Source organism: Kineothrix sp. MSJ-39 (assembly GCF_018917935.1).
GTDB lineage: Bacteria > Bacillota > Clostridia > Lachnospirales > Lachnospiraceae > CAG-194.
Genome location: NZ_JAHLPN010000018.1, coordinates 1 through 57,671, shown reverse-complemented (window position 1 = coordinate 57,671; position 57,671 = coordinate 1). Strand labels below are relative to the sequence as shown.

49 protein-coding genes, 2 tRNA genes, 1 other RNA gene and 1 other annotated feature are annotated in these 57,671 nt (G+C 44.8%); of the genes, 10 read left to right on the top strand and 42 right to left on the bottom strand.

All coding sequences use genetic code 11. The features are described from left to right. Positions 1-422: 422 nt before the first annotated feature. From KQI22_RS11120 to KQI22_RS11100, 5 genes are all read right to left on the bottom strand, one after another. Complete coding sequence (locus KQI22_RS11120) at positions 423-821, bottom strand: helix-turn-helix domain-containing protein (RefSeq protein ID WP_216552326.1); 399 nt, start codon at positions 819-821, stop codon at positions 423-425. A gap of 520 nt (positions 822-1,341) precedes the next feature. Then, positions 1,342-2,964 (bottom strand): chaperonin GroEL, encoded by a 1,623-nt coding sequence (gene groL, locus KQI22_RS11115; RefSeq protein WP_216552324.1) that lies wholly within the window; start codon positions 2,962-2,964, stop codon positions 1,342-1,344. A 48-nt stretch (positions 2,965-3,012) separates the two neighbouring features. After that, positions 3,013-3,300: a co-chaperone GroES gene (locus KQI22_RS11110; RefSeq protein ID WP_022005591.1), complete on the bottom strand. Its 288-nt coding sequence runs from the start codon at positions 3,298-3,300 to the stop codon at positions 3,013-3,015. Between the two features lie 230 nt (positions 3,301-3,530). Further along, the gene (locus tag KQI22_RS11105) at positions 3,531-4,340 is read right to left on the bottom strand and encodes a Cof-type HAD-IIB family hydrolase (protein WP_216552322.1); all 810 of its coding nucleotides are present in this window, start codon (positions 4,338-4,340) and stop codon (positions 3,531-3,533) included. 42 nt (positions 4,341-4,382) lie between these two features. Beyond that, positions 4,383-5,294, bottom strand: coding sequence for a GGDEF domain-containing protein (locus tag KQI22_RS11100; RefSeq protein WP_216552320.1), 912 nt, complete (start codon positions 5,292-5,294; stop codon positions 4,383-4,385). A gap of 206 nt (positions 5,295-5,500) precedes the next feature. Here KQI22_RS11100 and KQI22_RS11095 point away from each other — a divergent pair, with 206 nt between their 5' ends. Both KQI22_RS11095 and KQI22_RS11090 read left to right on the top strand, forming a co-directional pair. Beyond that, positions 5,501-5,692, top strand: coding sequence for a YjfB family protein (locus KQI22_RS11095; protein WP_216552318.1), 192 nt, complete (start codon positions 5,501-5,503; stop codon positions 5,690-5,692). Between the two features lie 95 nt (positions 5,693-5,787). After that, positions 5,788-6,888: a GGDEF domain-containing protein gene (locus KQI22_RS11090; RefSeq protein WP_216552316.1), complete on the top strand. Its 1,101-nt coding sequence runs from the start codon at positions 5,788-5,790 to the stop codon at positions 6,886-6,888. A 13-nt stretch (positions 6,889-6,901) separates the two neighbouring features. On the opposite strand, the gene KQI22_RS11085 is transcribed toward KQI22_RS11090, so the two are convergent. Continuing rightward, positions 6,902-7,666 carry an amidohydrolase family protein gene (locus KQI22_RS11085; protein ID WP_216552314.1) on the bottom strand — a complete coding sequence of 255 codons (765 nt, stop codon included), beginning with the start codon at positions 7,664-7,666 and terminating at the stop codon, positions 6,902-6,904. A 204-nt stretch (positions 7,667-7,870) separates the two neighbouring features. Between KQI22_RS11085 and KQI22_RS11080 the strand changes: the two genes are divergently transcribed. Then, positions 7,871-9,508, top strand: coding sequence for an ABC-F family ATP-binding cassette domain-containing protein (locus tag KQI22_RS11080; RefSeq protein ID WP_216552312.1), 1,638 nt, complete (start codon positions 7,871-7,873; stop codon positions 9,506-9,508). A 1-nt stretch (position 9,509) separates the two neighbouring features. Next, positions 9,510-10,388, top strand: coding sequence for a PHP domain-containing protein (locus tag KQI22_RS11075; RefSeq protein WP_216552310.1), 879 nt, complete (start codon positions 9,510-9,512; stop codon positions 10,386-10,388). A 76-nt stretch (positions 10,389-10,464) separates the two neighbouring features. On the opposite strand, the gene KQI22_RS11070 is transcribed toward KQI22_RS11075, so the two are convergent. From KQI22_RS11070 to pheA, 7 genes are all read right to left on the bottom strand, one after another. Beyond that, on the bottom strand, positions 10,465-12,363 hold the full coding sequence (locus KQI22_RS11070; RefSeq protein ID WP_216552308.1) for a fibronectin type III domain-containing protein: 1,899 nt from the start codon (positions 12,361-12,363) through the stop codon (positions 10,465-10,467). 130 nt (positions 12,364-12,493) lie between these two features. Then, positions 12,494-12,757 carry a glyoxalase gene (locus KQI22_RS11065; protein ID WP_216552306.1) on the bottom strand — a complete coding sequence of 88 codons (264 nt, stop codon included), beginning with the start codon at positions 12,755-12,757 and terminating at the stop codon, positions 12,494-12,496. Positions 12,758-12,868: 111 nt separating this feature from the next. Continuing rightward, entirely contained in the window at positions 12,869-13,687 is an 819-nt protein-coding gene (locus tag KQI22_RS11060) for a Cof-type HAD-IIB family hydrolase (protein WP_216552304.1), read from the bottom strand. Between the two features lie 551 nt (positions 13,688-14,238). Continuing rightward, complete coding sequence (locus tag KQI22_RS11055; RefSeq protein ID WP_216552303.1) at positions 14,239-14,895, bottom strand: HAD family hydrolase; 657 nt, start codon at positions 14,893-14,895, stop codon at positions 14,239-14,241. After that, complete coding sequence (locus tag KQI22_RS11050) at positions 14,892-17,063, bottom strand: RNA degradosome polyphosphate kinase (RefSeq protein WP_216552301.1); 2,172 nt, start codon at positions 17,061-17,063, stop codon at positions 14,892-14,894. The genes KQI22_RS11055 and KQI22_RS11050 overlap by 4 nt, the downstream gene beginning before the upstream one ends. 12 nt (positions 17,064-17,075) lie before the next feature. Continuing rightward, positions 17,076-18,632, bottom strand: a complete 1,557-nt coding sequence (locus KQI22_RS11045) for a Ppx/GppA phosphatase family protein (protein WP_216552294.1) — start codon at positions 18,630-18,632, stop codon at positions 17,076-17,078. A gap of 49 nt (positions 18,633-18,681) precedes the next feature. After that, entirely contained in the window at positions 18,682-19,806 is a 1,125-nt protein-coding gene (gene pheA / locus KQI22_RS11040; RefSeq protein ID WP_216552292.1) for a prephenate dehydratase, read from the bottom strand. 194 nt (positions 19,807-20,000) lie between these two features. Between pheA and KQI22_RS11035 the strand changes: the two genes are divergently transcribed. Then, a complete protein-coding gene (locus tag KQI22_RS11035) occupies positions 20,001-21,038 on the top strand; it encodes a DUF5050 domain-containing protein (protein ID WP_216552290.1) in 1,038 nt (345 codons plus the stop codon). On the opposite strand, the gene folK is transcribed toward KQI22_RS11035, so the two are convergent. The 5 genes from folK to KQI22_RS11010 form a co-directional block, all read right to left on the bottom strand. Then, positions 21,007-21,822: a 2-amino-4-hydroxy-6-hydroxymethyldihydropteridine diphosphokinase gene (folK, locus tag KQI22_RS11030; protein ID WP_216552288.1), complete on the bottom strand. Its 816-nt coding sequence runs from the start codon at positions 21,820-21,822 to the stop codon at positions 21,007-21,009. The genes KQI22_RS11035 and folK overlap by 32 nt on opposite strands. A gap of 12 nt (positions 21,823-21,834) precedes the next feature. After that, positions 21,835-22,644 carry a dihydropteroate synthase gene (gene folP, locus KQI22_RS11025; protein ID WP_216552286.1) on the bottom strand — a complete coding sequence of 270 codons (810 nt, stop codon included), beginning with the start codon at positions 22,642-22,644 and terminating at the stop codon, positions 21,835-21,837. An 88-nt stretch (positions 22,645-22,732) separates the two neighbouring features. Next, positions 22,733-23,230 carry an HD domain-containing protein gene (locus KQI22_RS11020; protein ID WP_216552284.1) on the bottom strand — a complete coding sequence of 166 codons (498 nt, stop codon included), beginning with the start codon at positions 23,228-23,230 and terminating at the stop codon, positions 22,733-22,735. Between the two features lie 36 nt (positions 23,231-23,266). Then, positions 23,267-23,824, bottom strand: a complete 558-nt coding sequence (gene folE / locus KQI22_RS11015; RefSeq protein ID WP_216552282.1) for a GTP cyclohydrolase I FolE — start codon at positions 23,822-23,824, stop codon at positions 23,267-23,269. Between the two features lie 5 nt (positions 23,825-23,829). Beyond that, positions 23,830-25,134, bottom strand: a complete 1,305-nt coding sequence (locus KQI22_RS11010; protein WP_216552280.1) for a bifunctional folylpolyglutamate synthase/dihydrofolate synthase — start codon at positions 25,132-25,134, stop codon at positions 23,830-23,832. Positions 25,135-25,248: 114 nt separating this feature from the next. Here KQI22_RS11010 and KQI22_RS11005 point away from each other — a divergent pair, with 114 nt between their 5' ends. Then, positions 25,249-25,635 (top strand): putative ABC transporter permease, encoded by a 387-nt coding sequence (locus KQI22_RS11005; protein WP_216552278.1) that lies wholly within the window; start codon positions 25,249-25,251, stop codon positions 25,633-25,635. On the opposite strand, the gene KQI22_RS11000 is transcribed toward KQI22_RS11005, so the two are convergent. Further along, a complete protein-coding gene (locus KQI22_RS11000; protein ID WP_216552276.1) occupies positions 25,618-26,982 on the bottom strand; it encodes an MATE family efflux transporter in 1,365 nt (454 codons plus the stop codon). The genes KQI22_RS11005 and KQI22_RS11000 overlap by 18 nt on opposite strands. Before the next feature lie 238 nt (positions 26,983-27,220). Between KQI22_RS11000 and KQI22_RS10995 the strand changes: the two genes are divergently transcribed. The 3 genes from KQI22_RS10995 to KQI22_RS10985 all read left to right on the top strand — a co-directional run bounded on the left by KQI22_RS10995 (position 27,221) and on the right by KQI22_RS10985 (position 29,383). Then, positions 27,221-27,760 carry a nitroreductase family protein gene (locus KQI22_RS10995; RefSeq protein WP_216552274.1) on the top strand — a complete coding sequence of 180 codons (540 nt, stop codon included), beginning with the start codon at positions 27,221-27,223 and terminating at the stop codon, positions 27,758-27,760. 174 nt (positions 27,761-27,934) lie between these two features. Then, on the top strand, positions 27,935-28,846 hold the full coding sequence (pyrB, locus tag KQI22_RS10990) for an aspartate carbamoyltransferase (protein ID WP_216552272.1): 912 nt from the start codon (positions 27,935-27,937) through the stop codon (positions 28,844-28,846). A 93-nt stretch (positions 28,847-28,939) separates the two neighbouring features. Beyond that, on the top strand, positions 28,940-29,383 hold the full coding sequence (locus KQI22_RS10985) for an aspartate carbamoyltransferase regulatory subunit (RefSeq protein ID WP_022005566.1): 444 nt from the start codon (positions 28,940-28,942) through the stop codon (positions 29,381-29,383). A 54-nt stretch (positions 29,384-29,437) separates the two neighbouring features. On the opposite strand, the gene lepB is transcribed toward KQI22_RS10985, so the two are convergent. The 23 genes from lepB to KQI22_RS10870 form a co-directional block, all read right to left on the bottom strand. Continuing rightward, positions 29,438-30,055, bottom strand: coding sequence for a signal peptidase I (gene lepB / locus KQI22_RS10980; RefSeq protein ID WP_216552270.1), 618 nt, complete (start codon positions 30,053-30,055; stop codon positions 29,438-29,440). Between the two features lies 1 nt (position 30,056). Beyond that, entirely contained in the window at positions 30,057-30,830 is a 774-nt protein-coding gene (locus KQI22_RS10975) for an ABC transporter ATP-binding protein (RefSeq protein WP_216552268.1), read from the bottom strand. Then, positions 30,824-31,708 (bottom strand): ABC transporter permease, encoded by an 885-nt coding sequence (locus tag KQI22_RS10970; protein WP_216552266.1) that lies wholly within the window; start codon positions 31,706-31,708, stop codon positions 30,824-30,826. The genes KQI22_RS10975 and KQI22_RS10970 overlap by 7 nt, the downstream gene beginning before the upstream one ends. 10 nt (positions 31,709-31,718) lie before the next feature. After that, positions 31,719-32,804, bottom strand: a complete 1,086-nt coding sequence (locus tag KQI22_RS10965; protein ID WP_216552264.1) for an ABC transporter substrate-binding protein — start codon at positions 32,802-32,804, stop codon at positions 31,719-31,721. A 59-nt stretch (positions 32,805-32,863) separates the two neighbouring features. After that, positions 32,864-33,101: a binding site (T-box leader), on the bottom strand. 69 nt (positions 33,102-33,170) lie between these two features. After that, on the bottom strand, positions 33,171-34,298 hold the full coding sequence (locus tag KQI22_RS10960) for a DUF6709 family protein (protein WP_216552262.1): 1,128 nt from the start codon (positions 34,296-34,298) through the stop codon (positions 33,171-33,173). 22 nt (positions 34,299-34,320) lie between these two features. Beyond that, positions 34,321-37,833 (bottom strand): glycoside hydrolase family 9 protein, encoded by a 3,513-nt coding sequence (locus KQI22_RS10955; RefSeq protein WP_216552260.1) that lies wholly within the window; start codon positions 37,831-37,833, stop codon positions 34,321-34,323. A gap of 132 nt (positions 37,834-37,965) precedes the next feature. Then, the gene (locus tag KQI22_RS10950) at positions 37,966-38,898 is read right to left on the bottom strand and encodes a TIGR03943 family putative permease subunit (protein ID WP_442905257.1); all 933 of its coding nucleotides are present in this window, start codon (positions 38,896-38,898) and stop codon (positions 37,966-37,968) included. Positions 38,899-38,934: 36 nt separating this feature from the next. Beyond that, a complete protein-coding gene (locus KQI22_RS10945; RefSeq protein ID WP_216552256.1) occupies positions 38,935-40,122 on the bottom strand; it encodes a CobW family GTP-binding protein in 1,188 nt (395 codons plus the stop codon). Between the two features lie 99 nt (positions 40,123-40,221). Next, positions 40,222-41,472 (bottom strand): GTPase HflX, encoded by a 1,251-nt coding sequence (gene hflX, locus KQI22_RS10940; RefSeq protein WP_216552254.1) that lies wholly within the window; start codon positions 41,470-41,472, stop codon positions 40,222-40,224. 177 nt (positions 41,473-41,649) lie between these two features. Continuing rightward, positions 41,650-42,624: an aldolase catalytic domain-containing protein gene (locus tag KQI22_RS10935; RefSeq protein ID WP_216552252.1), complete on the bottom strand. Its 975-nt coding sequence runs from the start codon at positions 42,622-42,624 to the stop codon at positions 41,650-41,652. Positions 42,625-42,742: 118 nt separating this feature from the next. Beyond that, the gene (locus KQI22_RS10930; RefSeq protein ID WP_216552250.1) at positions 42,743-43,729 is read right to left on the bottom strand and encodes a hypothetical protein; all 987 of its coding nucleotides are present in this window, start codon (positions 43,727-43,729) and stop codon (positions 42,743-42,745) included. Positions 43,730-43,742: 13 nt separating this feature from the next. After that, positions 43,743-45,194 carry an MBOAT family O-acyltransferase gene (locus KQI22_RS10925; protein WP_216552248.1) on the bottom strand — a complete coding sequence of 484 codons (1,452 nt, stop codon included), beginning with the start codon at positions 45,192-45,194 and terminating at the stop codon, positions 43,743-43,745. 30 nt (positions 45,195-45,224) lie between these two features. Beyond that, an RNA gene (rnpB, locus tag KQI22_RS10920) (RNase P RNA component class A) lies at positions 45,225-45,574 on the bottom strand. A gap of 89 nt (positions 45,575-45,663) precedes the next feature. After that, positions 45,664-47,316: a nucleoside kinase gene (locus tag KQI22_RS10915; RefSeq protein ID WP_216552246.1), complete on the bottom strand. Its 1,653-nt coding sequence runs from the start codon at positions 47,314-47,316 to the stop codon at positions 45,664-45,666. A 19-nt stretch (positions 47,317-47,335) separates the two neighbouring features. Then, positions 47,336-48,118: a Nif3-like dinuclear metal center hexameric protein gene (locus KQI22_RS10910; protein WP_216552245.1), complete on the bottom strand. Its 783-nt coding sequence runs from the start codon at positions 48,116-48,118 to the stop codon at positions 47,336-47,338. A 17-nt stretch (positions 48,119-48,135) separates the two neighbouring features. Further along, positions 48,136-48,870 carry a tRNA (adenine(22)-N(1))-methyltransferase gene (locus KQI22_RS10905; protein WP_216552243.1) on the bottom strand — a complete coding sequence of 245 codons (735 nt, stop codon included), beginning with the start codon at positions 48,868-48,870 and terminating at the stop codon, positions 48,136-48,138. A 2-nt stretch (positions 48,871-48,872) separates the two neighbouring features. Continuing rightward, positions 48,873-49,982, bottom strand: a complete 1,110-nt coding sequence (gene rpoD, locus KQI22_RS10900; protein ID WP_022005546.1) for an RNA polymerase sigma factor RpoD — start codon at positions 49,980-49,982, stop codon at positions 48,873-48,875. 38 nt (positions 49,983-50,020) lie between these two features. Beyond that, positions 50,021-51,814, bottom strand: a complete 1,794-nt coding sequence (gene dnaG, locus KQI22_RS10895) for a DNA primase (RefSeq protein ID WP_216552241.1) — start codon at positions 51,812-51,814, stop codon at positions 50,021-50,023. A gap of 12 nt (positions 51,815-51,826) precedes the next feature. Next, positions 51,827-52,834: a deoxyguanosinetriphosphate triphosphohydrolase gene (locus tag KQI22_RS10890; RefSeq protein ID WP_216552239.1), complete on the bottom strand. Its 1,008-nt coding sequence runs from the start codon at positions 52,832-52,834 to the stop codon at positions 51,827-51,829. A 211-nt stretch (positions 52,835-53,045) separates the two neighbouring features. Further along, positions 53,046-53,129: transfer RNA gene (locus KQI22_RS10885), tRNA-Leu, on the bottom strand. A 78-nt stretch (positions 53,130-53,207) separates the two neighbouring features. Continuing rightward, on the bottom strand, positions 53,208-53,990 hold the full coding sequence (locus KQI22_RS10880; RefSeq protein ID WP_216552237.1) for a hypothetical protein: 783 nt from the start codon (positions 53,988-53,990) through the stop codon (positions 53,208-53,210). A gap of 76 nt (positions 53,991-54,066) precedes the next feature. Continuing rightward, the gene (locus KQI22_RS10875; protein ID WP_253293609.1) at positions 54,067-56,178 is read right to left on the bottom strand and encodes a hybrid sensor histidine kinase/response regulator; all 2,112 of its coding nucleotides are present in this window, start codon (positions 56,176-56,178) and stop codon (positions 54,067-54,069) included. A gap of 165 nt (positions 56,179-56,343) precedes the next feature. Next, positions 56,344-56,428: transfer RNA gene (locus KQI22_RS10870), tRNA-Leu, on the bottom strand. Between the two features lie 198 nt (positions 56,429-56,626). Here KQI22_RS10870 and KQI22_RS10865 point away from each other — a divergent pair. Then, complete coding sequence (locus KQI22_RS10865) at positions 56,627-57,547, top strand: tyrosine-type recombinase/integrase (RefSeq protein ID WP_216552235.1); 921 nt, start codon at positions 56,627-56,629, stop codon at positions 57,545-57,547. The last annotated feature ends 124 nt before the right edge of the window (positions 57,548-57,671 follow it).

The window sequence follows — 57,671 nt, the reverse complement described above, 5'->3', positions numbered from 1 at the left end:
GAGACGATAACTTTTCGGTTGCTGCTTCTCGCCTTGACTGTTATAATCAAAATATGGGTGCTACCATAACGGTAGGCGGTTAGTCCTTCAGCAGAGGGACTGTAACCCTCTGATTACATAGAAACTCGAAAGAGAATCCATTGCAAAGGAGGGCTAAGCCAATGAGTATTGTGGATTTTATTGCAGTCGTGAGCTTCGGCATCACCTGCTTTTGTGCCGGATACACATTCGGCAAGGATAATTACAAGACACAAAAATAACCGCCCCAGCCTCGCAAACTGAACGGTTATTTTTAATCAACTAAGTATGTGGGCTAACCGTCTATCGGCAGCACTCTTTTTTCTATAATCATATTAGCACGCATTTGTAAAAATGTCAAAATTTCTTAAATTCCATGAAACTTCGAAAACCATTTAAGTTAATTATCTTCTGTCTCCGAAATATTGCAGTTTTGAAATGAAAAGTGCTACTTCATCATAGATCAGATTAAATTCTCTGTCATTCCTGCTGCCGATCATTTCTTCCAATTCTGCCATCTTACGCTTTCTCTCTGCATTTGAGATAGCCACTTTGCCGGTACCTGTTGGCTTTTCTGCCACTCCGTATCTGCTTTCCGGTTCATGTGTCAGTAGTTCATTTACCGGTATCTTCAATGCTTCTGCGATCCTGTTGGTATAATCCAGACTGATCGACTGTTTTCCGCGTTCTATCGCACTCAGATAAGAGGATGATATATCAGCCAGCTCTGCTAACTGTTCCTGTGTCAGATTCTGTTTTGTTCTTTCCAGCTTAATCCTCAGACCAATCCGCTCTTTATCCATTGCATCCGCTTACCTTTCCTATTACTACTACTATTTTAATAGAAGAGTTCCTGAATATACAATGAACAATAATGTTAATTTCATTCATTATTATAGAGTTTATCCACTATAATGCAAATTATGCAGATGATAGTCAATTATCTGATCTGACAGGCTGTCCGGCAGAGTGCACACGATAGTACCGTCAGCACTGTCACAAGACGTTTTATACTAAAACTTTCCATGTATTTTCCTTCCCGGATAAATCTGTATCTGATTATAGCATACAGAAATAAATGTTTATAAATATTTCATAGTTTTACCAGTTGCTTTTTTATACTATTTGAGTATAATACATAGCAACAGGAGCCCCCACACCTCTCGCAGAAGTGTCCAATGGGGGCACATTTTTACAGATTTTCTGCCATTTCAGGTAAACGAACACGGTTCATTATTCCCCGATATAAAATTTGTATATGATTTCTACTATTAAAATAAGCGTCTGCCATAAAGGCAGGCGCTTGTTTTTATCTTTGCGGTTTTACATCATTCCCATGCCTGGGTTACCGGCTGGCATAGCCGGTGCATCTTCTTTGATGTTTGCTACAACAGATTCTGTTGTAAGCAGTGTAGATGCAACGCTTGTTGCGTTCTGCAGAGCACTTCTTGTAACCTTTGCAGGATCCAGAATACCTGCATCTACCATATTTACATATGCATCCTTCAGTGCATCGTAACCGATACCAACTTCGGATTCTTTTACTTTATTGATGATAACACTGCCTTCCAGACCTGCGTTTGCTGCAATGTGGAACAGTGGAGCTTCCAGTGCTTTCAGTACGATCTGTGCACCTGTCTTCTCATCACCTTCCAGTGTATCAGCCAGTTTAGCAACTTCTTTGGAAGCGTGGATATAAGCAGATCCACCACCTGAGATAATACCTTCTTCTACAGCTGCCTTTGTAGCTGCAAGTGCATCTTCCAGACGAAGTTTTGCTTCTTTCATTTCTGTTTCTGTTGCTGCACCAACACGGATCACTGCAACACCGCCTGCCAGTTTGGCAAGTCTTTCCTGTAATTTCTCACGGTCGAAATCGGATGTTGTTTCTTCTACCTGTTTCTTAATAGAAGCAATACGTGCTGCAATGGCATCCTTGCTGCCTTCGCCGTCTACGATCACTGTGTTCTCTTTCTGAACCTTAACGGATTTTGCACGTCCGAGCTGTTCCATTGTTGTGTCCTTCAGTTCCAGACCAAGTTCAGAACTGATCACCTGACCACCTGTCAGGATTGCGATATCTTCAAGCATTGCTTTTCTTCTGTCGCCATAACCGGGAGCCTTAACAGCTACTACGTTGAATGTACCACGCAGTTTGTTGACGATCAGTGTTGTAAGTGCTTCGCCTTCTACATCCTCAGCGATGATCAGAAGTTTTGCACCACTCTGTACGATCTGCTCCAGAAGAGGAAGGATCTCCTGAATGTTGGAAATCTTCTTATCTGTGATCAGGATATATGGATTATCCAGAACTGCTTCCATCTTATCCATATCTGTTGCCATATATGCTGAAATATAACCACGGTCGAACTGCATACCTTCTACAAGGTCAAGTTCTGTCATCATGGTCTTGCTTTCTTCGATTGTGATAACACCGTCGCCGGAAACCTTTTCCATAGCATCTGCTACCAGGTTACCAACTTCTTCATCACCTGCGGAAATAGCTGCAACCTTTGCAATATGCTCTTTGCCGTTTACTTTAGAGCTCATCTTCTTGATTGCTTCTACTGCACAGTCAGTTGCTTTCTTCATACCTTTACGAAGGATGATCGGGTTAGCACCTGCTGCCAGGTTCTTCATACCTGCATTGATCATAGCCTGTGCCAGTACAGTTGCTGTTGTAGTACCATCACCTGCTACATCATTTGTCTTTGTAGCAACTTCTTTGACAAGCTGTGCACCCATATTTTCAAAAGCATCTTCCAGCTCGATCTCTTTTGCGATCGTTACACCATCGTTTGTGATCAGTGGTGCGCCATATGATTTATCGAGAACTACGTTTCTTCCTTTCGGTCCAAGCGTTACTCTGACTGTATCTGCTAACTGATTTACACCGGCTTCTAAAGCTGCTCTTGCTTCTGCTCCGTATTTAATTTCCTTTGCCATATAGAATGACCTCCTTACAATCTGTTTTCCTTTTATGTTTCTGTCTGCTTACTGTTCGATCACAGCTACGATATCGTTCTGGCGAACTACGATATATTCTTCTTCCTCAAGTTTTACTTCTGTTCCTGCATATTTAGAATAGATAACCTGATCACCAGGCTTTACTTCCATCTTGACTTCTTTTCCGTCTACAACGCCGCCCGGACCAACTGCAATTACTTCTGCCTGCTGTGGCTTTTCTTTGTTCTGACCAGGTAATACGATACCTGACTTTGTTGTTTCCTCTGCTACAAGTTGTTTCAATACAACTCTGTCTCCAAGTGGTACTAATTTCATAAAAATTGCCTCCTTCTATTCTTCATTGCTTTAACATTCTTTTCATTTGTTAGCACTCAATTAGTTTGAGTGCTAATCACTGTGCTTATATTAGTTTTTTCAGAGTCAATATGCAACTTTATCCAACTCTTTTTTTCTATCCATTTCCTACCTTTTTTATGATATTTACTCTCGTTTTCTCATCTTTCCATTATTTTATAAAATAAATATAAAATCATGCACTGCCTGCATTATAAGAGTCCCATATGTGCCATGGCATTCCAGATGCCGTCTTCAAAAATATCGGTTGTCACATAGTCCGCAATCTCTTTTGCCGGCTCTGTTGCATTTCCCATTGCAATACCGCAGCCTGCAAACTGCAGCATATCCACATCATTGATGCTGTCACCCACAGCAATGGTATCTGCCTGATCGATTCCCAGAAGTTCACAGACACGCTGGATTCCGGATGCTTTTGTAAAGCCCTTGGGCACGATTTCTCCGATGTTATCGTAGTGCAGCAAAATCTGGAAATTCTTTTTTGCCGCTTCAATCACTTCATGTGCACGCTGCGGCGGTACCTGAATGCTGACCTTACAGGCTCTGATCTCCCGGCTGTCCTTTGGTACCGGGATAAAGTGACCGGGGATCATCGTGCGGATCGCATCGATATACCAGTCATCGATCGCATTACCGATCGTATTTTCATCATAATAAATATACTCGGTTCCTTCTAAAATATACATCGTTTCCGTCCGCTGCAGCACCGGCAGGATATCGTCAAGCACTTCCTGCTGCATTTCTTCCGCAAAAAGTGTCTTTCCCTGATAATCCGCATACATACCGCACGCTGCCACAACACCGTCAAATCCGATATCCAGAATCGGTGTTTTGGGCACCATGACACGGCTGCGTCCTGTGCATACAAATGCCAGATGTCCGTTCTCCCGGATTTTTGCGATTGCCCGGATCGTACTCTCCGGAACTTCTTTTCCCTGCTTAAATAATGTGCCGTCCACATCAAAAAATACTGCTTTTCTTTTGCTCATTTTCTTACCCATGAAAACGCCGGAGCTTTGATAAGTTCCGGCGTTTCTTCCTTTTTATTTTTCTAATCTTGCTCTGTATCCGGGTGCATTTTTCAGTTCAAACTTGTTATTGAACATTTCGTATTCCGCATCCGGCAGAAGTTTTCTGATCGACTGTTCGACATTTGTTTTATAAACAATACCGCAGGCAACGGATGGTGCGATCTTCGGATCCTCAAAGCTTTCGCATTTCTCCTGCATCCTCTTGCAGTAATCTTCCGCTTCTCCGTCTTCTGCCATTGGGATCAGGATATTAAACAGATCACCGCCGCATCTGGCGATCACATATTCATCTTTTGCCTCGTCCTTTATAATAGAAGCAACGGTCCGGATCAGACGGTCGCTTTCTTCATCCCCGAATTTATCATTGACATATTTCCAGTCATTGATATTGGCACAGATGATCGCAACAGGTACGATTTCCGCACGTTCAAGCACTGTAATCCGGCTGTCGAAATACGTGCTGTTTAACAGACCGGTAAGAGCATCTTTCTTTTCTCCGTGCTTAACCTGATACTGTTCTTTTTCCAGACGTCTTTCCAGTTCATCCGCATACATGGATGTCTCGATGCTCTCATATGTATTTTCTGCCTGTCTGGTGAGCTGTGTCACGATCGCATGAACAAAGTCCTCTGCTTCTTTCGTACAGATCTCTTCATCCTTCACATATAAATGACCGACCGTTCTGCCATATACTTTGATCTTATGCCCCGGCTCATTTACCACATCCGGCTTAAATCCGATAAAGTTTCCGACGCTGACAGCCTTTTCCCCATGCCTGTGTACGAGCAGAAAACTCAGACCGCTGATCTTTGATGCAGCCTCCATGTAATCGGAAAGTTCATCAATCTGGAATAACTGATCCAGACTATAGTTTTTTATGTTATTTGCTAATCTTTTCTCAAGTGAAACCATTCCAAATGCCATATGATCTTATCCTCCCTGTTCAAATTCCAAAAGCCATATATTGTTTAATATTATAACTTTTTTTCATTTTTTTGTCTATCATATTTCAGCGGAAAAATGATGGGAAAGTACCGTCCGCAGGTTGCAAAACAAAGGGGCATATGCTAAAATATTGTTAATCAAATTTTGAAATCGGCATATAATACAAAGGATAGGGGGAGCTCATAATGGATATTCCTGCATTATCAATGACAATGGCACAATACAATATTAATTCTCAGGTTAGCGTAGCCATGCTGAGCAAATCACTTGACATGTCAGCAACAATGGGGGATGCGCTGACTTCCATGATCGATCGCTCCGCTATGGAACACTCCGTTACCCCGCAGCTGGGTGCTAATATCGATCTTTCCATTTGATCCATTTTGTAATAACGACTTTTAACAGATGCGGTATCTATACTGCATCTGCTTTCTTTTTCTGATTTTTTGAAGTTTTAAAAGTGAGGGGCACTATGCACAATCTAACGCAGAAAGTAAAACATTATCTGGATGGCAGCCGGCAGCTTGAAAATGCATTTAAATATTCGATTGTCCTTTATGCTGTCGCATTCGTACACCTGATCATTACGATCGTCTTTTTTTACTACAATATTCTTCCCATGTATTTATATAATGCGCTGATCTTCGGCATTTATCTTTATATGGCGGGCGTTTTTATTAAAAAGAAAGCTTATCGTGCCATATATCTGTTCAGCCTGTTTGAAATCCTCTTCCACTCCGTTTACGCGACCCTTCTGGTCGGTTGGGAATGGGGCTTTATGATTTATACGATCGCACTTGTTTCTGTTGCCTTTTATATGGCATTTACACTGTCGCAATTCCATAAAAAGATTCTGACACCTTTTATTTCGGGAATCATCATATTACTTTGTTTTATTGGAACCAAGCTGTTTTGCGTCAGTCATGTTCCATATTTTCGTGACTTTGCATCCTCCAGAGCAGTCGGCATTTACTACTGCTTCAATTCTCTCGTATGCTTTGTCATGCTGATCCTCTTTTCCTTCTTTTTTGTACTGGAGATCAGACATACACAGCTCCATCTGGAGCAGGAAAAAGAGACACTTGACGCTATTGCCAGTCATGATCCGCTGACACAGCTCTTAAACCGGCGCAGCATGGAAGTCCATCTACGCAAGGCAATGGAACAGGCAAAGAAAAGCGGAACACAGTTCTGTGTTATACTGGGTGATATTGATGATTTCAAAAAAGTAAATGACACTTACGGGCATGAATGCGGGGATAAAGTTCTGATACTCGTCGCAGATATGATTCGCTCCCATATGCGGCCGGAAGACAGTGTATGCCGCTGGGGCGGAGAAGAGATCCTGCTTCTGATCAACGGAGCGGAGACGGTCGCGACTGCACTTGCCGAAAAGATACGTTCTTCAATCGAGCATGCAAGTGTTACGGAAGAAGGCACCCAGGTTTCCGTTACCATGACTTTCGGTGTTGCCTCCTATGTTCCCGGATTTAAGATCAATAAGCTGATTCAGTTAGCTGACAACAATCTGTATATCGGCAAAAACAATGGCAAGAACCAGGTTGTATCCTGATCCCTGCCACAGTTTAATGTTTATTGGATGCATGCAGCCCCAACAGTCTGCATGCATTTTCTTTGTATATATTCTGCTTTTGAGCCTGTGTCAGACTACTGCTTTCTATCCATTCTATCACATCTCTTATAGTTTCCCTCGGATAATCCGATGCAAATAAAATCTTATCACTTCCATGCCTGTTTACGATCCGCTCCAGCTGTTCTTTTGGCATCCGGCCGACACACCCCGCACAATCCAGATAAACCTGCTTTCCGATCAGTTTTTCTTCTACCAGACTCCATTGTTTATACCCTCCCATATGTGTTAACACAAGTCGTGGTGGCTGCAATTCTTCCAGCATATGGGCTGCCAGCTGCGGCGGACAATGTACAGACAGTGGTTGTCCGCATGAAATTCCCGCATGCACCGCAATGATAAGCCCCAGCTCAGATGCATAGTCGATAATGTGCAGGTATCCTTTATGATCAATTGCAGTCTTCTGTCTGTCCGGATGTAATTTGATTCCCGGAAGCCCCAGCGACTTAATATAATTCAGTTCCTGTTTATATTGCTGCGACAACGGATGAATGCTGCCAAAGGAAAGAAGCCTTCCCGGATAGGCTCTGTTTATTTCTGCCGCATGATTATTTACACGCTGAAACTGTTCGGGGCTTGCCACAACCGGCAGAATCACTGAAAGGGTTATATCTGCCTGCTGCATGGCAAGCAGGAGGTCCTCCGTTTGCTTTCCGGATTCTGTATGTGTATGAAAGTCGATTTTCTGATATGCTGCCATTTTATTTCCTCATTTCTCATCCAGTTGTAGTTTTATCTACATTGTTTCGTGGCATTGCATCTTTATTATCTCCCTCCTTGGGAAATTTATACAGATTTTACCTGTTGCTTTTATCAATAGTGCTGTACAAATCACATTTTTTCTTATAAAATAAATTTTGTATGAGAAAATTTATAAACAGGAGATCAAATTAGGAGGTTTTACATGATACAAGCAAGTAATGTCACTTTACGAATCGGAAAGAAAGCTCTTTTCGAGGATGTCAATATCAAGTTTACAGAAGGCAACTGTTACGGTCTGATCGGTGCCAACGGTGCAGGTAAATCTACATTCCTGAAGATCCTGTCCGGTCAGCTTGAGACAACCAATGGTGAAGTCATCATCACACCCGGTCAGCGTCTTTCCGTCTTAGAGCAGGATCACTTCAAATATGATGCCTATCCGGTCATGGATGTTGTCATCATGGGAAATGCCCGCTTATACGAGATCATGAAAGAAAAAGAAGCCATCTATGCAAAAGAGGACTTTACCGATGAGGACGGTATCCGTGCCAGTGAGCTGGAAGGTGAATTTGCCGAAATGGACGGCTGGGATGCAGAAACCAATGCAGCCATGCTTTTAAACGGTCTTGGTATCGGTTCCGAACTGCATTACACCATGATGAGTGATCTCGGCGGTAATGATAAGGTCAAGGTATTACTTGCCAAAGCACTGTTCGGTAATCCCGATATCCTGCTTCTTGATGAGCCTACCAACCATCTGGATCTGGATGCGATCGCATGGCTGGAAGAATTTTTGATCGAGTTTGAAAATACAGTCATCGTCGTTTCCCATGACCGTTACTTCTTAAATAAGGTCTGCACTCATATCGCAGATATCGACTACGGTAAGATTCAGTTATATGCAGGTAACTACGACTTCTGGTACGAATCCAGCCAGTTACTTGTCAAACAGATGAAGGAAGCCAATAAAAAGAAGGAAGAAAAGATCAAAGAGCTGCAGGAATTTATTTCCCGTTTCTCCGCTAACGCTTCCAAATCCAAACAGGCCACTTCCCGTAAAAAAGCACTGGAAAAAATTGAGCTGGATGAGATCAAGCCTTCCAGCAGAAAATACCCCTATATCGACTTCAGACCTGACCGTGAGATCGGTAACGAAGTGCTCTTTGTGGAAAATCTCTCAAAGACGATCAATGGCGAAAAGGTACTGGACAATATCTCGTTCAATGTCGGTCATGATGACAAGATCGCATTCGTTGGCAGTAATGAGCTTGCAAAGACCACACTGTTCAAGATCCTTGTCGGAGAACTGGAGCCGGATGAAGGGACAACCAAATGGGGCGTTACCACTTCGCAGGCTTACTTCCCGAAGGATAATACCGCCGAATTCGACAATGATTTGACGATCGTTGACTGGCTGATGGGCTACTCTCCTGTAAAGGATGTAACCTATGTCCGTGGTTTCCTCGGCCGTATGCTGTTTGCCGGTGAGGACGGTGTGAAGAAAGTCAAGGTATTATCCGGCGGTGAAAAAGTACGTTGTCTGCTTTCCAAAATGATGATCTCCGGTGCAAACTGTCTGATCCTGGATGAGCCTACCAACCATCTGGATATGGAATCCATCACAGCTCTGAACAACGGACTGATCAAATTTGGCGGTGTTGAGCTTTTTGCCTGCCATGACCACCAGTTTGTACAGACAACTGCCAATCGTATCATGGAGATCCTGCCGGATGGCAGCCTGATCGATAAGATCACAACCTATGACGAATATCTGGAAAGCGATGAGATGGCGCGTAAACGTACTGTATACACTGCTGAAAAAGAGGAAGACGATAATTAATATGATAAGAAATCTTACTATCCGACCGGGCGAAACACGTCCGGTCGATCTACATGTACATTCTAACAGATCCGACGGAAGCGAGACACCTTCTGCCCTTGTTGATATGGCACTTGAGAAAGGGCTTGCCGCTTTCGCCCTGACCGACCACGATACGACAGACGGGCTTTCCGAGGCCATTGCCTATGCGGCAGATAAAGATATCGAGGTCATTCCCGGCATTGAATTTTCTACCGAATATGAAGGCAGGGATATCCATGTCGTCGGACTTTATATCGACTATACGGAAGAACGTTTCCAGCACTATCTGAAAGATTTCCAGAACTCACGTGATCTGCGCAACCAAAAAATGTGCAAAAAGCTGCAGGAACACGGTGTAGATATTACCTACGAACAACTTCTCGCCGAGTTTCCCGGATCTGTATTGACAAGAGCACACTACGCACGCTTTCTACTGGCGCATGGCTATGTCAAAGGACTACCGGAAGCATTCGACCGCTATGTTGGCGATCACGCCCCCTGCTTTATTCCAAGAGAAAAAGTAACTCCCATGCAAGCTGTACATCTGATTCTGCAAAGCGGCGGTATTCCGGTTCTGGCGCATCCGATCCTGTATCATATGTCGAACGAAAGGCTGGATAAACTGGTTGCCACGCTGAAACAGGAAGGACTTGCAGGAATTGAGGCCATTTATTCCACTTACAATGCAGCAGAGGAACGACAGATCAGACGGCTTGCTGCTAAATATGAACTGCTCTTATCCGGCGGTTCCGATTTCCACGGTGCTGCCAAACCCGGATTATCCATGGGGAACGGCTATGGGAAGCTGTATGTCCCCTATGAAATACTTGCCGGTATGAAACAGTATTTGAGCAAATAATCTATATAAACATATAATAAAAAAGGAGCCGGAAAATGTTTTCACATTTTCCTGACTCCTTTTCTTTTTCTTCATTTTATCTTGTTGTCAAAGCAATTGCCTTACTCTTGGCACTCATAACACGGCTTTCATCTGTCTGCTTATAAGCTTTTACATAATAAGAATATGTTTTTGCACTGGATATTGTTGCATCTTTATATGTTGTAAAATCTGCATTCTTCTTTACGTCTACAGTAGCAATCTTCTTATATTTACCGTTTCCCTCTTTGCGATAAATTACATATCCATCTGCACCTGCTACCTTATTAATATCTACGTCAATGCTTGCCCCCCACTGCGTCAGCTTAATAACCGGCTTCTTCGGAACAGCTCTGACCACTTTTGCACCCTTTGCGGATTTATTCATAGCACTGAATACATTTTTGCCATTTACCTTTGTATATGCCTTTACAGTATAGATGTATTTCACACCTGTTTCTGCCTTACTATCTACATAGCTTGTTGTGCTGCCATATTTTACCTTCTTAATACGTTTCCATGCAGCATCTTCATCATCAGCTACCTTGCGGTAAATATAATAGCCGTAAGCTTTTGTAACCTTTTTCCATTTTATAGTGATCTTATTATAATCTGTTGCTTTCACGGATGTTACAACCGGTGTTGCAGGCTTTGCCTTAGCGGAAAGCCCTGTTGTATCACAGCCACTGACAATTTTTGCCACACTGTTCGCTGCAAGTGTATATGCCTTTACCGTATAACGATATTTCTGTCCTGCTTTCAGCTTTGTCATTGTAGCGCTTGCCTGTGTGCCTGTTGCAGGCTGTGCTACTGTTTTTACCTGCTTATAAGAACCGTCTGCCAGAATCTGATAGACCAGATATCCTGTCGCACCGTTTACTGTATTCCATGTAAGCTTCAGCTTATTGTAGGAAGTACTCTCCAGTGAGATAAGCTTTGGAGAAGATGGTGTAATTTTCACTGCCACACCTGTTGCATTTCTCTCGCTTTCCACATACTGATTTGCATTTGTCTTGGAATCTGCTTTTGCCACAATTCTGTAATAGTATGTCTCACCTGTTACAAGACCTGTTGTATCTTCATAAGAAGTTACCCCGGATGCAAGCGTTGCAATCTGTGCGAAATTGCCGTTGCCTGTCTTTCTTTCCAGAATATAACCGTTTGCATTGGCTACCGCATTCCACGTGATCTTGGCACTGTTAAAGCCTGTACATACAGCACCTGTGATCGCCGGTGCCTGTGGAGTGATATCAAACGTCTTCGTAATGATACCGGTATAATCACCAATACCCCAAATTTCAATTCCAACTGTTCCCATATTTTTTTGATTATCTGTTGTCAACTTATAATCAAAATCTTTCTTATACACCAGTGTATAACTGTTATCACCTATTGATTCAACGATTGTAATATTAGGTTTTGCAGTTTTTCCATCATATACCACATTTGATACATCTGTTTTAATAATATTCTTATTATCTTTTGCATCAAGTGATTTCAATATCTTAAAATCATAGCTACCGCGCTCCGTGTCTTCAACTCCCCACTTCAGCGTATATGTACCTACAGGAAGATCATCTAACTGCAGCGGCACTTTAATTTTCACATAACTGGAACCTTCTGTAGGTGTTGTACTGGATCTACGATTCTTTGCACCGATTCCCATATCTTTGCCTTCTGCATTATATACACATACATAATATTCTGTATCCACAGATACTCTGATAGTCACTTCACTATTCTTACCAACTGGTATTGTCTCTGCCGGATACTCATCTACAATAATATTAGGAGTTACTTTCTCCTTCTCCGCATCCACCTCAGTCGAATTTTCGGATATTGTTCCTGCCTGTTCCATTTCTACATCATTTGTAGAAACTGTAACTGCAGAAGCAGAAAGCGTTTCCCCAAAACACATTGCTGCTGCGAGCAATGCGCATAATAAACGTTTTTTCATGATATTCTCCTTTCATTTTCACAATCAAAAACCCTTATTATTACTATACCACAATATCTGGGTGCGTCAATGATTCAGAAACACTTGCAATGGTATTTTTTCTTAAAGTTTTCTTAAGGCAATCCGACTTTTACGCTTCCACGATCAGAAAACGTCCGTCGCCGATGGCAAACACTTCATCCGCATCTAAAATATCCGCTTCATTCATTTCTGAAATGTCTACCCCTTCCTCATCGAAGTAAGTCCAGACTTCCTTGGCTCCCTTTACCACAACCGCCATACATTCTTCCAGAAAGTCCTCCGCTTCCTCTCTTGTCGTTGCCACTTCTTCCGGGAACAGCTGTAACTGCTTTTCTAAAAATACATCCAATACTTTTTCATCAAATTCAGGCATAATTCTTCTCCTTTGCTTTTTCATTCATTTAATTGTTTTTACAGACCGTCGTTCTCTGCTGTCTGGTTATTACTTCCGCTTCCAAAAGTCTGCAACAGAGCTTAATTCAAGTTATAACAATGTTTTCAGGACGGAAAGTACACCATTCTCCCAATAGGGCGGACATGTGTATGCTGCTGCCACCTTTACAATCTCCTTGGCATTTTCCACCGCATAGCTGCAAACTGCCGACTTCAGAAGTCCGATATCATTCTCATTATCACCGAATACCATTGTTTCCTGTGGCGTGATACCAAGTCCTTCCTGCACTACTTTCATGGCATTTCCTTTGTCCACGGAAGCATCCATGAAGTCAACCCATTCTTCTCCCGCCAGGCAGGCTTTCACTTTATCCTTCCATGCAGGCACAAGGACCTTCTCGCCAATCTCGCGGATACTGCCCTTTTTATAGATCGCCAGCTTCACAATATCCACATCATGCGCCAGAATATCGTCTGTCAATGTCACATCATTTCTGTATTCATCTCGGATCAGATGGATGAAATCCGCATCCTTACTCTCGAGAAAACAACCGTGATCCGTTGATGCCACTACATGACAGCCTTCCGGATAAAAACTGCGGAGCTGTGCCATGATCGCTGTCACATCTTCCCGTTTCATCTTTGTGACCGCATAATTTTGTCCGTCTTTGATAATATGTGCGCCATTCTCCGCAATGTAAAGCAGATTTCGGTTAACCGGTGCAAACATCTTACGAATGCTGCCATACTGCCTGCCACTTGCGATCATAAAGTAATACCCCTTGTCCACAAGCTGCTGAATGGTCTCGATCACTTCCTGCGACACCTCTCGGGAGGAATCTTTCACAAGAGTACCATCTACATCCGTTGCGATCAGTTTGATCCCGGTATGTTTTATTTCTTTCTCCATATTCTTTCTCCTTACGGTTTTATTATAACGGACTTTTGGATGGCAGGCAATGTTATCTTTATGCCTTACTTTAGGCGAAAAAATAGCATCAATTCCCATGAATTTGTGTAATACACTTTCCATTCTTTCTATTTTTTCGTCCTGCTTCAACATTTTCACACATTTGGGGCGAAAGTATTCCATGAGAGGAAATTTCAGTTCATCCTAAACAAGCAAATACGTCAAGTTTGGGCGAAACATATCTGTACTCTCTATCAGCCTTCATACCATATGTATCAAAAGTCATAAAAAAGATGAATTGCCGGGCAATCATTGGGCAGAAAACCATGCAAGTATCAAGGAATCACCTGGCAGAAGATCACGCAAAATACAATGAAATACCGGGGAACTAAAAATCAATTCCTGCAGAAACAAAACTGGCAAATGTTAGCAACAAATATGGAGGCTGCAGCAGTAAAACTGCTGTAGCCTCCATATAACGCTTTCCCTATGCGCCTATCGATACATTCTATCAGGCAGCTGACCATTCTACATTTTCAGTAATCCTCGCCCTACTGATCAATATACTGCAAAAGCTCCAACGGCTTTTCAATAATGGCATCTGCATGGTTTTCGGTCAGCTCCTGTCTGTCGCGAAAGCCCCAGAGTGCTCCCACGGTAAACACGCCTGCACTTTTGCCGGTCTGCATATCCGTACAGGTATCGCCGATATAAAGTACATCTTCCTTATTCAGATGCAGCTTATCCAGAATATAATTTACGCCGTCCGGCGCAGGTTTTCTCTTGCGTTCCTCGCATTGTCCGACAAGAAGGTCAAAGGTGTCTTTTCCGAAGATCTGCTCCACCACATCTACCGTACGCGGCTGTGGTTTGTTGGAATTGACCGCCAGATGCAGACCTCTTTCCTTCAGTTCTTTCAAAAGCTCCGGGATCCCGTCATAAGGCTTTACCTCATACATGCAGTATTCTTCAAAAATGCTGTTATATGCCTCCATCACACTGTCAAAATGCACAAGCTCCGTATCTCCGTCCGCAATCAGACTCTTGCGGATCAGTTCTTTTGCCCCGTTTCCCGCAAAATACTTATAGCTGTCGATCTCATGCGGTGGCAGTCCTGCAGTCGCCAGTGCCATATTCGTTGACTTCCAGAGTGATTTTAATGTATTGGTCAGTGTTCCGTCCAGATCAAAAATGACTGCTTTTTTCATTCGTCCTCCTGTATGATCTGGCTCTTTTCCGGGATAAATACTCTGTCCTTTGCCGGATCATCCTTGGCTTTTGCTTCCTCTGCTTCACGGATCGCTTCCTCACAGAAGGTATCCTGTGCACAGATCAGCTTTTTGCCTCTCTTATCTATTTTTTCATAGCTGCCATCCGCCTGCATCACATGTGCCTTCAATGTATCTGCAAGCTGGACGCGCAGGATATGGATTGCTTTTTCCTTCAGATCTTCCTGTTCTACCGGGAATAAAATCTCCACACGGCGTTCCAGATTTCTTGGCATCCAGTCGGCGCTTGACATATATACCTCCGGACTGCCTGCATTTTCAAAGTAATAAATACGGGCATGCTCCAGGAAATTTCCGACGATCGAACGTACTGTGATATTCTCACTGACGCCCGGAATGCCTACCTTCAGACAGCAGATACCGCGGACGATCAGCTCAATCTTTACGCCTGCTGCACTTGCCTTGTAAAGTGCCTCGATGATATCTCTGTCACATAAGGAGTTCATCTTTGCGACAATATGTGCCTTCTCTCCTGCCTTTGCATTTTCCGCTTCTCTGCCGATCAGATATAAAAATTTATCCTTCAGCCAGAGCGGAGCCAGTGCCAGCTTATTCCAACTCTTTGGCTCGGAATAACCGGAAAGCATATTGAATACGGCTGTTGCATCTTCCCCGATTGCCTCCTGACAGGTCAGAAGTCCTGTATCGGTATACAGCTTTGCCGTCGCATCGTTATAGTTACCTGTGCCTAAATGTACATATCTGCGGATACCGTCCTCTTCTCTTCTGACAACCAGTGTGATCTTGGAATGTGTTTTCAGGCCTACCAGTCCGTAGATAACGTGACAGCCTGCTTTTTCCAGCATCTTCGCCCAGACAATGTTGTTTTCCTCATCAAATCTTGCCTTTAATTCCACAAGAACAGAAACCTGCTTTCCGTTTTCTGCCGCCTGTGCGAGCGCTTTGATGATCGGTGAGTTACCGCTGACTCTGTACAGTGTCTGTTTGATCGCAAGTACCTGTGGATCTCTTGCCGCTTTTCTGACAAAATCCACGACCGGCTCAAAAGTCTGGTATGGATGATGCAGCAGGATATCATGCTTTTTGATCTCTTCAAAAATATCTGCATCTGCCGGTAATTCTTTGACGGGCTGCGGTGTATACTTCGGTACCTTCAGGGCGTCAAAGCCGTCCATGCCATACATCTTCATCAGGAAGGTCAGATCCAGAGGACCCGGAATATAATAAATATCCTCTTCGGAAAGTTTTAACTCATTTTTGATGATCTTTAACAGCCGTTTGTCAATGCCATCCTCTACTTCCAGACGGATTGCTTCTCCCCACTGTCTTTTCTTAAGCTGCTTTTCAATCTCCTTTAACAGATCGGCTGCTTCATCCTCGTCAATGGAAAGATCCGCATTACGCATGATACGGAACGGATGTGCACAGATCACATCATAATTCAGGAATAACTGATCGATATTATGCTCGATCACTTCTTCCAGTAAGATGACAGTTGCAGTCGCACCTTTTTCTCCGATCTCCTGCGGGAGCTGGATGATACGCGGCAGAACGGAAGGAACCTGTACGGTAGCAAACTCGATCTCTGCCTTTTCTTCACCTTTTTTCCGCACCAGTGCGCCGATATTCAGCGATTTATTGCGGATCAGCGGGAACGGACGGGAGCTGTCTACTGCCATCGGTGTCAGAACCGGATATACCTCGTCTTCAAAATAACGGTTCAGATACTCTTCCTGTTTTTTCGTCAGTTTTTCGTGCTGGGTGATGATATGAAGTCCGTTTGCGCTAAGCTGTGGCAAAAGACTTCTGTTATATGTAGAATACTGCATATTTACAAGTTCATGTGTCTCGGTATTGAGTGCCTTTAACTGCTGCTGCGGTGTCATGCCCGCAATATCCTTTTTCTCATAGCCTGCATGCACCATATCTTTCAAAGATGCCACACGTACCATGAAAAATTCATCCAGATTGGAGGCTGTGATGCTTAGGAATTTAAGCCGTTCAAACAATGGAATGCTCTTATCCCTTGCCTCCCCTAAGATTCTGTTATCAAACTGCAGCCAGCTCAGTTCTCTGTTTGTATAATAAGCCGGATTGCGAAACGGCTTTTCTGATTTTTCTCCCATGCTATGCCTCCATTATTGTTTCCTGTAATTACGCTTCTGTCTGATAACCGGTCTGATTGAATACACTTCCTCAAAGAACTGCGCCTTTGGCTTGATCAGTCCCTTCTCCAGTGTGATATCAGCCGCTGTATCTACAGAAAGTACAAGCTCCTGCTCCTGTTCATGCAGCGTTGCCTTGATCGTCTTGAACTTCTGTTTGTGACTCCGGTCAAGCCCGTTTGACAGCTTTAAGATCGCTGTCAGCTTTGCTACCTTCAGATAAGAGGCAAGATCCATGCCAAGCTGCTCCCCATTTTCATGATAATACGGGAAATCGATCCGGTTATATTTTACGATATTGGCAACCATTTCACGTTCCAGATGTGACAGACCGATGATCTCCGTTGCCATGATGATACTGTAGGAGCATTCTCCCACACTTGTCATGCTGATATATTTTCCGCAGTCATACAGCTTTGCGGCGATCTGCAGAAGCAGACGTTCTCTTTTGCCGAGTCCGTGGATCTTCTTCATGCTGTCAAAGATCGTCAGTGCGATATTTTCCACCGATTCACTGCGCTTTTTACTGCCCATATACCGCTTGCTGATATTGGCAACACAGGCAAGGATATCTTTTTCAAAATCATGCTCCGGGCTGATCAGTTTGTTACCCTCTGCATACTCATAAACCATACCATCACACAGTGTCACACCGGGCGCCCACAACAGCTTTGCATTCATGCATTCGATCACCCGTTTCATCAGGACAACACTGTTAAACAGCAGAAAGACCTTGTCTTCGCTGATTCCCAGCTTTTTTGCGATCTCTGCCTTGTTTTTGCCCTGCAGCTGACCGGCAAGAGCAATACAGTCCTCCCTTGTCATATAGCCGCCGCCAGCACATACAGCAGGATTCTGCATCACCGGTGAAAGATAGTCATCCACAACAATGATGTTATCAATCACACGATCTTTAAAATACATTTTTTTCAAAATTTCCAGCTGATTATCCACGATCTCTTCGATCAGCTTTTCATACTGGGATGGTTTTACCTGCATGGAAAGGATCCGTTCACGCATACGCAGTACACCGAGTCTGATGTTCTGCGTCGTGATCAGGGAATCATTGTCAAACAGGGAAATCTGCACACTGCCTCCGCCGATATCCACGATCGCAGTTCCCTTTTCAATGATCTTCTGGAAGCCCTCGCCCTTAGAGGCGATTGCCTTGTAATCCAGGAAACGCTGCTCGGAATTGCTGAGTACCTCTATATCCAGTCCCGTACGGTTTTTTATCATATCCAGGATGATCAGCCGGTTTTCCGTCTCCCTGAGCGCACTCGTTGCATAGGCTCTGTAGGCATTCACCTTGTAAGTACGCATAATTTCCTTAAATTCTTTTAACACCTCACACAGCTCATTGATCCGCTCATTGCTGATCTTTCCGGTTGTGTAGGTATCCGTACCCAGATCGATCCGGTGTCTGATATCATCAATTTCTCTCAGTCCGGCTCTGGGTGATATTTCAAAAATTTTCATTGCCAGTTCAAAGGAACCGACATCAATAGCAGCAAATGTTTTCAGTGCCACGTTATCAATCTCCTTTGTATCATTTTACAAATGCAGAAAACATACAATTTTAATAATTGCCAAGGATCTTCATATTTCTTGCTTCATCCCGCAGTCCACGCAGCGCATTCTTCACAGCACTGTCTGCCAGATTTCCTTCAAAATCCACAAAAAACCGGTATTCCCATGTACGATCCTCGATCGGACGGCTTTCGATCTTACACATGTTCAGATTATTATAAATGAAATGGGACAACATATGATATAAGGAACCACTCTGGTGTGGTACCTCAAAGCAGATGCTGATCTTGTGCGCATCTTTCCGGAAGATTTTCTGGTTCGTTACGATGATAAAACGGGTGGAGTTATTTTCTGCCTGATTGATCCCCTTCTGCAGTACTTCCAGTCCGTAGATCTTGCCCGCATATTCACTTGCTATCGCTACCTGCGACTTATCTCCATCGTTTTTAACCTTCTGTGCGGCAAATGCGTTGTTCTGCATGCTGATCTGACGCCAGTCATAGCCCTGCAGGAAACGTGCGCTCTGCATCAGGGACTGTGGATGGGAATATACGGTTCTGACTTCGGACAGATCTGTTCCCGGTAAACCCAGCAGACAATGCTCAATCTTGATGATCTGCTCCCCGACAATATAATTTTCAAACTCTACAAGCAGATCATAAATCTCACTGACCATACCCGCTGTGGAATTTTCGATCGGTAAAACAGCAAAATCCGCACTACCTTCATCGATCGCGCTCATTGCATCACGGAATGTTTCCACATGAAAGCTGTTGACGGAATCCCCGAAATATTTATCCATGGCAGCCTGCGAATAAGCACCCTCTGCTCCCTGAAATACAACTCTTGCCTTTTTGGTATCCAGCTCATCAACTCCGATGAAAGGCAGTTTGCCAAGGCTTCCTTTTTCCGCCAGCATCTGATACTGCAGCTTTCTGCTCATGGACATGATCTGCTCAAACAGTTCTTCCACACCGTGGCTGTTAAACTCATTGTGTGTCTGCGATTTGACCTTTCTGATCTTTTCCTCTTCACGTGTTCTGTCAAACACCTTTTTTCCGGTTTCGATCTTATACTCTGCCACCTGTTTGCAGATATCCATTCGTTTTTCATACAGATCCACGATCTTTCCGTCGATCTCATCAATCTCCTCTCTTAATATACCGAGATCCATTGTGTTTCCTCCATTCCGTTTATTTTATCCGGTCTTCTTTTTTTCTGCTATCAATTCTTTGTAAAATAAAACCGGAATTTATGTAAAATATTTTTTATATTTCTCTCTACTTTAATTTGCCTGCTTCCATGATTTCCTTTTATCATTCTATCTGCTATAATATAGCCAGAAAATGCTATGAAAGGAATAATTTTATGAACAGTAAAAAAACTGTGATCATTACCATCTCCGTTATCCTGATACTGATCTTCGGGCTTACGTTTGTATCCCGCCTTGCCACAAGGCTTCCGCAAAATCCTTCCGATACGGTCGGAAATACCGCCGGGAATCTGAACAATGGCGGCTACTTCTGTGAAGCCGACAACAAGGTCTATTTTGCAAATGCCTATGATGATTATACGCTTTACAGCATGAATCCCGACCAGACGGAAGTCACCAAGCTTGGACAGTCTTCCCTTGCCTTTCTGAATAAAGGCGGCAATTATCTGTATTATTACCAGAAAGAGGCATCAAAAGCCAGCGGTCTTGGTTTTCTGATCCATATGTCCGGTATTTACCGGTGCAAAACAAATGGTAAAAATATTACCTGTCTGGATCGATCAAGCTGTAATACGCTGAACCTGATCGGTAATACACTCTATTATGAAAAGGCAGTGGAAAATGCCAAAACACTGCAGCTTTATGCTGTTAATACCGACAAGTCCGATGCCAGGGCTGTTGCGGAATATCTGGTCAATCCTGCAAGTGCTGCCAATGGTGTGATCTATTATAACGGTACTACGGAGGATCACTACCTTTACAGTTATGATACACAGTCAGGCACCGTCCAGACGTTGTTCGAGTACAACATGTGGTATCCGACCTTATCCGGCAGTTCCATCTATTATCTGGACACGGAAAATAATTATCAGCTTTGCCGCTATGATCTGACAGACGGCAGTAATACGGTTCTGACAACCGACCGCGTCGATCTGTTCAATGTAGCAGGCAGCTATGTATACTATCAGAAAAACGATCCGTCTTCCCCGGCACTTATGCGTATGGGAATCGACGGCAGCAATCCTGAAATTGTAGCGGAGGGTAACTACAGTGATATCAATGTCACCTCATCCTATGTTTACTTCCACAGCTTCGGTGCTGACACACCGGTTTACCAGACCAGCACCTATGGTCCGATATCTGTCATGACCTTCGATGCTGCTAAGGCTGCAGCTCTGCAAGCAATTGACTGATCGTCTTATGCAGCACCGGATGCATGTAAGCCGGTGCTAACTGTGAAAGCGGCTCCAATACAAACTGGCGGTTTTGCATATCTATATGCGGGACCGTCAGTTTTTCTGTATCTATGATCTTGTGATCGTACAGTAAAATATCCAGATCCAGTGTCCTTGGTCCCCAGTGGATCTTTCTCTCTCTTCCCGCCTCCTGCTCGATCCCATGCAACTTATCAAGCAGCGCATCGGGTGAAAGGAATGTTTCCGCCTCGATCGCACCGTTTAAGAAATCATCCTGCTCCACACCGCCATAAGGCTTTGTCACGATCCAGTCCGAAGTCCGCAGCTTTCGGAATGCCTGATCAAGCTTCAGCTTTTCAACCGCATGCTCCAGAAATTCTTTCTTATCACCCAGATTAGAACCGATCCCCAGATACACCTTGTGCCAGAACAGGGATCTTGTCACGGATACCGTTTCAAAGGAAAGCGGAATTGGTGCCTGTGGCTTACTAAGCTCCAGTTCCAGTCCGCTAACAGCCGGAAACTGCAGCAGAACCGCCTGCATCGTCTCTGTTACCGCCTTTTCCAGCAGCTTATAGGTATGCTCCTTTAAAAAGCTGTCCAGAAACAGGCAGACTTCTCCATAATTGACTGCATCATTCAGTGCATCCGTTGCACCTGCCCGCTCCATATCCACATAGAGCTTTGCATTCACATAAAAGTTCTGTCCGTTTTCCGTTTCCTGCGCAAACACACCGTGATGTGCAAATATCTTCAGATTTTTGATCGTAATATAATCCATGCGTTCCTCTTTCTACTCTGCCAGCATAATTGCCTTTGCCATCTGCATGGCACGCAGATTTTCCTTCACATCGTGCACCCGGATAAAACTGCAGCCGGAAAGAACCGATGCTACCGTGATCGCGATCGTCCCTTCCAGTCTTTCATCCTTTGGCAGATCCAGTGTGAGTCCGACAACCGATTTTCTGCTTGCCGCCATCAGAACCGGAAGCCCCAGACTGTGCAGCTCACTCACATTTTTAATGACTGTCAGATTCTGTTCATAAGATTTTGCAAAACCGACACCCGGATCGATCATGATCTTATCATAGGAAATCCCCGCATTTTTTGCCAGCTCCAGTGAGCTTTCCAGATCCATCAAAACATCCTTCATAAAGTCCTGATAGTCCGTATTCTTTCTGTTGTGCATCAGACAGCAGGACGCATCTGCGTCTGCGATCACCTTTGCCATAGCAGGATCGTATTGCAGTCCCCAGATATCATTGATCATATCTGCTCCTGCTTTCAGGCCCTCTTTTGCGACGCCGGATTTGTATGTATCGAGAGAAACCGGTACATCAAACCGCTTCTTGACCGCCTCGATCACAGGCAGGACACGGGAAATCTCCTCTTCATCGGAAAGCTTTGTATACCCCGGTCTTGTTGATTCACCGCCGATATCTATGATCGCCGCACCTTCCTCTACCATACGCTCGGTCTGTCTGAGTGCTGCATCTAAAGTGTTGAACTTTCCTCCATCCGAAAAGGAATCGGGAGTGACATTCAAAATGCCCATGATGTATGATTCGTGTTGTGTGTCAAATGTCTTGTTTCCGATAATCATTTCCGTCGTTTCCTCCTGCATAACCTGCCGTTTATCTGTCTTTGCTACAATTCTTTATCTCATCACTTCTGCTGCGGTATTTTATACACTACCAGATAAGCTGTCTGTTTTTCTTATCGCCCTTCCAGTTGCATGCCCCTTCTTGTTTGCAGCAGTAGCAGGGACGGCTCAGCTTATCAGCCCGATATAACAGGCCGTTTAAGTCTTTTCTGTCACGTACCTCTACCTGTCTGTGGGTAGCGATCGCTGATACGATCTGCTCCGACTCTTCCTGCGAAAAACCGCAGTCTTTTAAAATAGCCGGTGCCATCCGTGCACTGACCAGTGCATGATCTTCTCCCGTCTCATACTGGATATGCCTTCCGACGTCATGCAGAAGTGCTGCAGCATAAATAAGCTCTGCATCCTGCCCATATCCTTCAGTCAGATTCAGGATCACTGCCAGTCTTGCCACATCCAGAAAATGCCCCATATCGTGATGGCAGAACACCCTGTCCCGCTCCTTTTCGGCATTTTGGAAAACATATGCTTTATAGGAAGGATGGGTTAAGATCCGGTTGATACGCTCTGTTTTCTTCTGTTCCATTGTTCTGCATCATCCTTTCCTGATATATCACACTTTTTAGCTGTGCAGCATCTGGAAAAATGTATTCTGCAGTGCTTCATTGTCCGCAAAACAGCCTCTTGTCGCAATGCTCACCGTCTGGCTGCCCGGCTTCTTGATCCCACGCATCGTCATACACATATGCTCTGCCTGCACCATGACCATGGCGCCCTTGACACCCAGCTCATCCATCAGAGCATCTGCGATCTGATCTGTCAACTGCTCCTGCAGCTGTAATCTTCTGGCAAATACCTCTACCGTCCTTGCCAGCTTACTCAGCCCGACAACCTTCCCGTCCGGGATATATGCCACATGTGCTTTTCCGTAAAAAGGAAGCATATGATGCTCACACATGGAATAAAAGGTAATATCCTTTTCCAGCACAATGCCTGTATTTTGAGAGGTAAATGTCTTAGACAGATGCACTGCCGCATCTTCATCCATTCCCGCCATCAGTTCCTCATACATCCTTGCGATCCGCGCCGGTGTTTCCTTCAGTCCTTCTCTTTCGGTATCTTCTCCGAGCCCTTCCAGTAATAACCGGACCGCCTGCTCTACCTTCTGTTTATCTACCATTCTTTTCACGCTCTCTTCGTTTTCATCTTGTCTATAATATCCATGATCTGTCCCAGATAGGAAAGCGATCCAAATGCCAGGATCACGCTGTCCTTATCTGCCAGAAGATAGCTCATCTCCACAGCTTCCTCTAAACTGTCTGCTGCCGTCACACGGTTATGATACTTCGCCACAGTTTCTGCCAGTGTAAGGGCAGACAACGCTCTCGGATTACCGGGCGTTCTGACTGTGATGATACTGTCTGCAAAGGGACTCATGATCTCTGCGATCTTTTCATATTCTTTATCCCTTAATACTCCCATTATATAAATAATCTTCTTATTTGTAAAATAGAATTGCACGGTCTGCGCCAGCTTTCTTGCAGCATCTTCATTATGTGCGCCATCCACGATAAAATACGGTTTTTTGGACAATATCTCGAACCTGCCGTGCCATCTGGTCTGCTCCATGCCCTTTAAGATCGCCCTGTCTGATATCCTGTATCCCTTCTGCTGCAAAATCTCTGCTGCCCGCAGGGAAAGCAGGGCATTTGCGATCTGGTAATTGCCTGCCAGACGGATCGTGACCGGTAATCTGTTCCTGTATAAAAAGGTCTGTTTTTCCAGCCCGTAATGAATGGATGAAGCAGCCTCCGGTTCGCTGACTGTCAGTGCTGCCTGTTTTTCTTTGCAGACCGCCCTGAGTACATCCATGACAGGCTCACGCTGTTCCATCGTTACCACACTGCAGCCCTGTGTGATGATACCCGCCTTTTCTTTTGCGATCTGCTCAAGGCTGTCACCCAGAAATGCCATATGATCCATGCTGATAGAAGCAAATACCGCCAGGAGCTTTTGTGTATCCGGTATGACATTGGTCGCATCCAGCCTGCCGCCCATTCCTGTTTCCAAAACAACCATATCACAGTTCTTTTCCTTATAATAAAGAAAGCCGAGCACCGTTTCCACTTCAAAAGAAGTCGGATGTGCAAAGCCGTCCGCCACCATTTCATCACAATACGTTTTTATCTGCGTCAGCAGCCTGCACAATGCAGTCTTGGTGATCATGGACTGATTGACACAGATCCGTTCCCGATAGGTGCGTATCGTCGGCGAATTATAACGTCCAACTCTGTACCCCGCCGCCATCAGGATATTGGACAAAAAAGCAGATACCGAGCCTTTCCCGTTCGTCCCTGCGATATGGATAAAGTTAAGCTCCTTCTGCGGATCTCCCGCTCTTCTCAAAAGCTCCTGTATCACAGTCAGCCCCAGCTTACTGCCAAGTGTATTTAAGTATGCAATATATTCCATTGCCTCTTTTTCATTCATGCTTTATACTTCCCAATCTCATGCAGACTGTCCCATCTGCTTTTTCTCACATCATCCTATCCAGTATACAATTTTTTACAGAATAAAAAAAGTAATTTTGTCAATACTGCAAGTATGATAAAAAAATTCTTAACCTGTGGTGTCGTCGGCTGGTGTCTGGAGATCATTTTTACCGCCGCCTGCACAATAAAAAAACATGATATCCGCCTGAAAGGCAATACTTCCCTCTGGATGTTTCCGATCTACGGAATGGCTGTCCTCCTGCAGCCTGTGTTCAGACTGTTAAAGGGCAAACCGCTTCTTTTACGGGGCAGCGTCTATACCGTCTGTATCTTTATCACAGAATTTATAACGGGCAGACTGCTTCAGAAGAAGCATGCCTGCCCGTGGGATTATTCGGAGGCTCCGCTCAATATCGACGGAGTGATCCGACTGGATTATGCGCCCTGCTGGTTTGGTACAGGGCTTCTTTATGAATATATCTTAAACACCATGCACTGACGTCGTTTTCTGCATGCCTGTTTCAATGCGTTTCATTTTATATAAGTAGGCAGCCAGTAAAAAGAAGCCTGCACCTACCCACGCACTGACATTGGCAATACAGACGCCCGTGTAGCTGTGGTGATATGCTGCAAGAAATGCAAAGATCGTACGGCAGACAAGTTCTACAACGCCGCCCATCATTGGCAGGAACCCATAGCCTGCGCCCTGCAGTACATTACGGAATACGAAGATCATTCCAAGCGGGATATAGCAAAGTGCACTGATACGCATATAAATTGCCGCTGCATCGACTACCGCCTGCACATTGTCACCGGTCACAAAAACAGGAACGACCGAAACAAGTGCTGTAGCCACAAGTACACCGATCACAACTGCGTAAACGATCGTCATCAGATTGGCTGCTGCCACACCCTTACGGATCCGTTTGATATCTCCGATCCCCATATTCTGTGCGCTGTAGGTCGCCATTGTGGCTCCCATGGCAAGGAACGGCTGTGTCACGACCTGCTCCACCTTGGAGGCTGCAGTATAAGCTGCCACCATGACAGAACCGAGCAGATTCAACGCGCTCTGCAAAATGATCGCACCGACCGCCGTAATGGAGAACTGCAGTGCCATCGGAATACCGATTGCTAACTGCTGCATGCTAAGCGTATGCTCCAGCTTCCAGTTTCCTTTTCCCGGATGCAGGATCTCCATCTTCTTATATACATAGAAGAGACACAATACACCGGATACGCCCTGAGAAATGATTGTTGCCCAGGCAGCACCTGCCACACCCATATCACAGACAATGATCAGAAACAGATCCAGCCCGCAGTTCAGCACAACGGAAACCAGCAGGAAATAAAGCGGCACTTTGCTGTTGCCGACCGCACGCAGAACCGCTGCCATCATATTATACAGAACATTACAGAAAATACCGCCGCAGATCACAATAATATAATCATACGCATCCTGAAAAATGTCCGCAGGCGTGTTCATCAGTGTCAAAAGCTGTTTCATAAAAACCATGCTGAAGAAGGTCATGACCGCTGATACGATCACAGCCAGAAGCGCAGCATTTCCCACTGCTCTTTTCATGCCTTTGATATCACCCGCACCAAATCTCTGCGATACAAGCACCGTGAAGCCTGATGTCAGTCCGGATAAAAAGCCGAGGATCAGAAACATGATCGTTCCGGTACTTCCTACTGCGGCAAGAGCTCCAACACCGACAAAACGACCTACGATAATACTGTCTACCGTATTATATAACTGCTGAAAAATATTACCGATCGCTACCGGGAGCAGAAAACGCAGCATCAGACCCATCGGTTTTCCTTTTGTCATATCCAGTTCCATGATTAACTCCTTTATCTCATTTATATTCTCTATCCATCCACGGAAATCCACTGCTTCAGATTTCCTTCCTCGCTGCATTTTATCAGCTTTTTATCAATTTGCAAGCGCTAAAATAAAGTGAGCAAAATAATGCTCTTTTTCTGGCAATATTGTTTCATTTTTATTCCCGGATAAGCATTGCAAGTGGCAAAATGGTATGCTAATATAATAGGCAAAAGCAAATCAGAAGGAGGAACTTATGACTGCAAAAGAATGTATTTATGGACGTAGAAGTATCAGAAAGTATAAACCGGATCCGGTTGATCACGCACTGCTGGAATCCGTGATCGAAGCAGCTTCTTATTCACCAAGCTGGAAGCATTCCCAGACGATCCGCTATATCGCGATCGAAGGCGAATTGAAAGACAAGATCGGTCGTGACTGTACCACTATTTTCCCAAATAATGGTAAAATTATTGAAAATGCACCGCTTTTAATCGCTGTTACTGTTATCAAAAACAGATGTGGCTACGAAAGAGACGGTTCCTTCTCTACAGGGCGTGGAGACACCTGGCAGATGTTTGATGCCGGTGTTGCCAGCCAGACATTTTGTTTAGCCGCCTATGAAGCAGGTCTTGGCACCGTTATCATGGGATTATTTGACAATGATAAAATTACTTCTTTATTAGAGATCCCGGAAGACAGAGAACTGGTAGCACTCATCCCGGTCGGATATCCGGATGAAACACCTGCAGCTCCAAAAAGAAAAGCTGTAGCCGATTTATTAACGTATAAGTAAACTGATAGAATCGAAGAGAATCATTTCCCTTCGATTCTATTTATGTAATGTCATGCATTGAAGATGCATGATGTAGCCGCGGCTCATTTGCGCAGCAAATTCTGCATGAGCTGCGGTTCCAAATAACGTCATGAGGAGGGAGCCCTGATGACATCATATAAAGGAGAACAAACTATGAGACATTTGATGAGTCCACTGGATTTTACGACAGATGAGCTGACGCAATTATTTGATCTTGCTGCAGACATCGAAAAGAATCCACAGAAATACGCACACAAGTGCGACGGAAAGAAGCTTGCAACCTGCTTCTATGAGCCAAGTACCAGAACGCGTTTAAGTTTTGAAAGTGCCATGATCAATCTTGGCGGACAAGTCATCGGTTTTTCCGATGCAGGTTCCTCTTCCGCTTCCAAGGGAGAAAGCGTTTCCGATACGATCCGCGTTATTTCCTGTTTTGCAGATATCTGCGCCATGCGTCATCCAAAGGAAGGTGCACCGATGGTTGCTGCTGCACATTCCCGCATTCCGGTCATCAACGCCGGAGACGGCGGACATCAGCATCCGACCCAGACACTGACAGACCTTTTGACGATCCGCAGCCTGAAAGGCCGTCTGGATCATTTCACGATCGGGCTTTGCGGCGACCTGAAATTCGGTCGTACCGTTCACTCCCTGATCCGTGCACTGGTACGTTATGAGGATATCCACTTTGTATTTATCTCCCCGGAAGAGCTGCGTGTTCCGGATTATATCACGGACATGCTCAAAGAAATGGGCATCTCTTATGAAGAAAACACCAGTCTGGAAGATACGATCGCAGATCTGGATCTGCTTTACATGACAAGAGTCCAGAAGGAACGTTTCTTCAACGAAGAAGATTATGTCAGATTAAAAGATTTCTATATTCTGAACAAACAGAAAATGGAACTTGCCAAACCGGATATGCTTGTACTCCATCCGCTTCCACGTGTCAATGAAATTTCCGTTGAAGTGGACGACGATCCGAGAGCTGTATACTTCAAGCAGGTACAATACGGTGTCTATGTCCGTATGGCACTGATCCTGACACTGCTTGATCTTGCGTAAATGGCAAATGGGGTGCTGAATCGTTACTGTAACTACACGGGGAAAGCATTTTACCATATATTCACAGAGCAATATATATAGAAGGAGACAACCATGTTAAATGTAGGAAAAATTGAAGAAGGATTTGTACTGGATCATATCGAAGCAGGCAAGAGCCTGACAATCTATCACCTGCTCCAGCTTGATAAACTGGATTGTACCGTTGCGATCATCAAAAATGCACGCAGTAACAAAAAAGGGAAAAAAGATATCCTGAAGGTAGAATGTGATATTAATACATTGAATATCGATGTTCTCGGTTTTATCGACCATAACATCACCGTCAATGTGATCAAGGACGGCAAGATCGTAGAAAAAAGAGATCTGAGCCTGCCAAAGGAGATCAAAAACGTCATCAAATGTCGTAACCCTCGCTGCATCACTTCCATTGAGCAGGAGCTGCCACACATCTTCGTACTGGCCGATGAGAAGAAAGAAATTTACCGTTGCAAATATTGTGAAGAGAAATGCAGAAAAAGAGATCTGTTCTATCAATAAGATAAGCAAAGCCGCATGCTGGTTGCATGCGGCTTATTTTATGTCTGTCATATTTTATTGTTTTGCATCTTCCTCATATGGCGACTGATTTAACAGCGTAGGCTTTGGAAAATAGCGGAAGATCGCTTTTCCAAGTATCTGATCCCTGTTTACGAAGCAATATCCCTGTGCTGTCGCATCTTCCACACTATCCGCCAGTCCATAATCAACTGCTTCCATCGCCCAGTATCTTCCATCCGCAGAATTGTTCCGGTTATCTCCCATCACAAAATAGCATTCCTCTGGGATTTCATAAGTCAGCCCATCATTCATGGCAACCCAGTCTTCCTTGAGGTAAGGCTCATCAAGCGGTGTTTCACTGTGATCAATGTAGACCTTTGCATCTCTGATCTCCAGTGTTTCTCCCGGAAGTCCGATCACACGCTTGATATAGATTTCGTCCTCATCCACCGGATAGCGGAAGATAACAATATCTCCACGTGCAGGTCCTTCCTTCTGGTAAGAAAGGCGGAAACCGATCAGACGGTCTCCCGGCTGGATCGTATTTTCCATTGATCCCGTCGGTACATTTGCATTGACAATAATATAATGATTTAAAAACAGTGCGATCACAAACGCAACTGTCAGTGTCCAGATCCAGGAAAAAATTTCCTTTTTGGTTTCTTTCTTCATGCTAATTACCACATTCTACACTGATTTGGTTAAAGATCTTCATGATCTCTTCCGTATCTACATTCTTCTTTTCTTCTCCGGCTTTATCTAAAATAACCTTGCCTTCATGCATCATCAGAAGACGACTTCCGTATTCTACCGCATAGCGAAGATTATGGGTGACCATGATCGTTGTGACTTTCTTTTCCCGTACCACCTGATCTGTCAGCTGCATAATGATCTCAGCAGTTTTCGGATCAAGGGCTGCTGTATGCTCGTCAAGGATCAGAAAATCGATCGGTGTCATTGTTGCCATTAAAAGTGCCACTGCCTGACGCTGTCCGCCGGAAAGCGCACCTACCGGTGTATGCATCTTATCTTCCAGTCCGAGATTCAAATGTGCAAGCATTTCACGGTAATAATCGATATGTGCCTTATTGACACCTCTTGTTAAATTGAACGGTTTTCCCTTATTTTCCGCGATCGACATATTTTCCAGAATCGTCATCTGTGGGCAGGTTCCCTTGGAAGGATCCTGAAATACACGACCGATCTGTCGGCTTCTGACAAAATCCTTTTTGCCTGCATAATCTTTGCCATCTATTAAAATCTGTCCGTGGTCGATATCGATACTGCCACAGATAATGTTCAGCATGGAAGTCTTACCGGAACCGTTACTGCCGACAACGGAAACAAACTCTCCGTCCTTTACCGTCAGGTTAAAATCATCAAAAAGACAGATCTCATTGACAGATCCCGGATTAAAAAATTTATGGATATGCTGCAGCTCTAACATGTACTCTTCACCTTCTTCTTTCTCTCTGTTCCCACAACAAGGATCAATAAGAACAGGACTGCTGTGATCAGTTTCAGATCTGTAGACTGCATACCCATACGGATCGCTACAGCAACACAGGCTTTATAGATCAGTGAGCCAATGACAACACTGGAGGTCACACGCAGGAAAGTTACCTTTTTAAAGACTGTTGTTCCAATGATAACAGAAGCAAGACCGATCACGACCGTACCTGTTCCCATTGTCACATCAAAGTAACGCTGCTGCTGTGCAAACATACAACCACTGAGCGCCGCAAAGCCGTCGCCGAGTGCCAGACCCAGGATCTTGATCCATCCCTTATCCACGCCAAGGCTCGTTACAATCGTCTCATTATCGCCGACCGCACGCAGCATAAAACCGGATTTGGTACTTAAATACCAGTCCAGAATGTATTTCACGATCATTGTGATCACAAATGCCACAATCACTGTTTTAAACTGGGAAAGACTTTCCGGGATAATGGCATTGACCAGTTTGTTATCAAAAATATTTTCCATATTGTAGATTGGCAGGTTTGCCTTGCCCGCAATACGGAGATTAACGGTATAAAGTGCCGTCATCATGATAATACCGGATAACAGATCCCGCACACGGAGTTTGACATGGATCAGTCCTGTCAACATACCTGCAACCGCACCGGCTGCAAAAGAAATTGGCAATGTCAAAAACGGATTCCATCCCTTTGTGATCAACATAGCAGTAATAGCAGCTCCCAACGGGAAGCTGCCATCTACTGTCATATCCGGAAAATCCAAAATTTTGTAGGTGATATAAAGTCCGAGCGCCATGATCGCATAGATCAGACCCTGCTCGAAAACACTCAGTACTAAACTCATTTCTTACCTCTTACTCTACTGTAATTTCATCAAATGTCTGATATGCTCTACCTGCCATATCATCACTGATCGTCAGATTCACATCTGCTGCTGCCTTTGTATTGATGTAAAGGCTAGGCTCGCTGATGACTTCAAAGTTCATTTCGGAAGCCTTTGCTTCTCCCTTTAATACCTTTGCAGCCATAGCACCTGTCTGCTTACCAAGCTCTACATACTCAAGACCCATGGAAGCAACACAGCCTGCTTTTACCTGTTCTACTTCAGAACCGAATACCGGAATACCTGCATCCTTTGCTGCTGCAAGCTCTGTCTGCAGAGCAGATACAACAGTATTATCCGTCAAATTGGTAATGCAGTCAACCTTTCCTGCTAAATCTTTTGCTGCCATTTCTACATCTGCAACTACATTGATACCGGATTCTACAATTTCAAATCCATAATCCGGAGCTGCTTCTTTGTAGCTTGCGATCGTGCTGACTGAATTTGTTTCACTTGTTGTATAAATAATACCGATCGTTTTTGCATCCGGTAACATTTCACGAATCATTTCAAGCTGTGCATTGATTGCCAGTGCATCGGATGTACCTGTGATGTTGCCAACCGGTGTACCATCTTCGTTTGCAAGACCTGCTTCTACCGGATCGGAAACTGCTGTGTAGATAACCGGGATATCTGTATTCATGCAAGAGTTATATGCTGCCATTGCAGATGGTGTTGCGATACCACAAATCATATCCACACCCTGTGATACATAGTTTTCTGCGATCGTACTTGCTGTACCTGTATCAGCCTGTGCATTGTCATAAATGACTGTCAGGTTTTCACCTTCTACGATACCTGCATCTGCAAGTCCCTGTAAGAAGCCTTCTCTGCAGTTATCCAGAGAACCGTGCTCAGCGAACTGTGAAATACCGATCGTATACTGTTTGCCGTCTGTTGCTGCGTCAGTGGCATCTGTTGCTTCTGCCTCTTCTGTTGCATCCGTTTCTTCTGTTTCATTTGCAGTTGTATCTGCTGCATCATTTGTGCTGCCGCATGCCATTAAGGAACATGCCATTACTGCTGCCATCATCATTGCTACTACTTTCTTTTTCATACTTATTTCCTCCCAGAAAATGAATTTTCATAACATAAAGAAAACCGCCTCAAGCTAATGCTTGAGACGGTAATAAACTAAGTATTATCGCGGTACCACTCAAATTGACAATGTGTCCACTCTGTCATGTACTATCATACATGTCACCTTGATAACGGGTGTGCATCCCGCTGACTCCTACTTGATTCAGGTCAGCCTCGAAAGCCCATTCATCAAAATTCCATTTGCTGCAATCCCACCACCTGCAGCTCTCTGGGAAACTTCCTAATGACTACTCTTCTTTCTCATCGGTTTCTTTACATTATGTTTGGTTTTTTAAGTTGTGTTTACTTTACAACTATTTTTTTTGAATGTCAATACCGAATTTTAAAAATTTTGCATTTCCGTATCCGGTGCTGATGTCATGTCCTCGGCAGTATCCGTCATATTTACTTCATACTCCTGCTTTCTGTTTCTGACGGCCTGGCTCATCCGGTCTCTTTCCGTATTATACAGTTCTACCCAGTCTTCGTCATAGCCAATAAACAAATATGGCATATTTGCAGCAATATATTGCAATGCCTCCTGCGAAGCTGTCTTTTTACTCATTGGAATGTCAAATGTTCTTCCATCATAAAGCTTCACAACAACAGAATAGGTTTTACCTGTCGGAATAAAGTTTGTTCTGTGCTGTACCACATTTTCATATACCCATAATACCTGATCTGCCTCTGCCAAATATACCTTTGTTCCCTTTACAGCCATGAAATAATCCTGCCCGATGCGGATTCCCTGCACCGCCGGCTGCATCTGGTAAAAATGTTCAATCTGTGAAAGTATATATTCTTTGTTTCCCTTCCTTTCGCAATATTCTTCCAATGCTTTTACATTCCTGCCCTTCATTCCGCTGACAAGCATATAAATACCGCCGATCAGGGCGCCTGCTGCAAGCAATATAAAGAAGATAATGGTTACCATGTTTCCCTCACCGATATCACCGTCATTGATCACATAAGGCAGGAATAATGCCGCACTTTCCTCCGGTAAACCAATCCTATCTACAAACTCATTAAAGTATGTCAGATAATCACCTGATAGCGGCTGGATCGTTCCGGAAATCTTTACCGGTTGCAGATTATCCATTGCTGATTCGTCTCCATCCAGATACGCCCAGTAAGCATCCATATTTTCTTTCGCACGGTTCATTGTGGAACCACTGCAGTTTACACCCATGTATTCTGCCTCTCCGACAGGAATCATAAACTGCATGGCAGTCATATCACCCTCATCATTTTCCTGATAGGCATAATAATCCATAAAATAGTATATGTCACCCTCAACTTTCACATTTTTCTGTATATCCTCTGCCTTCAAATCTTCAATTTTCAATGTTTTTTGGAAAAGCACATTGAGATCATCCCATGTTATCGCCACAAATACAGCAGCAAGCACCCACAGAAAAATCGTTGCAAAAATACAGTTCGCCATGTATTTTTTCTTCAGCTTTTCAATCATATTTTTTCCCTCACTTTTTCTCTTACTTTATTTTTCTGAATCTCACACCACTGTCATACTTTTTCTTCAGAAGTTTTCTGTACGCCGTATTTTTCTTCTTGGGCAGTTTAAACAACATACCCTTCTTCGTCTTTTTAAATGCAGACGCACCAACCTTTTTCAGTTTTGTTGTTTTCAGTGTTACGGTTTTCAGTTTTTTACACTTATAAAATGCTTTTTTTCCGATCGTCCTGACATTTTTCGGTATCGTGATCGCAGTAATGCTTCTGTCACCCTCAAACGCACTGTCTCCGATCGTCACCAGACTGCCCGGCAGCGTTACCTTCTTTAATGCCGTACAATGATAAAACGCTTTCTTTCCGATCTTTGTGATCCCCTCTGCAATCTTTACTTTTTTCAGCTTTTTGTGGTTTGCAAATGCATACGGTGCGATCTCTTTTACATAGCAGGTTCTTCCCGTTGCATCCGTAAAAGTGGTCGGAATTGTGATATCCTCCGCATCTTCATCTGCCTCCGTGAAGGTGACATATACTTTGCCATCTTCTATCTGCGTGATCTCATAAACCTGACTGCCGACATCCATGCTGTCTCCGACCTCCACAGCCTCATCCGGTGTTTCATCTACATCATCTTCCGGCGTTTCACTTGGGGATTCACTTGGCGTCTGACTTGGTGTCATACTCGGTGCTGGGCTTGGACTTGGTGTCTCGCTCGGTGTCGGACTTGAACTTGGTGTCTCACTCGGTGTCGGACTTGAACTTGGTGTCTCACTCGGTTTCGGACTCGGGCTTGGTGTCTCGCTCGGTACCGGACTTGGACTCGGTGTCTCACTCGGTGCCGGGCTTGGGCTTGGTGTCTCACTCGGTGCCGGACTTGAACTTGGTGTCTCACTCGGTTTCGGACTCGGGCTTGGCGTCTCACTCGGTGTCGGACTCGGGCTCGGTGTTACACTCGGTGATTCACTTGGCTTCTGGCTTGACGCCGGACTCGGACTCGGTGTTGCACTCGGCTTCTGGCTTGACGCCGGGCTCGGACTCGGTGTTGCACTCGGTGATTCACTCGGCTTCTCACTTGGTGCCGGACTCGGGCTTGGCGTCGGACTCGGACTCGGTGACTCGCCAGAGGAGGTTCCATAGTATTTTTCTACTCCGATGCTTCTCAGCTCCGCCTCTGTTGCCAGATCTGTCGGATAGGCTTCCTCTCCCTTATGCAGCAGATACAGTCCTGCTGCAGCACCTACCAGACCGGCATTGTAATCCAGTGCTACCTCATTACAGTTATAATCTGCCTGATTATCTGCATATGTATCCTTTTCATCACTCGGGCCGCCAACAAGGGCTCCCAGCAATGTATAATGGTCTTCTCGCACTTGTCCTTTATCATTCGATCTGGATGCTGCACGGTGATGCGGATATTTTGCCGCATTCTCATTATAGCCGACTACAAAACAACGTTTCGCTTTGTTATTCCCAAGCAGATATTTCATCTGTCCGGTTGCCCAGCTACTGTAATTGCCGTCTGCCATGGATAACTTCTGGTTTGCCTGATCATAGATCAGCCCCATAAACTGTGCAGATGCATTATATCTTGCTGAGCCCCAGCCATCGATCATTTTAAAGCCCTGTGCTGTATTCTTATTGCCATAGCTGGCAAAGGCACTAACCGCTGTATAATCCTCTTTCAAAACCGCTGCTACCGGCCATGTATTGTCCCATGTCAGGCACCAGCCTGTATTTAACTTTCCGTAATAGGCATCTCGCTGCTGTTTATAGCTTTCGTTACCTGTTGCTGCATATAAAGCAGCCGCAGCCGTACAATAATCATCTTCCCAGTTGCTGGAAGAATAAAAAGGAGCTGCCCCCTGTGTTGCTACCTGCTTATTACTGCAATTCTTTGCAAAAGCAAATAAATCCTCTGCTGTCTTTAAGTACGCCTTACTCTTCGCAAGAACTTCCGCTCCTCCCTGTTTCTGGTAGTTAGCTGCCTGCAATGCAAGTGCTGCTACCGCAACAGAGACTTCATCTGTCGCGGGATTAGAGGTCGTTGCGAAAAATGCCGGTCTGTCTATTGTCTGACCTTCCGGTGCTTCCCACTTTGCATGGTCACTGTCTCCGTCTCCAACCTGATAGCAGAAAGCTTCTACAGTATCTGTTCCCTCTTTATAGATTGTACAGCGTGTAAAATAATCACAGAAGTAATCCATGATCGTATTAAAATGCGCTGTCTGTCCCAGCTCATCGTAAGCATCTGCAAACTGATAATAACCAAGTGCCAGAACGGTTGCTGCGTATCCCTGTGGCAGACCGAATTTCACATGATCGCCCGCATCATGATAGCCGCCGCTTACATCTACTGTCTTTCCATTATAGGTCACATAGCTGTCATATGTATGGCAATTTCCTCTCCAGGAAAAAGCACTGTTTTCATCCACACCTGTTCCGCACATATTTCCATCATAGAAATAAAGCGATTCCTGCAATAGCTTGGCAAAATTGTAGCTGATGTCCAGATTCAGATCCGTCGTCGTATCTTTCTGTGCATCTCCACCACTACTACCGCTTCCACCGGTCTCATCATTGGTATTTCCATTGGAATAATCTATCGTCGATTGTGTTCCATAATTATATGCCACATTGGTGATCGTGATATCCGATGCGTTTACCCATGTACTGCTGAATCCAAATCCCGGCGGATTAGCAGACATTTTTCCTGTTCCAAGCACCGCATTGGAATTTTCTTTATTCGGATACAGATAGATTGTATCGCCGTCTGCAGTATAGGTCGCATTCCAGCATTTGAATTTAGCTGCACTGCCGGATGAAACCGTCATTGTGATCACCCAGTCGCAAATGCTTTTTCCGGTCTGATTATCCACAGAAAGTTCAAACCCTGACCAGTCATTACTCGGCTGTCCCTGCGCATTTACCGTAACAACCACATTCCCGGAAGCTTCTCTGTCAGTCGTTATCTGACCACCGCTGCTTCCACTGCCACCGGATGCATCTGTCGAAAAATAAATATCTGATATTTCATAGCTTACACTGCTGCCCGATGCCAGATTGGCAAACTGCAGTCCCAGCTTTCCAATCTCATAGTATCCATCCCATTTCATGGAAGCCAGATCAAATTTCACTGTTCCGCTTTTTCCCACTGCGATATCGATCCAATCTCCATTTTCCCAGCTATAAGCCTTACTCATACCAAATGCCATACAGCCAGCATTTTTACCCTCATAGGCTGTCATAGCATCCACTTTAAAATCTACTACAAGCTGCTTTACACCCAGCGCGTCCAGTTCCTGCTTTTCATCCATATCCCATGGCAGCTTGACCAGCAGCTCCGCAGCCGGTGTATTACCATTTTGACCATCTACAGCATCTAATGTCCCTGCCATTTCGATATAAGCGGAAAGATCGATCTTACCGTCTGCCGCATATACCTTTTGACCGGGCAGTGTCATTCCGCTCATTACAACTGCAACCGACAAAACAAGCGCAAGCACCCTGTTTCGTTGTTTTCTCCGTACTCTTTTCACAAAAACCTCCCTCGTTGCATACCAACAGTTAGATTTATTGTAACAAAATAATGAGCCAATGTCGCTTGGCTCATTATACGGAAATTATGCATTTGTTTTGTACAATATGTCATGTTTTGGGTTGTTTACAGCTTACACAAAGCTGATTACTTCTTCCTTCGGTGCTTTCGTCTTTTCTACAGAAATGGCATGCAGCACAGGGCCTTCCTTGCCATAATCTTCAAAGTATTCAATGGCTACCTTTGCCGTTACCTTGACCCATTCCTTCTGCTTTAAGGTATCTGCCTGGTCATACTTGCAGGCATAGCCCAGAAATGCCATATCCTCCGCACAGCAGGTCATTGCCATTCTGCCCGGTACAAAATATCCCTTCGGGAAATTTTCAGGATGCAGCACCATACCTACATAGGAGATCGTCTTTCCGACATAACGCTGCATATTATCCAGCACATCAATATACCAGATTCCATAGCCTGTATCATCCAGATCGATCACATCTGCATTGACATCAAACGGCAGATCTTCTTCGAGCGTCGCATTTACTTCGCCGTTCTTATCCTCAAAGATGATCTCGGCATTCTGGTTGATCGCCTTGATATTTCTCTTGTAGGTCGGGATCTGCTCAATAATATTGTCACAGCGGTTCATAATGATCAGCTCAGATTTGCGGATATGCTCTGCCAGCAGAGATTTCATATTCGTAAAATAGCTTGAGAATGTAGAGCCGTCGATACAGGTGATCTGCTGTTCCAGCTTCCAGTGCCAAGGCAGTTTTACATTTTTGCTGTTCCACATACCGTTAAACTCGATCAGGATACGCGCCGGTTTATGCTTTTTCTCCAGCTCGATCAAATTCTGCGCTGTAAAATCTTCCTCATCCTCGATCAGTTCCATGACAGTCCTGCTCTTTTTCAGAAGCGTCGCATCATATTCGATATCGCCTTCCTCACATACGATCAGAAGCGTTTTGGCACGCATCTGGAAATAAGGCTGCGCGATCGTATACTGGATAAACTCTGTCTTACCACTATCCAGGAATCCGTTAATCATATATACAGGAATCATAAATTCTTTCCTCTTTCTTATCATATTTCTGTCTGCTTATTTACTGAACAGCTCTTTTAAAGCATCTTCCTTCAGTTCTGATCCGATGACACAGATCTTACCTGTGTACTCAGCACTGCCATCACGGATCTCGCTCTCACCCGGTACATAATCAAAGTGGATAAAGCCGTTTTCAGCCGGAAGCATACCTTTGGCACGCAGGATAAAGCCATATTTTTCTTTGTCCTCTAATGCATCCAGCATATTCTGTAATTCTTCCTTTGTATACTTGTCCGGTGTTTCCATGCCCCAGCTTGTAAATACTTCATCTGCATGATGATGTCCATGCTCGTGGTCATGTCCGCAGCAGCAGTGTCCGTCATGATCATGATGATGTTCATGTTCTTCGTGATCATGGTCATGATGGTGCTCATGTTCTTCGTGATCATGGTCATGATGGTGCTCATGTTCTTCATGATCATGGTCATGATCATGATGATGCTCATGTTCTTCGTGATCATGGTCATGATGATGCTCATGTTCTTCGTGATCGTGGTCATGATGGCAGCATTCATCGTCATGGTCGTGATGATGATGTTCATGCTCATGTTCTTCCATAACAGCTTTCAGAAGCTCTGCTTCCAGATCCTTGGCACCTTCAATGGCTTCCATGATCTTTGTACCCTCAAGTTCATCCCAAGGAGTTGTAATGATAGCTGCCTTTTCATTATGCTGACGGATCAGTTCGATACACTGGTTGATCTTTTCCTCACTCATTTCGCCTGTACGGCTTAAAATGATCGTGCCTGCATGCTCGATCTGGTTCTCGAAAAATTCACCAAAGTTCTTTAAATAAGTCTTGCATTTCTTTGCATCCACAACTGCAACCGCACTGTTTAAATGTACGCCAGCTTCACCTGTTGCACCTTCTACCGCACGCATAACGTCGGAAAGCTTTCCGACACCGGACGGCTCGATCAGGATACGGTCAGGATGATACTGATCCAGTACCTGCTTCAGTGCTGATGCAAAGTCACCAACCAAAGAGCAGCAGATACAACCGGAGTTCATCTCTGTGATCTCTACGCCTGCTTCCTTTAAAAAGCCGCCATCAATACCGATCTCACCAAATTCATTCTCGATCAGAACGACCTGCTCTCCCTGCAGTGCCTCTTTTAACAGTTTCTTTATTAAAGTTGTTTTTCCTGCTCCCAAAAATCCGGAAACAATATCAATTTTTGTCATGTTCTTCACCTTTCTTTATTCTGCTTCTTACTATAGTTACCTTTTGCACCGGAAATCACAGGGATTTCCCATGCCGCTATACTTATTATAGCACACTTGTCAAACCAGAAATTCCGCAAAGCGTCCTTTATCTGCCTGACTACATTCCACCGTTACTAAAATGCCATCTGCCTCATAGCTTTCCGAAAGTACATTTGCCTGTTCTTTCAAATAAGAGAAGATATCTCCTCTCGCATAAGGCAGGCACATATGACAGATCTCATGCCCCGCATACACCCGTTTCAGCACTTCATCCGCCAAAAGTATGATGCCGTCCTCTTCCTTTGCGGAAATATATACCGCCGATTCAGTTACCCTTGGATAACTTGCTCCTTCCATCCGGTCAACCTTATTATATACCATCAGAACCGGAATATCCGCAGCACCGATCTCCTCCAGTGTTTCATTTGTCACGGCAATATGGTCTTTGTAATCAGGATCCGAAAAATCCACCACATGCAATAGCAGATCTGCACTTGCTGCCTCCGACAGCGTAGAGCGGAATGCCTTGACAAGACCATGTGGCAGCTTGTCGATAAACCCAACCGTATCGGACAGGAGCACAGTCTTATTTTCCTTCGGTGTAATACTGCGGACTGTTGTATCCAGTGTCGCAAACAGCATGTCCTTTTCCATGACCGTTTTTTCCGCATCGCCCAGATAGCGCATGACCATGCTGTTCATGATCGTCGACTTTCCCGCATTGGTATAACCGACCAGTGCGACACGCGGGATCGCAGATCTGGCACGCTTCTTCTGCTGCGTCTGGCGTTCCGTTTCCATTTCGGCAAGCTCTCGTTTCAGCTCTGTCAGGCGGTTCTGTGCCCGTCTTCTGTCAAGCTCCAGTTTCTTCTCGCCGCTGCCTCTGCTGCTCATGGAGCCACTCGTTCCGCCCTGTCTGGATAATGCGTCATGCAGTCCCACAAGACGGGGCAGCAGGTATTGCAGCCTTGCCACCTCTACCTGCAGCATCGCTTCTCTGGATTTTGCCCTGGATGCAAAAATCTCCAGGATCAGCGTTGTACGATCCATGACTGCCATTCCCGTATCATCCTGAATATTCCGGAGCTGGGACGGTGTCAGCGAATCATTGAACAAAAGCAGGTCTGCCTGCAGGCTTTCCGCTTCTTCTCTGATCTGCTCCAGTTTTCCCGGCCCAACATAAATTGCTTTGTTGATCTGCGTATGCTGCACACAGCTTCCCACAACTTCCATCTCGCAGGCATTTGCCAGCTCTGCAAGCTCCGCCATAGAACGTTCAAATTGTCTGTCATTTTGCGTATCCACGCCAACCAGATATACCTTGTCCATGTTTCTCCCGTTTCCTTTTCTATTTCCAAACATCACCATTTTAATATGTTTAGGGACATTACGCAAATAAAAAATCTGTGAACTGCGCTTAATGCCAAAGGAATTTCCTGTGCAGTAAAAAAGAAGGATAGCATACGCTACCCTTCTTCACTCTTTTTGCCATTTTCTATTGCAGGATCAGCTTCTGTCCAGAAGTTCTGTATAGAAATCTGTGTAATCCGTTCTGCCTGCTTTCATACAGTCGATCGCTGATGACGGATGCAGATTTAATCTGCCTGTCAGGAAGTATGGGATATCATAGCCCCAGACAACTCCCTGCTCCTTCAGTGCTGTCATCTGCGTTTCCACAAATTTCAGTACCGGGAATAAATTGTATTTCGGGTTTTTCAAAAAGCCAAGTAACAATTCCATTGCACAGTTGCCTGCACCACGTCCCATAGAGCTCATGGTCGCATCCAGCAGGCTCACACCTCTTGCCATGGATTCGATCGTATTGGCGAAAGCAAGCTGCTGGTTGTTATGTGCATGGATTCCGACATATTTGCCTGCTGCATCCATGGCATCCACATATTTATCAGAGAGGGCACGGATCTGTTCCGGGTAAAGAGAACCATAGCTGTCTACCAGGTAAACACCATCTACATTTGTCTCTGCCAGCATCTTCAGTGCAGTATCCAGATCTGCCTCCTGCGCATTGGAGATCGCCATGATATTACAGGTAACCTCATATCCTTTTTCCTTTGCATCCTCGATCATATGGATCGCTGCAGGCATTGTATTGATATAGGTTGCCACACGTACCATATCGATCACGCTGTCTTTTTTATCAATGATATCCTTTTTATAATCGCAGCGGCCTACATCTGCCATAACGGAAATCTTCAGATCCGAATTGTTATCTCCCACGATCGCGCGGATATCGTCTTCATCACAGAATTTCCACTTGCCGAATTTATTGACATCGAACATATCCTTAGATGCCTTATAGCCGAATTCCATATAGTCAACGCCTGCTTTTACATTTGTACGATACAGTTCATTTACAAACTCATCTGTAAAATAAAAGCTGTTCACCAGTCCTCCGTCTCTGATTGTTGCATCTAATACCTTGACGTCAGTACGAACTGTCATCAAGTTTCCCTTCTGTGCCATTGTAATCTACTTCCTTTCTTTTCTCTTTTACGCTTCAACGCTTTAAAGCATGTGAGTACATACTAGCACACATGTCAGAATTCTGCAAGCCCTTTTTCTATATTTTCGCTTACCGGCTTTAAAGGTCCGGATATTTTTCCTTTAAATAGCCACAATAAGTCTGCACACCTTTTTCGTTCAGGTGATCCGCATCTCCGAAGCAGTCATTCGGATAACAGTAAAAATCCGGGTAAAACAACACGTCCGGAAACTCCTGCACCAGATTCGCCATATAGCTGCGGTAATGGTCTTTAAACGCCCGCGTAAAGATTTTATAAGAAGTCTCATTGACCGGTGTCTGCTCTAAGATCACCTGTATGTTATTTTCCCTGCACAAAAGAAACATCTGTGTCAGATAGGTTGTGATGATATCGGAAGCACTAAAGTCACTGACCTTGGCTTCTCCGTCCACATCATCCGAATGGTCTGCCATTCCGTAATAGGTATGTCCGCTGTCTGCTTCCACCTGCTCATATTTCTGTAGATTTTCCTGCCTGCGTCCGAAAAAAACAGCCTTTTTCAAAGCAGTGGCATATTTATTTGGCATATAAAATTTATATTGCAGATATTCCAGTCTGTAGTGGTCGATCAGAATATGCTCCGTATCCTGAAAGCTCTTTGCACGCGATGCCAGATCAGAAAAGTCCGCACTACTCAGCGTATGAAAATAAATACATCTTGTCCATAACGTATCCACATCCATATAATGCATTGGCGCATATGCGATCACAACCGTCTGCGGCAGATCATCTGCATGCGTTTCGATATATTCCTTCAGTGCATAATAGCCCTCGATCGGCGTTGTCCCGCCCAGCGCGATATTGTAGCTGCCCTCCCAGAGAAGCGACGGATCCATCCCCGCCTTTGTCCGGGAATCACCGACGATCAGAACCTTTGCAGCAATGCCTGTTCTGCCCTGCACATAATCCTGCTGCTGCCTGTACATGGCATATTCCCCATCCAGATAGTTTTCCGGGAAGAATCTGCAATACAGCGGCAGAAGGAGAAAGAAAGGAAACAAAAGCAATATTAACTTTTTGACAATACTACCGATTTCTTTCCACATAGTTTTTGTTACCTCAAAACTGGAAATATACAAATTCCTGTGCATTAAACGATGCCAGCAGGATCACGAGAAGCATAAATCCATAATAAAAGCTCCAGCGGAGCACCGGTTTCCACGTCCCCGTTTTTCGGATCGGATCTGTATGCAGGCTGCAGGCATCATAAACAGCCAGGAGCACAAGGGGCACTACCAATTCAAGTGTCGTCCGCAGTGTCAGTCCGAGGCCCGCAAAGCCTGTCCGCAGGTAAGAAAGCGGATGCCCTATGCCAGTCCACATATCCCGCAGGATATACACTGCCTGTGATACTGACCCTGCACGGAAAAAGACCCATGCCAGCATCACCAGGAAAAATGTCACAAGCCTGCTGATCACCAGAACGCCCTGCTTCTCCGTTCCCTCTTTGGCGCGTCTGATATGTGCCCGAAACAGCGGAATGCTGTTTTCCAGTATCTGCAGCACGCCATGAAGCCCGCCCCAGACAATATAGGTAAAGGCAGCGCCATGCCAAAGCCCACTCACCAGAAATGTCACAAGGAGATTGGCACAGTGCCGCAGTTTTCCGACTCTGTTACCGCCAAGCGGGATATAAACGTAGTCCCGGAACCAGGTGGATAAAGAAATATGCCATCTGCTCCAGAAATCCTTCACAGAGGTTGCAAAATACGGGCTGCTAAAATTCTGCATCAGTCTGATATCAAACAGCTTTGCCGTACCAATCGCAATATCCGAATATCCCGAAAAATCACAGTAAATCTGTATTGTAAAGAAAAAGGCTGCCAGCAGCATGGCAAAGCCCGGATAATCCTGCGGCGTATCAAAAACCAGATCCACATAAACCGCGAGATTATCTGCGATCACAAGCTTCTTAAAAAAGCCCCATGCCATCAGCTTCAGTCCATATACCGCATCTTCCCGGTGGAAGGTATGCGCCCCTTTGATCTGCGGCAAAAGATTCGATGTTCGCTCAATAGGTCCTGCCACAAGTTGTGGAAAGAAGGAAATAAAAGCTGCATAGGTAAAGAAATTCCGCTCCACTTCCACCTCTCCCCGGTATACATCGATCACATAGCTGAGCGTCTGGAAGGTATAAAAAGAAATACCCACGGGTAACAAAAGGGTAAGCGTATGTGCCTGCACCGGGATCGCACATTTTTGGAGGATCCGTACGATCGTCAGATCAAAGAAATTGTAATATTTGAAGAAAAACAAAACACTCATGCATGCTACGATCGTCAGCCATAAAAACAGCTTTTTGTGTGCAGGGTATTTTTCAAGCAGCCTTGCACAGCCATAAGACAGCACGGTTGTAAACAGAATGAGTACGACATATTTGACATTCCAGCTCATGTAGAAATAGTAGCTGACAATAAGCAGAAAAAAAGAACGGTATTTACTTGGAAGTGCCCAATATAAAAAAAAGACAATCGGAAGAAATATGGCAAACGCCAGTGAATTGAATAACATGTTCTTGTCCTTTGTTAAATACTTTATAAAAAAGCAAGCAGGACGGTAAGCCGGGTTATGTCGTTGAATGATCATCTATCTAGGCCTGCTGTTGCCAGCAGGCTCAAGCAACCTACCTGAAAACGCAACGGGCCGCTGCATCGTTCTCTGCTCGGTCTTGCTTCGGATGGGGTTTACATGTGCCCCTGCTGTTACCAGCAGGGCGGTAGTCTCTTAAGCTGCCTTTCCACCCTTACCGGGAGATCCCGGCGGTATATTTCTGTTGCACTGGCCTTGGAGTCGCCTCCACCGGACGTTATCCGGCATCCTGCCCTGTGAAGCCCGGACTTTCCTCGTCTGTCGCCTTTCGGTCTGGCAGCCGCGATCATTTGTCCTACTTGCTTATTTATCACATTAAATCATATTTTTATCCCCATTACGGGATGTGCAGCATTCCAAAATCGCCTGCGGCGATGTGCTGCCGTCCTTACTACACCGGAAAACAACTGCCACCCACAAACTCTCTTACGATGGAGTTGTTTGGCAGATGCTCCGTACTGACCCCTAAGAAGTATTCGAGGAATTTCAGCAGTCTCTTTGCCTCGTAATATTCCGGTTCCTCCTCCGTGATATTAAACAGAAGCGGTTCCGCAAACTGTTTCAGTACTGCCAATTCATAGATCAGCACACTGTTAAAGAAGGCATCTGCTTTTTCCTGATACGGGAAAATATTTTCTTCTTCTCCCTTTCTGACACTCGGCCACATCTGGATCGTTCTCTTCGCAGATGCGCCTCTGGTACGTGCATCCCTGACCATACGACGGATCAGTCTGCCGTCTGTCGTCGGGATCCGGTTATGTTCATCTATATTCAGGCTGGTCAGTGCGCTGATATAGATCTTATATTTGCTGCTGTTTGGCAGAGAATACGACATGGCATCATTCAGTCCATGGATTCCTTCCAGTACCAGAATATCATCCTTGCCCAGCTTCTTTACATTACCTCTGTATTCCCGCATTCCGGTCTTAAAATTAAAGGTCGGAAGTTCTACCTCCTTGCCTGCCAGCAGATCACTCATATCTTTATTGAACTGCTCCACATCCAGTGCTTCCAGACATTCAAAATTATAATCACCGTTCTCATCACGCGGCGTCTCGGATCTGTTCTTGAAATAATCGTCAAGTGCGATCGGATGCGGCACTAAACCAAGTGTGCGGAGCTGAATGGAAAGCCTGTGTGAAAATGTCGTCTTTCCGCTGGAAGATGGCCCTGCGATCATCACAAACTTCACACCATCGCGGCTCGCGATATCCTTTGCGATCTCACCGATCCTGCGCTCCTGCAGTGCTTCCTGCACCAGGATCAGATCATTCAGCTTGCCTTCACAGATCTGGTCGTTCAGATCTCCGACTGTATCGATGCCCAGCTTCATGCCCCAGTCCGTTGCCTGGGAAAGCGTTGTGAAAAGCTGTTTTCTCGGCTCGAATGGGGAAACAACTTCCGGTGCTTCCTTATCCGGCAGATTTAAGATCATGCCGCTTTCATACGCCTGCAGGGAAAAATACGGTACATACCCTGCGTGTGGCAGCATATAGCCATAATAATAATCATAGTAGCTGCCCATATTATAAACATTGATCGTAGAACTCCGTCTGTAACGGAACAGCTTCACCTTATCCTGCATATGCATCTGCACAAATATAGCGATTGCTTCATCCTTTGGCATTGCCTGCTTATGGATTGGCTCCGCAAGCTCCACAAGCTCGCGCATACGCGCTTCCGCTTTTGCCACGATTGCTTCTGTCAGGTTGACGCCTCTGACACTGATATAATACCCCTTTCCGATTGAAAATTCTACCTTTATCTGATCCGGATGCACCTCAGGCAGAATATCATACATGGCACGCATCAGTACCATGGTTGCGGTTCTGACATAAGACTTGTGTCCTGCATCATCCGCATATGTCAAAAAGGAAATCTCTGTATCACGCTCGGGTGCTTTCAAAAGCTCCCGGATCTTTCCGTTTGCGATCACAAGTGCGATCCTTGCAGCATATTTGCTCTGGAAATCCTTTGCGATCTCTTCATACGTCGTTCCTTCGGCGTATTCATATACTTTACCGTCATATTTGATATGCAGCATTTTGCTACCTCCCATTCCCTTACAGGATACGGAACGGATCCGCTTTTCCCTGTGTTATGATCTCAATACCTTCTGTTTCTCTTTTCAGATATTCCTGCAGATACGGCACAAAAATCTTCTCCAGTCCATAGTGTCCTGCATCAATGATCGCCATGCCCTGCTCTACCGCATCAATTCCTTCGTGATGGTCGATATCACCGGTGATCAGCACATCCGCACCCTTTCCGATCGCAGGTGCGATCATGGACTTGCCGGAGCCCGGCGAAATTGCCGCCCTGACAAGCTGCTGGCTGCCCTGTCCGAATACCTTTACCGCCTGCAGATGAAAACGCTCTTTGACATAAGCCGCACATTCATCGACCGTCATCGGATATGGCAGATCCCCCAATCTTCCAAACCCTTCTTTGGCAATATCATCTTCAAAGGTAATATCCAGCACCTCTCTGTTTTGCAGCTTCAGTTCATCTGCTGCCGCATCCGCCATTCCCATCACATCAAAATTGGTGTGCATGGCATAATAGCACATATCAGCCTGCAAAAGTGTTAAGATCCGTCTGCCGATAAAATCCTCACTGTTTACTTTTTTAATGCCCTTAAAAATAAGCGGATGGTGTGTCAGAAGCATATCTGCACCGGCACTTACCGCTTCCGCGATCGCTTCCGTGGTCGCATCGACAGCTATGTAGATCCTTTTGATCTCCTTATCTGTCCTGCCCGCCAAAAGTCCGGGATTATCCCAGCTTTCCGCATAAGAAAGCGGAGACAGTTCTTCCAGTTTCCGTATCACATCTGCGCAGCGCATATGCCCTCCTGTTTTCCTTATGCAAGATCCAGCATGGCTGCTGCCAGATCCAGCATCTTCTTTCTGCTGACCGCCTCATCAGAACTGCTCTGATGCTGCTCTATTGTTTCCAGTATTTTTGCAAATTTCTGTTGTTCCTTTTGGATATAGCTGACAAGCTGCTCATTTTTCTCCTGCATCAGATAAGGCCCGAATGCATGCATGACCTGTCTTTTTTCCGCCGGCAGCTTCTCACATGCTTCGATAAATGCGATCTGCTCTTTTGCTGCCGTCTCTTTTCTTACCGCACGCAGAACCGGATAATATTTTCCCTCTTCCAGCACCATATTCTCTTCTACGATCAAATATGTCTGCTCATACAGAAAAGCTCTCAGTTCTTCCCATTCCGACTGTGGCTGCAGCACAAGCTCCTGCACCGGCAGTCTGTCCAGTTCTCCTAAGATCCGCCGCATCAGGCGTCCGCCCATACCCGCCAGGATCACCGTATCGATCCGATCCTCCGGTGTTACCCCGGCAAGTCCGTCCGAAAGCCGTGTTTCTATGTACGGCGTAAGCTGTACCTCTTTGATATGCTGCTGTGCCCGCGACAAAGGTCCCGGTCTGACGTCAGCAGCCAGTACATGATCTGCTTTTCCCGCCTGCACCAGATAAATGGACACAAAGCCATGATCGCAGCCGATATCCGCTACCCGCCTGCCTGTTACCATATCCGCTACCGTCTGAAGACGGTTTGATAAACTTACTGCTTCCATCATTAATCCAGATAATCCTTCAGCTTACGGCTTCTGCTCGGATGACGGAGCTTACGCAGTGCTTTTGCTTCGATCTGACGGATTCGCTCTCTTGTAACATTGAACTCACGCCCAACCTCTTCCAGTGTTCTGGCACGTCCGTCGTCCAGACCGAAACGGAGCTTAAGTACCTTCTGCTCACGCTCTGTCAGTGTGTCAAGCACCTCATTGAGCTGCTCTCTGAGGAGCGTAAATGCCGCTGCATCTGCAGGTACTGGCACATTGTCATCCTGAATAAAATCGCCAAGGTGGGAATCTTCCTCTTCACCGATCGGTGTTTCCAGAGAAACCGGTTCCTGAGAGATCTTTAAGATTTCACGTACACGGTCTACCGGCATATTCATTTCCTTTGCAATTTCTTCCGGCGTAGGTTCGCGTCCAAGCTCCTGTAAGAGCTGTCTGCTGACTCTGATCAGTTTATTGATCGTTTCCACCATATGCACAGGGATACGGATCGTTCTTGCCTGATCGGCGATGGCTCTTGTGATCGCCTGACGGATCCACCATGTTGCATACGTAGAGAATTTATATCCTTTCCGATAATCGAATTTTTCAACTGCCTTGATCAGACCAAGGTTACCTTCCTGGATCAGATCAAGGAACAGCATACCACGTCCCACATAACGCTTTGCGATGCTGACAACCAAACGAAGGTTAGCCTCTGCTAATTTTTTCTTTGCCTCTTCATCGCCTTCTTCCATCTTCTTTGCAAGCTCAATCTCTTCCTCTGCACTCAGAAGCGGTACCTTACCGATCTCCTTCAGATACATACGGACAGGATCCTCAATGCTGACACCATCCGGGACAGAAAGATCGATATTCTCAACATCAACCTCTTCTTCCTCTGCCAGCAGCATTTCTTCATCCGGCTCATCATCATCGGTAATACGCAGCACATCCACGCCGTTGTGCTCCAGATATTCTACGATCTTGTCAAGCTGATCATCCTCTAAAGAAAGCTCAGCGAAAGAATCCACTACCTGCTGATAATCCAGAACATTTTTCTTTTTCTTGGCAAGTGCCAAAACCTCTTTCAGTTTTTCATCCAGTCTTGCCTGTGTGTTTTCGTCCATCTTTTTTCCATCCTTCCATTTATGTATCTATTTTAACCTTAATCAAAAGAAATATGCGTTTTCTCGAGCTCGTCCAGCTCCTGTCTGCCCGAAATAACACGGGAAAGTGCCTCCATATCAGACCCCGATGCTTTCAGATCCTGTTCGTAGGCATTCCGTTTTACCTTGACAACAATATCATGAAACGCTTTTTCTCTTTCCTGCACCTGTGACTGCGATTCCATATCCTGCTGCATATAAGGCAGCTTTGTATTAAATAAAGATGCCGCCTCGCGCTGCTCTTCTTCCTGTGAAAACCGGCTGATGATCGCTGCCGGATTCGGTTTTCCTTCTTCCAGCTTCGGGAACAGCTCCTGCGCAACCTGCCTGTACAATTCATTCGTAAAAGAAAGCGGCGTGATATATTTTTTGATCTTTTTGTATAGATGCGGTTCTTCAACCAGCCATGTCAGAAGCAGCTTCTGTACATTCTCCTGTTGCTCTTTCGGCGTATTTTTCTGCTGCACGGGCTGTTTCGGCCGTATAACCTCAGCCGCCATGCCCATTTTTGCCGCATAGCCTGTTACAAGCTTTTTCAGGCTTTCCATGCTGATATTGTACTTCTCTGCCACAGCCTCCGTGTAATTTTCTCTTTCCACTTCTTCGGAAAAGCCACACAGCTTCTTTGCAATTTCATTGTAAAACTTCGTCTTTGCTTCCGGGTCAGAAAGATCATATTGCTTCTGCATCATCCTAAGCTCAAAGAAAAAGGTGTTTTCCGCCTGTGATAGACGTTTTGCGAACTCCTCCCGCCCCAGATTTTTCATAAATTCATCCGGGTCTTTATACGGCTCCAGATTCAGTACCTTACCGGTCAAGCCTGCCTCTTTTAAAATACCGATCGCACGCAGTGCTGCTTTCACACCTGCTCCGTCACTGTCATATGACAAAATGACATTCTCCGTATAGCGCCTGAGCAGATTTGCCTGTCCGCTTGTAAACGCCGTTCCAAGCGATGCGACCGCCTGCGTAAAGCCAGCCTGGTGCATGGCAATGACATCCATATAGCCTTCACACAGAATGATATTATCCTGTCTTGCCGTCCTGGCAAAATTCAATCCGTACAGATTCCGGCTTTTGTCAAATACCGGTGTCTCCGGGGAGTTTAAATACTTGGGCTCGCCTTCTCCCATTACCCTGCCACCAAAGCCGATCACTCGATGGTTGACATCCTGAATTGGAAACATCACACGGTTCCAGAACTTATCGCTCATGCCATATTTTTCATTGAATACCGCAACGCCAGACTCCCGGATCAGTTCATCCGGATAACCCTTGTGGCGCAGATACTGGCAAAGATCACTGCTTGTCTTATTCGAATAGCCCAGTCCGAACCGGTTCATCGTCTCATCACTGAGCTGTCTGCCTTTCAGATAATCCAGCCCCACACGTCCCTGCGGTGCCCGCAGCTGATAATAAAAGTAAGTCGCAGCTTCCTTATTGATCTGCAGAAGTGTTTTCCTGCGATTTTCCTTTTCTCTCGCTTCCTTGGAATCCTCGATCTCCGGCAGTGCGATCCCTGCCCTGTCTGCCAGCAGCTTGATCGCTTCCGCAAAAGTGTAATTCTCATAATTCATGATAAAGGTAAATACATTACCGCCTGCCCCGCAGCCGAAGCAGTAATACATCTGTTTCCCGGGGCTGACGGAAAAAGAAGCGGACTTCTCATTGTGGAACGGACAAAGTCCGAAATAATTACCGCCCTTTTTCTTCAGATTCACATAGCCTGAGATAATATCTACTATATCATTTCGTTGTCTGACTTCTTCTACCAGTTCATCAGAATAATACATTTTATCACCAACTTAACCATGCCACGTTTTCGGAATATAAATTTCTTCATATTTTGCGATCGCAAAACGGTCTGTCATGGCTCCTACATAATCACAAACGATCTGCTCCTTCGGCGTCCCGTCGCGGTCCATTAAATTCAGCATATCCCGCGGGATCAGATCCATATTTTTCAAATAATACTCATACAGGGTAATAATGAGATTTTCTGCCTTGCTCTCTTCGCTTTTTGCTACCGGATTCTGGTAAACATTTTCAAACATGAAAGCACGCAGCTCTTTCATCGCATTTGCTACCGGCTCCGACATGATAATATCATCCTTGCCCGCGCTGTTTGTCACAATATCATGGATAAAGTGATCCAGCCGCTCTCCGAGCGTATAACCGATCACATCGCCGATGCTCTTTGGCACATCTGCATCCGTCAGGATCCCTGCGCGGATCGCATCGTCCATATCATGATGGATATATGCGATCTTATCCGACATACGGACGATCTTGCCTTCCAATGTCGATGGCATACAGCTCGTCTGGTGATTGCGGATCCCATCACGCACTTCATACGTCAGGTTCAGTCCCTGCCCGTTCTTTTCCAGTACTTCAACAGTACGGACGCTCTGCTCACTATGTACAAAGCCCAGCGGACAGACGCTGTTCAGTGCCCTCTCCCCTGCATGACCGAATGGCGTATGCCCAAGATCATGCCCAAGTGCAATCGCCTCTACAAGATCTTCATTCAAGCGGAGAGCTTTTGCAATCGTACGCGCATTCTGGGAAACCTCCAGCGTATGCGTCATACGTGTCCGGTAATGATCACCTTCCGGCGTCAGGAATACCTGTGTTTTGTCCTTCAAACGCCTGAACGACTTGGAATGCAGAATTCTGTCTCTGTCCCTTTGGAAAACAGGGCGGATATCGCATTGCTTTTCCTCCCGATCCCTGCCCTTTGAATTTTTACTCAGGCAGGCATACGGACTCAGGTTGGTACATTCCATTTGTTCCAGATTCTCTCTGATTGTCATATAGATTCTCTTCCTCCAAAGACACTTGACGGCTCCCTATTTATATTTTTCTGCACATTTCGCAGGATTCCTTTTTTCTTATGTGAATTTTGTGATTTCCATCTCTTCTTCGCACAAGTGCGCATCCTTGCGGCGCATCTATGTGTGATCAGAATTTCCTATCACATATAGAAAAAAAGAAAACCTCAGCAGATTCTGCTGAGGTTTGGTATGCAGGAGATGGGACTTGAACCCACACGATATTGCTACCACAGGCACCTGAAGCCTGCGCGTCTGCCAATTCCGCCACTCCTGCGCGCAAGATGTATTGTATCTTCTTTTAGGGCTTCTGTCAATGCCTATTTTAAAATTTTTTATTTTTTCGAACAATTTTTTAAATAAAGCTGTTCCAGATGTCTCCATTTGAGAATAGAGATGCGGTATAAGTTGCTGAAGAACCATATACACCACTGGCTTTATTCTGGTCATTCTTTGCATACATACTGATAAAGGATGCCTTTGTCTGTACGCCGTAAGCAAAAGAGCCGTTTCCGTTCATCATGCTCTTCACCGTTGTCATATCTGCTGCTTTCAATTTCTTTTCATCTACAGAGAGCTTATTGTCCTCTCCGATCGTGATACCGATCTTAGAAAGCATCTTTTCATTTGCAACTGTCTGCTGCACCATATTGGAAGCTGTTGAAACAACACTGCTGTTCTTTGACTTTGCTGCTGCACTCAGAACGCTGTTATAGTCATTTGCAAATGCGGATACCGCTTTATAAATTGCATCCGTATCATAGCCCTTTGTCGTCTTTTCAACACCGTTCTCATCCTTTGTCGTGATATCCTTCTCCTTGAAAACGGAGTCCTTACCGGTTTTCAATAAGCTTTCGGCAGATTTCACAAGTGCATTGGCACTCTTCTGCAGAGATGCATTTTCAGATGTTGTATCTGCTGTAGCTGTCTTGCTGTTTGTCTTCTTCGCGGCAGTTGCCGTGTCCGATGAGGCTGCCTTTGTATAATATGCCTTCATCAGCTTGCCATAGCTGCCATTCTTTATGCTGGCGTAATCAGCAAGCGAATAACTTCCGCCGCCGATTCCCGTAGATTTTCCACCGTTCAGGGAAGAAAATAATGCGCTGTAATCTGTTCTTCCTGTGATTCGAATACTCATATGCTTCACTCCTTTGAAGAAAAACACTTTTCCTATTTATAGTATCGGACTTTTTTTGAAATAATGCAAGGCTTTTTCATCTTTTTTGTGTCGTTAACAGCGGTGCCAGTGTACTTCTGATATTTTCAATATCTATCGGCTTTGCGATATGTCCGTTCATTCCCATTTCAAATGCCCTTTTCCGGTCTTCTTCAAAAGCATTTGCGGTCATTGCAACGATTGGTATAGAAGCCTTTTTACTGTCCGGGAGCTGTCTTATCATCTGCGTAGCCTTATACCCATCCATATTTGGCATTTGAATATCCATTAAAATGATATCATATGTGCCCGCTTTCTGCTGCTCCATTTTATTCACACATATGATTCCATCTTCTGCCCGGTCTACTACGAATCCCATATCCTCCAGAATAACTGTTGCGATTTCCGCGTTCAGATCGTTATCCTCCGCTAACAGAATCTGTTTCCCCTCAAATACACGCCTGAAATCTCCTGCAGGAGCCGGCTCATTCTTTTCATACAGCTTACTGTCTACAAGTTTATGCGGAATAATAACAGTAAATTTGCTGCCCTTACCGAGTTCACTCTCCACTTCAATCGTTCCCTCCATAAGTTCTACCAGCTTCTTTACAATCGGCAGACCAAGTCCTGTGCCCGCAACCTTTCCCGCTGTCGTATTCCTTTCCCGCTCAAACGGTTCAAAAATACGCGGTATAAAATCCTTACTCATTCCGATCCCTGTATCCCGGACTGTTGTCTTAATGGCTACATACCCCTTTTTTTCACAGGGTACTTCCTCTATACTCACATCAATTCTTCCACCTGAAAGCGTATACTTGATAGAGTTACTGATCAGATTCGTAAAGATTTCTTCTATCTTCGTAATATCACACAGTACATGCAGATTGGGGATATTCTCCTGATAAATAATGTGAATTCCCTTCTTCTCTGCCTCTTCCTGATAAACCTGACATATTTTGGAAACAATAGACCCCACCGCATCATAGTTTTCGTCCAGTTCCATCTTTCCACTTTCAATCCTTGCCATATCGAGCACATTATTGATAATAGACAGCAGTATATTCCCCGACTCCTCTATCATTTCCTGGTAATGAATAAGATCAGGATCCGTCAGCTTTTTCCGCATTAACTGCGAATATCCGATAATCGCATTCATAGGCGTTCTGATATCATGTGACATATTCAGCAGAAATGTGGTTTTCGCCTCATTTGCGCTTTCCGCAACTTTATAGGCAACTTCCAGCCTTTGCTTTTCCAGTTCCTTTTGCTTTTCCTGACTGACAATACGGGTAACATACAAAATATGCGTAACCCTGCCATCTTCATTTCGCTTTTTCTCTATAAATCTTGCCTGATGCCAGTTCCCATCTGTTGATAAATACTCCATCTCTACCGTATCTGTATTCCTTAACCGCTCTGCAACGGTAGACAGATTAAAGAAATGACGTACTGCCTCTCTGTACTTCTCCGATACAATAGAATCACACAGCTCATACATCTTCTTCTGTGCTTTCCCTTCGTGCCCTGTAAGCCGGTGTACAGACCGGTCACTGGATATTTCTTCATAAAAATCCTTCTCAAGGTCTATTCGATAAATAGAAAAATAGAGTTTACTGACAGCCGATATGATCTCATGATCCAGCAGCAGTTCATCCCGGACATCCTGCGCCTCTTTCAGTGTACGCTGCAGCTTCTCATCGATTGTATGTCTTTCATCGTGGTTGATAAAAATACCGTCAAAAGACTGGGGTGAGCCATCCGCTCTTCTTGACAAATAACCGGTAGAGCGGAACCAGTGGTACTCTCCACTCTTAGACATAAGCCTGTATTCCACATCGTAAACCTTCCTGCCCGTCTTATCTGCAAGCACGCTTTCATATTCTCCCAATGCATTTTCTTTGTCTTCCGGATGCAGTCTGTCCGACCATGTTTCAAATGTATTGGGAAAATCCTCCGTTGATGAAAATCCCAGCATCTGCCGCAATGTATCTGACCAGTTCACTGCGACAAGATTTCCTTCCTTATCATACAGAAGATTCCATGCACCTGAAGATAGCGCCGCATGAATATTATGTAATGAAACAATTCTCTGCTCAAGCTGTTCTTTATTTCGCGTTGCCTCTGCCAATGCCTTTTCCAAATCTCTGCTGTTTACAGTATTTTCTTTCATATGCGTACTCTCTTTTACTTCATTCTTCAAATTATATCATGATATGGCTATGCAATCAAACTTCCAACACCTGCATCATGCATCCCTTAATTCATAGGACGTAATTTTCTATGAAAAAAGCTCTTGAATCCTGAGATTCAAGAGCATGCTCTGATAATTATATAATGCGGAAGATGGGACTTGAACCCACACGATCGCAATGATCACAAGATCCTTAGTCTTGCTCGTCTGCCAGTTCCGACACTTCCGCATGCGTTTTGTTTGCCGCGATTAGTATAATATCATTTTAAAGCGTCTGTGTCAACAGCAAAATACATTTTTTTTGAACTTCGTATTTTTTAAGTTCTTTTGTCACTTTGGGCGGTATTTTTTCGTCTGAATTTTCCGTGTATTGAATCTATGTACGCTATAATCTTCGGTATCTAAATTTATACCAAAGGAGAACATTATGGATACGACACAAACACTTATCGAAAATTATCTGGCATATTGCAGCTCACAGAAACGTCTGGATGAAAAGACCCTGAAAGCATATAGGATCGATCTGCGGCAGTTTTCAGAACAGACTCCTCCCGTGGAGCTTCCCGCGCTCAGCTCTGCAGCTCTTGAAGCCTATATTGCAGCACTGCATAAGCAATACAAGCCTAAAACCGTCAAACGGAAAATAGCCTCTGTGAAAGCCTTTTTTCATTACCTTGAATACAAAGACATTCTCATCCGTAATCCCTTTAACAAATTACAGATCCGTTTTCGTGAACCGGCCATATTACCCAAAACCATTCCTCTACCGGTCGTTGAAACATTCTTAACCACTATTTACAAGCAGCGCAAAACTGCAACAACACTCTACCAGAAAAGAAATGCCTTGAGAGATGCTGCTGTTGCAGAGCTTTTGTTTGCAACGGGTATGCGGATTTCCGAATTATGCACCTTAAAAAGTCATGATGTCAACTTATACGACGGAACGATTCTTATTTACGGAAAAGGTGACAAAGAAAGGCGCATTCAGATTGGAAGCGATGAAGTCATCCATATTTTATCAGAATACAGACATGACTTTCATACAGAAATCGAAGGCTGTCATCATTTTTTTGCCAACCAGGCGGGAAGAGCTTTGTCCGATCAGTCCGTCCGCAGAATGATCACCAAATACTCCTCTCTTGCCGCTATCGACCTGCATATCACGCCACATATGTTTCGCCATACCTTTGCCACCAGCTTATTAGAGGCCGACGTTGACATTCGATACATTCAGGAAATGCTGGGACACAGTTCCATCAACGTCACCCAGATCTACACGCACGTTGCTGTCGCGAAGCAGCGAAACATTCTGGCCACCAAGCATCCGAGGAAGGATTTTCATATATGACAAAAAAGGGGCTGTAAAATAAGTCCCTAACAAAGAAACGCCAACTCCGGCAAATGTCGGTTTTGGCGTTTCTTTGTATGATTTTTTCTATTTTTGAACAGGTCTGCATCTTTGGGTATAAAAA

Bases quoted from the DNA above. Each gene is read 5' to 3' on its own strand.
- KQI22_RS10910 (WP_216552245.1), bottom strand. From the start codon at position 48,118: ATGCGCTGCGCAGATGTGATACGGAAACTGGAAGAACTGTCTCCGCTT.
- KQI22_RS11110 (WP_022005591.1), bottom strand. From the start codon at position 3,300: ATGAAATTAGTACCACTTGGAGACAGAGTTGTATTGAAACAACTTGTA.
- KQI22_RS11065 (WP_216552306.1), bottom strand. From the start codon at position 12,757: ATGCCTGAATTTGATGAAAAAGTATTGGATGTATTTTTAGAAAAGCAG.
- KQI22_RS11020 (WP_216552284.1), bottom strand. From the start codon at position 23,230: ATGGAACAGAAGAAAACAGAGCGTATCAACCGGATCTTAACCCATCCT.
- KQI22_RS11005 (WP_216552278.1), top strand. From the start codon at position 25,249: ATGATAAAAAAATTCTTAACCTGTGGTGTCGTCGGCTGGTGTCTGGAG.
- KQI22_RS11100 (WP_216552320.1), bottom strand. From the start codon at position 5,294: ATGGCATTTGGAATGGTTTCACTTGAGAAAAGATTAGCAAATAACATA.
- KQI22_RS10865 (WP_216552235.1), top strand. From the start codon at position 56,627: ATGGATACGACACAAACACTTATCGAAAATTATCTGGCATATTGCAGC.
- KQI22_RS11090 (WP_216552316.1), top strand. From the start codon at position 5,788: ATGCACAATCTAACGCAGAAAGTAAAACATTATCTGGATGGCAGCCGG.
- KQI22_RS11095 (WP_216552318.1), top strand. From the start codon at position 5,501: ATGGATATTCCTGCATTATCAATGACAATGGCACAATACAATATTAAT.
- KQI22_RS10995 (WP_216552274.1), top strand. From the start codon at position 27,221: ATGACTGCAAAAGAATGTATTTATGGACGTAGAAGTATCAGAAAGTAT.
- groL (WP_216552324.1), bottom strand. From the start codon at position 2,964: ATGGCAAAGGAAATTAAATACGGAGCAGAAGCAAGAGCAGCTTTAGAA.
- KQI22_RS11000 (WP_216552276.1), bottom strand. From the start codon at position 26,982: ATGGAACTGGATATGACAAAAGGAAAACCGATGGGTCTGATGCTGCGT.
- KQI22_RS11105 (WP_216552322.1), bottom strand. From the start codon at position 4,340: ATGGGTAAGAAAATGAGCAAAAGAAAAGCAGTATTTTTTGATGTGGAC.
- KQI22_RS11060 (WP_216552304.1), bottom strand. From the start codon at position 13,687: ATGGAGAAAGAAATAAAACATACCGGGATCAAACTGATCGCAACGGAT.
- KQI22_RS10915 (WP_216552246.1), bottom strand. From the start codon at position 47,316: ATGCTGCATATCAAATATGACGGTAAAGTATATGAATACGCCGAAGGA.
- KQI22_RS11055 (WP_216552303.1), bottom strand. From the start codon at position 14,895: ATGAAAAAAGCAGTCATTTTTGATCTGGACGGAACACTGACCAATACA.
- KQI22_RS11035 (WP_216552290.1), top strand. From the start codon at position 20,001: ATGAACAGTAAAAAAACTGTGATCATTACCATCTCCGTTATCCTGATA.
- KQI22_RS10880 (WP_216552237.1), bottom strand. From the start codon at position 53,990: ATGAGTATTCGAATCACAGGAAGAACAGATTACAGCGCATTATTTTCT.
- KQI22_RS10945 (WP_216552256.1), bottom strand. From the start codon at position 40,122: ATGACAAAAATTGATATTGTTTCCGGATTTTTGGGAGCAGGAAAAACA.
- KQI22_RS11080 (WP_216552312.1), top strand. From the start codon at position 7,871: ATGATACAAGCAAGTAATGTCACTTTACGAATCGGAAAGAAAGCTCTT.
- KQI22_RS10935 (WP_216552252.1), bottom strand. From the start codon at position 42,624: ATGGCACAGAAGGGAAACTTGATGACAGTTCGTACTGACGTCAAGGTA.
- KQI22_RS10975 (WP_216552268.1), bottom strand. From the start codon at position 30,830: ATGTTAGAGCTGCAGCATATCCATAAATTTTTTAATCCGGGATCTGTC.
- KQI22_RS10875 (WP_253293609.1), bottom strand. From the start codon at position 56,178: ATGAAAGAAAATACTGTAAACAGCAGAGATTTGGAAAAGGCATTGGCA.
- KQI22_RS11050 (WP_216552301.1), bottom strand. From the start codon at position 17,063: ATGGGAGAAAAATCAGAAAAGCCGTTTCGCAATCCGGCTTATTATACA.
- KQI22_RS11010 (WP_216552280.1), bottom strand. From the start codon at position 25,134: ATGAATGAAAAAGAGGCAATGGAATATATTGCATACTTAAATACACTT.
- pheA (WP_216552292.1), bottom strand. From the start codon at position 19,806: ATGGATCTCGGTATATTAAGAGAGGAGATTGATGAGATCGACGGAAAG.
- lepB (WP_216552270.1), bottom strand. From the start codon at position 30,055: ATGAAGAAAGAAACCAAAAAGGAAATTTTTTCCTGGATCTGGACACTG.
- KQI22_RS11075 (WP_216552310.1), top strand. From the start codon at position 9,510: ATGATAAGAAATCTTACTATCCGACCGGGCGAAACACGTCCGGTCGAT.
- folK (WP_216552288.1), bottom strand. From the start codon at position 21,822: ATGGATTATATTACGATCAAAAATCTGAAGATATTTGCACATCACGGT.
- KQI22_RS10965 (WP_216552264.1), bottom strand. From the start codon at position 32,804: ATGAAAAAGAAAGTAGTAGCAATGATGATGGCAGCAGTAATGGCATGT.
- KQI22_RS10925 (WP_216552248.1), bottom strand. From the start codon at position 45,194: ATGTTATTCAATTCACTGGCGTTTGCCATATTTCTTCCGATTGTCTTT.
- KQI22_RS10950 (WP_442905257.1), bottom strand. From the start codon at position 38,898: ATGATTCCTGTATATATGATTAACGGATTCCTGGATAGTGGTAAGACA.
- KQI22_RS10960 (WP_216552262.1), bottom strand. From the start codon at position 34,298: ATGATTGAAAAGCTGAAGAAAAAATACATGGCGAACTGTATTTTTGCA.
- KQI22_RS11120 (WP_216552326.1), bottom strand. From the start codon at position 821: ATGGATAAAGAGCGGATTGGTCTGAGGATTAAGCTGGAAAGAACAAAA.
- KQI22_RS10890 (WP_216552239.1), bottom strand. From the start codon at position 52,834: ATGACAATCAGAGAGAATCTGGAACAAATGGAATGTACCAACCTGAGT.
- KQI22_RS10985 (WP_022005566.1), top strand. From the start codon at position 28,940: ATGTTAAATGTAGGAAAAATTGAAGAAGGATTTGTACTGGATCATATC.
- KQI22_RS10905 (WP_216552243.1), bottom strand. From the start codon at position 48,870: ATGGAAGCAGTAAGTTTATCAAACCGTCTTCAGACGGTAGCGGATATG.
- folE (WP_216552282.1), bottom strand. From the start codon at position 23,824: ATGGTAGATAAACAGAAGGTAGAGCAGGCGGTCCGGTTATTACTGGAA.
- hflX (WP_216552254.1), bottom strand. From the start codon at position 41,472: ATGGACAAGGTATATCTGGTTGGCGTGGATACGCAAAATGACAGACAA.
- KQI22_RS11085 (WP_216552314.1), bottom strand. From the start codon at position 7,666: ATGGCAGCATATCAGAAAATCGACTTTCATACACATACAGAATCCGGA.
- pyrB (WP_216552272.1), top strand. From the start codon at position 27,935: ATGAGACATTTGATGAGTCCACTGGATTTTACGACAGATGAGCTGACG.
- KQI22_RS11070 (WP_216552308.1), bottom strand. From the start codon at position 12,363: ATGAAAAAACGTTTATTATGCGCATTGCTCGCAGCAGCAATGTGTTTT.
- rpoD (WP_022005546.1), bottom strand. From the start codon at position 49,982: ATGGACGAAAACACACAGGCAAGACTGGATGAAAAACTGAAAGAGGTT.
- dnaG (WP_216552241.1), bottom strand. From the start codon at position 51,814: ATGTATTATTCTGATGAACTGGTAGAAGAAGTCAGACAACGAAATGAT.
- KQI22_RS10970 (WP_216552266.1), bottom strand. From the start codon at position 31,708: ATGAGTTTAGTACTGAGTGTTTTCGAGCAGGGTCTGATCTATGCGATC.
- KQI22_RS10930 (WP_216552250.1), bottom strand. From the start codon at position 43,729: ATGTGGAAAGAAATCGGTAGTATTGTCAAAAAGTTAATATTGCTTTTG.
- folP (WP_216552286.1), bottom strand. From the start codon at position 22,644: ATGATTATCGGAAACAAGACATTTGACACACAACACGAATCATACATC.